This is a genomic window from Opacimonas viscosa, assembly GCF_024199005.1.
In the GTDB taxonomy this organism is placed as follows: Bacteria; Pseudomonadota; Gammaproteobacteria; order Enterobacterales; family Alteromonadaceae; genus Opacimonas; species Opacimonas viscosa.
In genome coordinates this window covers 1-45612 of the sequence record NZ_JANATA010000023.1, presented here as the reverse complement: position 1 = coordinate 45612, position 45612 = coordinate 1, and the positions used below count along the sequence as shown (strand labels likewise).

Sequence of the window (45612 nt, the reverse complement as noted above, 5' to 3'; positions counted from 1 at the left end):
AAATCAGGCCTTGAAAGCCGCTTAGTAAAGTGTCCAAGTTTTTGGGGTCACTTCAATATAAGGCTTTGCCAAGGATTTATTATGGATTCACAGTCTCCAGTGTCGCAATTATCAGCCTGCCCATTGGTATTTTGGTAGCATTTACTTCAATGCCCGAATCTTTTTTTCTTCCAGAGGTGGCAAAGCGTCAAACTAGGACAAAACATGTGTGTCCTGGATGCGACACAAAAATATACGGAAAGGCTTCACTTAACGTCATTTGTGGGGATTGTGAAAGACCGTTTGTCCGTGAAGAGTGAATACTGTTGATTAATTCACTTACCTTTAAGTGTCAGTAAAATCGGGCAAACATCATTATCACTGTTCCTACAATCTTGAATGAGCTCTTGTAAAAAATCCTTTGCTGAAAGTAGCTTATCTATTTTGTCGTTCAGTTCTTTAAGCTTTTTCTCGGAGAGTGCTCTTATTGTAATTTTGTCTTTCATGTCATTCAGTGATTGAAGTTGTTTGATATTTTCAAGTGTGAAGCCTGCTGACTTTGCTCGACTAATAAATGCTAACGTGTCTACATGTTGCTGAGAATAATATCGATATGCGCCTTTTATCTCAGGTATTGGTAGTAAGCCTTCTCGATGATAATACCTCACCGTCTCTACGTTAACGCCCGCTTTTTTAGCAAATTCTCCTACTTTCATGTTCACCTCGTTCGATTTGTTTTTTTGATAGCACTTGACAGCGTAGTAAGGTACGCAGTTTATCATTGTATTCTGATTTTGATAGTGAGGTGACTAACAATGAGTAAAACTGCAACGCTATACCGAATGGAAACTGACGAACACACTTGTCCATTCGGACTTAGAGCCAAGGACTTACTGCGTCGAAAGGGGTTTCAGGTTGACGATAAAATACTGACGTCACGAGATGAGGTACAACAAATCAAATCTAAACTGAATGTTAAAACTACGCCTCAAATCATCATCGGTGATGCGCGCGTCGGCGGGTTTGAAGATTTGCAGAGACACTTTGGAAAAGCGCCAAAAGACAAATCCAAAACGACCTACTTTCCCGTGCTAGCCGTCTTTGGCGTCGCAGCGCTATTAGCTTTCTCTATAGCTTATCCGTTTGACGATGGATTGGAAATACATACTTTGATTATGCATTTCATTGGTCTCTCCATGGTTATACTGGGTCTACTTAAACTTCAAAATCTGGAAGGTTTTGTCAATGGTTTTCTGGGCTATGACTTACTCGCTCGTCGCTATTTGCCGTATGCTTTTATTTATCCCTATGCAGAAATTCTGGGCGGGTTGTTAATGGTGGCTGGAACGCTTTCTTTGATATCAGTTCCAATCATGTTGTTTATTGGCGGTATTGGCGGTGTATCGGTCATAAAAGCGGTGTATATCGATAAACGCGAGCTCAAGTGCGCTTGTGTAGGTGGCGACTCTAACGTGCCGTTAGGTTTTGTCTCATTTTCTGAAAATGCAGTCATGTTTGGCGCAGGAACCTGGATGTTGGTTTAGCAACTATTTATTTAGTTGCTTTAACTATGTATACTTACAACATGAAAATGCCAAAGCAGTTTGTGAAATTCTTTATGATTTTAATGCTACTTATCACTCAGATAAGTGGAGCATTCGCGTCTGCACAGGTATTTTCTGCGATGTCTGACACGTCTTGTTCAATGAGTAACCTATCGCATCATGCTTTGCAATCTGCTTCTGAGACAGAGTCGATGTCCGAACACATGATGTTAGAACAGAGCAAGAGAGCGACAATGGATTGTTGTGATAGTGTTGATATGAATATTTGTTGCGACGGGCAATGCGCTTGTGTTGCCGTTGCCGCAACGGCTGTGTTTATTTTTGGATCTCTATCTGAAGACCATCTACCCAATATAAATGAAACGTTTATCGAGTCATCACCACCGCCTCACTCGGCCTTTTCCGCACTGCTTATGCGGCCTCCAATTCAATCTTTAGCTTAATCAACTCTTTTACGTAGCGAATAGCTGACCAGTCATGGTCGGTTCATGTCTGTTTTCCTATCTGTTTGCATATGCATTGCGCTATGTAGGCAGGTCATAAAATAAGACACTCGCTGATTACGAACTTTTATCAGTTAAGGATCCGACATGGGCCTATTACATATTTTTAGAACACGGGTGTCTTCATTTAATATGTCAAGATACTCGACAAAACCTGCCGGTCGTGGCGAGCTTGTAACTCGTTCCATAATGGTTGTACTGGCATCGCTCTTCTTTAATTTCACTAGCGCAATGAGCCATGCAAACGAACGAACTGTTTTAAATTTGGACACCGCCATCAATATGGCGCTGACACAAGACGATTGGTTAGTAAAAAGTCAATTTGAGCAGCAACGCCTGTTAGCTTTAAGTGAAGGGGCAAGTGCCTTGCCAGATCCTACATTGAGCATCGGCATTCTCAATCTGCCAACAGATGGGTTTGCATTTGATCAAGAGCCGATGACACAGTTGAAAGTAGGTGCCTCGCAAATGTTTCCACGTGGCGATACCTTGGCATTACAAGAGGCGCAACTTCAGCAAGCGGCGAACATTCAACCATTCAAGCGTGCCGACAGGCGGCAGAAAGTCGCTTTACAGACAACATTACTTTGGCTAGATGCTTATCAAAATCAAGCAAGCTATGCCTTGGTAAAAGAAGCTGAGCCTCTCTTTGACAAATTGGGCGATATTGTCAGTGCAGGTTACGCGTCATCCGTTGGAAAGGCTAATCAACAAGATATCATCAGAGCCGAATTAGAATTGGTTCGCTTGCAAGACCGCCTTATATCACTCTCAACACAGCAGCACTCTGCGCTCTCAAAACTGATGCAATTTTTACGTAGCCCAGACCAAGGCGCCACTTATTCAGGCTTAGCTTCTGACTTTGAGGCAGTTGGCGAATTACCGAGCGAACAACAACTGTTCCCCAAACAAAAGAGAGCTTTGCTTACGCGAGAGGAGGATAATGATCACCATTTATATTCCACCTTGGCTAATCATCCTTTAATTGTTGCCATTGACCAGCAAATCTCAGCTGAGCGCATCGGTATTGATATCGCTGAGCAGAACTTCAAACCGCAATTTGGTGTTAATGCCAGTTATGCACTTCGCGATGATACGCCTGCTGGCAATAGCCGTGCGGATTTCTTCTCTGTGGGCATGAGCGTATCGCTCCCTTTGTTTTCTTCCGCTCGACAAGATGCGCAAGTCAGCAGCAGTATTCAGTTAGTTGAAGCCACAAAAACTGAAAAGCGCTTGGTATTAAGAGAGCTCATGGCTGGCTTAAAAAGCAGCATCGACCAGTATCAAGGCGCATCAAAACGCCTATCCATTTATCAATCACAAATTTTACCGCAAATGTCGCAACAGTCCGACGCTGCCTTAAAAGCTTACACCAATGATTTGGGCGATTTCGCAGAAGTGGTAAGAGCCAAGATTGCCGAGCTAGACACGCAAATAACTGTGCTCAACATAGAAATAGCAAAATGCAAAGCGCTCGCTTCTATTCACTACTATTTATCTGACTATCACTTGGATGCTGAGCGCCAAAGTCAGTCAAACCAAGGCAATGGGAGAATCAACAATGACTAACAACATCAACACTAAAGCAACACTTGGTATTGGGGTAGGGCTTGGTATAGCAATGAGTATGCTTGCCTTCTTGGTTTTTTCCCCCTCTCATGACATGGTAGCGACATCGGGAAACGATACAAAAGGCGCTAATGAGCCTTTGTATTGGGTTGCTCCGATGGATCCAAACTTTAAGCGAGACAAACCCGGTAAATCCCCGATGGGCATGGATTTGGTGCCCGTATATGAAGAAAGCAGTGCCAGCGATTCACCTGGCACGGTTTCGATTGATCCTGTGACCATCCAAAACTTGGGGGTAAAAACCAGTGCTGTTAATCGTATAAAGCCTGAAGGCAGGATACAAGCAGTGGGGCAGGTGCAATATGCACAAAATGCCATTGAGCACGTGCATCCTCGTATCGAAGGGTGGGTCGAGACGCTAAATGTACGCACGCAAGGTGATTTCATTGAAAAAGGTGAAGCCTTGTATTCGATTTATTCCCCCGAACTGGTTAACGCGCAGGAAGAGTTTGTGATTGCCCTGAATCAACAAAACGCTGCGTTAATCAATGCGGCAAAGGCAAGGCTGCGCGCATTAGCGGTGCCTCAATCACACGTTGAAAGTATTGAAAAATCGCGCAAGATTTCTCAAACCGTTACTGTGCTAGCCCCTGCAACGGGTTTTATTGATGCGCTTAATGTGCAACAAGGCATGTATGTCAAACCAGGGATGACGATGCTGTCGATTGCCGCTTTGGATAGAGTATGGGTGATTGCGGATGTATTTCCGAATGACGCTAGCCTATTAAGCATTGGACAACGCGCAAGTATTAGCAGTACCGACTTACCCGGTCAGGTATTTGAGGCCACTTTGGATTACATCTATCCGATGTTAAATAGCGCGACGCGCACGGTGCAAGCACGTTTTGTAGTCGACAACCGAACCAACGACCTGAGCGGGAGACTCTCATATTCACTCAAGCCGGACATGTTCACAAAGGTAGCGCTTTTCTACGGAGATAGTGAAAGCGACGACGTGTTAACCGTGCCAAAGCAAGCGGTGATCCGAACGGGCAAAAGCGATCGCGTTGTCTTGGCGATGGAAGAGGGTAAATACAAATCTGTCAATGTGCAGTTGGGTAGAGACTTTGGTGATGTGTTTGAAATATTGGATGGCGTTGTAGAAGGTGATGCCATTGTGACCTCAGCGCAGTTTCTGATTGATTCAGAAAGCAGTATTACGTCTGATTTTATGCGCATGACGCCGGTTGAAAATACCATAGACGCTGACGCCAGTGCGTGGACACAAGCGACGGTCAATGAAGTGATAGCAGACCGAAATATGATCAACATTACCCATGGCCCCCTTGATACCTTCGATATGATGGGCATGACCATGAATTTTACCTTGGCTGATGACATTGCAATAGCCGATTTTGAAGTCGGCATGGATATCCATATCGAAGTCATTCGTGAACCAACCGGCATGTTTCAAATTAAAACCGTGCATTTTGTCGACGGTTCATCATCTAATAAAGACGATGAACATCAACATATGACAGATGAGCCAATCTCGCGTGATGATGACAACGATCACGCTAAACATATGCACATGGAAATGCAACCAAAGGATATGCAATCGGACGGCCAAAATGAGGACTTAAGTGCGTGGACAGAAGCGACGGTTGTAGAGCTTGAGCTCGATAGACGCCGAGTCACCTTAACACATGGTTATCTTGATGCCTTTGACATGATGGGTATGACTATGGGTTTTACAGTTGACAGTGATATCAATATTGATGATTTTGTTGTTGGCGACTCAGTGCATGTTGAAATCATTCGCGAAGACAATGGTATGTTTCAAGTCAAAACTTTGCATATCATGGGATCTAGTATGGAACATCATGAAGCGAAAAGAGAAAGTAAGGAGGGTCACGAATGATAAATTCAATCATTCATTGGTCTATTCATAACCGATTCTTTGTTTTATTGGCAACCTTCATGCTGATTGGAGGCGGTCTGTATTCGTTGAAAAATACCCCCGTTGATGCCATCCCTGATTTGAGTGAGGTGCAAGTTATTGTCAAAACCTCGTATCCGGGGCAGGCGCCACAAGTCGTTGAGGATCAAGTGACTTATCCGTTAACAACAGCGCTGTTATCCGTACCCAACGCTAAAACAGTCAGAGGCTTCTCCTTTTTCGGTGATTCGTACATTTATATTATTTTTGATGACGATACCGACCTCTATTGGGCGCGCAGTCGCGTGCTGGAATATCTGTCTCAAGTGGCGCCGTCTCTGCCCGAAACAGCAAAACCCCAGCTTGGTCCAGACGCTACCGGAGTAGGTTGGGTGTTTATGTATGCGCTGACCGATATCAGTGGCCAACATGACTTAAGTGAACTTAGAAGTCTACAAGATTGGTTTTTAAAATACGAACTACAAACAGTGCCCGGTGTATCAGAAGTCGCAACCGTAGGGGGCATGGTTAAGCAATACCAAATCATGGTCGATCCGCTTAAACTTCAAGCACTGAATATTCCTTTATCTCACGTGCAAATGGCTGTGCAGCGCGGTAATCAGGAGACGGGGGCGTCTGTTATTGATATGGCAGAAGCCGAATACATGATCCGTTCGACAGGCTATATCGAGACTAAGGAAGATATCGAAAATATTCCTGTTGGCGTGCGTTCTAGTGCCAATATGGCACAAAGCTCAGCGCCACAAAATAGCAGTGTGCCTATTCTCATCAAAGACATCGCGATAGTTGAAATAGGTCCTCAAATGCGCCGAGGCGTCACGGATCTAAACGGCGAGGGCGAAAGTGTTGGCGGCATCGTTGTCATGCGCTTTGGTGAGAATGCACAAGCGACGATTGATGGCGTCAAGGCAAAACTAGATTCGCTTAAAAGTAGTCTGCCAGACGGCGTGGACATCATACCGGTGTACGACCGTTCGGCTTTAATTGAGCGTTCAGTCGACAACCTCACTAAAAAACTGGTAGTGGAGTTTGCGGTTGTCGCACTGATTTGCGTAGTGTTTCTGTTTCATTTGCGCTCATCGTTGGTGGCTATCATCAGTCTACCCATCGGCATTTTAGGTGCGTTTATAGTCATGCACCTGCAAGGGATAAATGCCAATATCATGTCCTTAGGCGGTATTGCCATTGCCATCGGCGCAATGATTGATGGTGCGATTGTGCTGGTTGAAAACATGCACAAGCATATGGAAAAGACCGAAATCACAAAGGAAAACCGTTGGGAAGTAGTTTCGAAATCAGCAACAGAGGTCGGGCCAGCGCTCTTTTTTAGCCTGCTCATCATTACGGTGAGTTTTTTACCTGTATTCACACTTGAGGCGCAAGAGGGACGCATGTTCAGTCCTTTGGCATACACGAAAACCTATGCCATGGCAGCCGCCGCGTTTTTAGCCATTACCTTAGTGCCCGTGCTGATGGGCTATTTTGTCAGAGGGAAAATTGTGCCTGAGCACAAAAACCCGATTAACCGGTCGCTTATCGTTGTGTATCGACCCATATTAAAAGCGGTGTTGCGCTTCCCAAAAATTACCATATTTCTCTCTGTTTTAGTGCTGATCATCGGGTTTTGGCCAGTGAGCAAAATTGGTAGTGAATTTATACCGCAACTAGACGAAGGCGATTTGATGTATATGCCGACTACATATGCCGCGGTGTCTATTGGGGAAGCTCGAGATATTTTGCAGCAAACTAATAAACTGATTAAAACCGTGCCTGAAGTCGAGACGGTATTTGGCAAAGTTGGGCGTGCAGATACCGCGACCGATCCTGCCCCGCTAACCATGATTGAAACCTTTATTCAGTTAAAGCCAAAAGACCAATGGCGAGTGGGCGTCACAACCCAAGACTTAATCAATGAGTTTGATAATTTGGTTAATTTTCCAGGGCTAACCAATGCTTGGGTGATGCCGATTAAAACCCGCATTGATATGCTGGCAACAGGGATAAAAACGCCTGTGGGCATTAAAATAGGCGGGCCAGATTTATCGGTCATTCAAACCATTGGACAGCAACTTGAACAGGTACTCGGAAAGGTTGACGGCACTGCATCAGTTTATGCAGAGAGAGTTGCTGGCGGTCGTTATATCACCATCGATATTGACCGTGTCAATGCTGCGCGTTACGGCTTAAATATCGCCGATGTGCAGTTATTTATCGCCAGCAGTGTAGGGGGCATGAACCTCACGACGAGCGTTGAGGGACGTGAGCGTTATCCTGTTCAAGTGCGTTTTCCACAAGACTATCGCGATTCACCTGAGGCGCTGCGGCGCTTGCCCTTTGTCACGCCAAGTGGTGCGCATATTCAGCTTGGGGACATCACTACCATCACCATTGAAGACAGCCCGCCGGGGATCAAAAGTGAAAATGCGCGGCCCAATGGTTGGGTTTACGTTGATATTGAAAATATCGATGTTGGACAGTATGTCACCAATGCAAGGCAAATAGTGACTGAACAAGTCGATTTGCCGCCCGGCTATTCATTGAATTGGAGTGGGCAGTTTGAATACATGGAGCGTGCAAAGACAAAGCTAACCTATGTCATTCCGCTTACCTTGGGCATCATCATAATCTTGCTGTACGCCAGCTTTAGAAGTTTTGTGCAGGTTGCCATGATTATTGGTACCTTACCCTTCGCATTAATCGGTGGCGTGTGGCTGATGTATCTAGAGAATTTTAATTTTTCAGTCGCCGTTGGCGTGGGCTTTATTGCCCTGGCTGGTGTGGCCGTAGAAATAGGGATTATTATGTTGGCTTATCTTGATAACCGTTTTAAAGAATTAGGCAATGATTTTAGTATTGACGCGTTGAAACAGGCTGTCATGCAGGGCTGCGAAATGCGTATACGCCCGGTCATGATGACTTCAACGTCCATCATTTTCGGCTTGCTACCTGTGATGTATGGCACTGGAACCGGCTCTGAAGTGATGAGTCGCATCGCCGCCCCGATGGTGGGCGGTATGGTTAGCGCGCTTATATTGACACTTATCGTGCTACCCGCTGTGTATTTTTTGTGGCGAAAACGTCAACGTAATTAATGACTGAGTTCATTCAAAATGCCGCATTCTTTAATAGTTTTGTTGGCATCGCAGGATTGAGCCATTTGCTCAAGTGTTAATTTAAGGGAGGATAACTCCTTTATTTTTTTGTTCACTTGGCAAATGTGCTCGTCTATGAGTTTGTTCACACTTGAACAGCTCTGCTCTGGATTGTTCTTATTATGGATCAGGGTTTCAATTTCCTTCATTGAAATGTCTAGCGAGCGACACTGCTTGATGAAAATCAATTCATCTAACAAGGTTTTATCATAGCTTCTGTAATTCGCTTGTGTGCGCTTGGGCTTGGATAATAGACCTTTACGCTCATAAAACCTGATTGTTTGAATACTGCAACCTGAGCGTTTCGACAACTCACCAATTTTCATAACACATCCACTCTTGACTCTATTCTAAGTATAGACTTTATACTTTGCTTTACTGCTTGTAAAGCAAGCGCATTTTTTCATTAACAAGTTATGTCATTAACAAGAGGACTCATTATGAAAGTATTTTTTGTGTTACTAGGATTGGGAATTACAATTGTGTCACTCACGCACGGTTTCTTCTCTGATATCAATATGCTTCATAGCTTGCTAGTGCATCCAATCACCGTGTTATTCGGGCTGTTGTTTGTTGCGCTCGGCTTGAAAGGTGCTAAAAAACCAAATTACAAAGAAATGATTAAGAAGGCTTGACCCTATACCATGTATAGACTTTACACTGTGTCTAAATAATAGCGCTGGGGGCAATATGAGTGGATGTGGATGCGAAGTCACGATTAATGATAAATCACAAAAACGTGTACTTTATTGGCTATTAGCTATCAATGCTGCCATGTTCATCATTGAGCTAGCCGTAGGGCTGTTGGCTGATTCCACGGCATTAATCGCTGACTCAATGGATATGCTTGCAGATGCTGTTGTATATGCAATTGGGATTTATGCCGTGGGTAAATCCATTATTCACAAAACCAACGCAGCCAAAGTCAGTGGGTATTTTCAATTAATGCTTGGCGGGATTATTCTCATCGACATTATTCGTCGCTCGATTATGGGAAGCGAGCCTGTGTCCTATCTTATGATGGGGATGGGAGCAGTAGCCTTAGTGGCAAACGTGATTTGTTTATTGATCATTCGTAAGCACAAAGACGGTGATGTAAACATGCGCGCCAGTTGGATATTTTCTGCCAATGACGTGATTGCCAATATGGGCGTGATTGCAGCAGGTGTATTAGTGCTATGGCTTGATAGTCGCCTGCCAGATCTAATCATTGGTATGGTTGTTTCAATCGTTGTGCTGCGCGGTGCTTGGATGATACTCAAAGACGCCACAAAAGAATTAAATGAGAATCAAAATGCGAAAACACTATCAGGAGGCCAGTCGTGACTTTTTATCAAGCAGCTAAACCATTTGTACAAAAAAAGCTTAACGCATATTCGAACGCACTTTCCGAAGGTAGAGCTAAGGACGCATTTCGACATTTAGAAGATGCACATGTGATTGGACAACATTCGACAAAGCTTCATTGCGTGGCGCATTTTTACATGCTCAAACACGGACTCAAACATGGCGACGTAAAAGAATGCTTAGGTCAAATCTTAAGGTTTATCGGCGCATTTACAAAAACTGCTTTTGGCCTTATTCCAAATGGCAATACAGGCGGTGCTAACATTAGCCCATTCAAACCGCTACCTATCAGCCAAAGTAACCAAATAATATTAGATAAGATCAAGCATGCACAGTCACAATCATAGTTATCACCACAGTCACTTACACGGGGGTGAAGCATCCAAACGCATCGGTTGGGCGTTTTTTCTTAATGTGGTCTTTACCATTATCGAGTTTATTGGTGGTTGGCTCACCAATAGCACGGCCATTATGGCCGATGCGGTGCATGACTTAGGCGATAGCTTGTCAATCGGCACGGCATGGGGCTTAAACAAACTGAGTGATAAAGAGGCTAACAAGACTTTTTCATACGGTTATAAGCGCTTTTCCTTGTTAGGTGCATTAATCAATGGTTTGGTATTAATTACCGGCTCGGTATGGATTTTGTTTGAAGCCATTCCGCGTTTATCTAACCCTGAAATGCCACAAGCTGAAGGTATGTTGCTGCTCTCTATTTTTGGTATTGCCGTCAACGGTTTCGCGGCGTACAAACTAAGCGGTGGCAACACGCTTAACGAAAAAGTGCTCAACTGGCATTTGTTAGAAGATGTACTGGGTTGGGTAGCCGTACTCATCGTCTCTATTGTGTTGATGTTTAAACCTTGGGCGATACTCGATCCGATATTATCGATTGGTTTTACACTCTTTATCTTATTTAATGTAGGCCGTAATCTAAAAGAGACCGTACTATTGTTTTTGCAAGCCATACCCGATAAGAAGCAATTGGAAGAGGTGCGCAATATTTTATTAGAAAGTGATAACGTGGACAGTGTGCATCATTTCCACATTTGGTCCCTCGACGGTGAGCACAATGTGATGACTGCACATATAAAGTTAGCGCAGAATATTTCATTGCAAACTATGAGCGAGTTAAAAGAGACGCTTAGGGCGTCTCTTTTAACTATGATTTTGTGCATACAACCATCGAATTTGAATTTGCTGATGAGGCGTGCAGAGATGAGGCTGATGCGCTTTAGCGATTTTCGTAACAAGATAAATCCGGTGCATTATGTTACGCTTTACACGTCAAACTATGGAAGAACATAAATAGATGTTTAAAACAAAAGCGACGACTTATTTAGTGATCATGCTGATTTTATGTCAGTCGTTCACGGCTGTCGCCAGTCTGTTGGACTTTCATACGCTTGATGTTACGCATTTGTCTGAAGTACATAACCATGATGAGCACAACGGCCATCATCCTCATACACTTATTGCGCCTGACACTGCTCAGCCGTCGCAGAATGCTTCTGCTTTAGACGATAATTTCCACAATCCAGCAGATTGCCATCACTGCGGTCATTGCCATGGCTCTCATACCCAATGGGTGGGGGATTCATCAAGTCTCAAACCATTTTTAGTCAACGAAGGTCACGCCTTTTTCTATCTGTCAAAAGTCATTGACGCCCCAATCTCGCGCTTACTTAGGCCGCCCAAATACACCTCCTAGTTATATCAAATCTTGGTTCGCTATCTCGGTAGCGGGAAATATTTTTTGAAATAGTAGGATGTAAACAATGACATTTTTATCATTGAAACGCTCGGTGCGCACCTGTGCCTTGAGCGTGTATAGCATAGCTGTTTTTGCCTATTTGCCTGCCCATGCGCAGCTGCAAAGTAACAGCGAAACAAAGTCAATAACCTTAGAAAGTGCCATCAAGCGCACCTTGGCAAATGCACCTTATTTGCATGAATTTGCCTTTAAGCAGCAAGCGCTCGAAGGCGAGTTAAAAACAGCAGCACTCAAACCTGAATTAAACGCTGGCATTGAGCTTGAAAACTTTTTGGGTACTGGTGAGGTCTCTGGCATAAAAGATACCGAGCTTACCTTAAGCTTATCATCGGTGATTGAGTTTGGAGATAAACTACAAGCGCGAAGTGACTTTACTAGCGCCAAGTCACAAGTGATTGAGGCACAAAAGCAAATCCGAACCTTGGATATTCTCGCTGAGGTCACCCGCCGCTATGTGGATGTATTGGCGCAGCAAGCCTTAATTGAAGCGTATGAAGAAGCACAAGCATTAGCGATATACACTTATCAATCGGTTGCAAAACGTGTTGAAGCAGGCGCATCTCCCGCATTTGAACAACAACGCGCCGATGCAGCACTGGCGCGTGCAAGGCTTGAAGTACTCACGGCTAAACAAACCCATGCGGCGATGATGAAAAGCCTTGCTATTATGTGGGGCGAGCAAGCACCGCGCGTTACTAAAGTGGAAGGCAATTTGTTTGCATTGTCAACATCGCCCTCTCTTTCGGTTTTATTTGAGCAAGTCGCCAATAGTCCAAACATTGATGTGTTTGCACAGGAATATCGACTCCAAGAGGCGCAAGTCAGGCTAGCTCAATCAGCTAATCAAGCTGATTTGAGTTGGACAGCGGGCATTCGGCGTATGAACGGTATTGATGAAACTGCCTTTGTGGCAGGGGTCAGCATGCCCTTGTTCGCTAGCGAGCGAAACTTGGGTGAGTACGAGCAACAAAAAGCCGTGCTTGATCAAATAGAGCAACAACGACAAGGCGCTGCCTTAGCGCTTTTTCACCAACTCAATACGGCACTCTTGGCAAGGAATAATGCATTGCTTAATGTACAAACATTGCAAGGTGCAATTATTCCTCCACTTGAGCAAGCCTTGACATTGGTGGAGCAGGCTTACCTTGATGGTCGCTTTAGCTACCTTGAGTGGGTGAGTACGCGTCAAGAACTGCTTAATGCAAAACAAGCCCTTATCCACTCAGCAAGACAAGCCCATCAGCGAGCCGCTGATATTGAATCGTTAACGGCAACGCCGCTATCTATTGCTTCGGTAACATCGGCGCAGTCTGCTTTACCCACATCATCAGCCCCTAATTTTCAGCGAGTGTCAAAATGAAACGTTCAACACTAACCATCACTATTTTATCCTCATGCAGAGTTGCCTTATTGGCCAGCGCATTACTCATTTCTTTTTCTGTAATCAGTGGCGAGGGCGATCATGACGATGAGAAAAAAGATGAGCATCGCAATGAGTTTGTAACCATGACCCAAGAAATGGCAGCACAAGTGGGTGTAACGACGCAAGCGGTAAGTGCAGGCACCCTTAACATTACCAAGACAGTGTATGGTAATGTTGTGACCGATCCTGCCTCGCTCAGTCATATTCGCGCCAGATTTGATGGCGTGGTCACACGCGTTAATGCCAATTTAGGCGATAAAGTCAAAAAAGGCGCTGCACTGGCAGTCGTTGAATCTAACGAAAGCCTGAAAAGCTATTCGCTTACCGCCCCCTTTGCGGGGACCGTCATTGCCAGACATGCAAACGAAGGTGAATTGTCTAATGGACAAGTGCTCTTCTCATTAGCGAATTACGACAGCGTGTGGGCGCAGCTTAAAGTGTTTCCTAATCAACTGCGTGCAGTCGCAGAGCAACAGGCTGTGCAACTCACACTGGCCGATTCAACGTTTGATACCGTTATCAGTCATATTTTGCCCTCACCTGATGAGCAACCTTATGTGCTTGCTTACGCCAACATTGACAATACCTCCGGACATTGGCCGGTTGGTGCTGCTGTGTTAGGTAATATCACGATTGATACGCTTGATGTCGCTATGATGTTGCCAAAGGCAGCGATACAAGAATACGAGGGTAACAATGTGGTCTTTGTTAAAAAGGGGGATGAATACCACCCTGAGCCTGTCAGTCTAGGGAAACAAGACGCTGATAACATTGAAGTGCTAAGCGGTATTGCAGTATCGGATGTAGTGGTTGTGAACAACAGTTTTCTGTTTAAAGCCGACTTGGAAAAATCGGAGGCCGGACATGATCATTAATCACCTGAACTTTCCAATCCAACGCATAAATGCTTACCTTGCTGATAGTGATGGCAATTGCGATAGAGGAGTACTTGTATGATTGAATCCATATTAAGGACCTCCATAGAGCGCAAGGGTTTGGTGCTGATGCTGACCTTTTTGGTGATGGGGTTGGGCTTTTTCAGTTATAACAAACTGCCCATTGACGCAGTACCTGATATCACCAATGTACAAGTGCAAATCAATACTCAAGCAACAGGCTACTCACCGCTTGAGACCGAGCAGCGCATTACCTTTGTGGTGGAAACTGCGCTAGCAGGCTTACCTAATCTATCTTACACCCGTTCGTTGTCGCGCTATGGTTTATCGCAAGTCACGGTGGTGTTTGATGAAGGCACCGACCTTTACTTTGCGCGTAATCTTATCAATACCAAATTAGGTGCGATAAAAAGCCAACTGCCGCAAGGTTTAGAGCCAGAAATGGGACCGATTGCCACTGGCCTCGGTGAGATATTCATGTATACGCTTCGCGCCGACCAAAACGCCCGGCAAGAAAATGGCGAGGCCTATGATGCTATGGCTCTGCGAGAAATCCATGACTGGATTGTAAAACCGCAGCTCTCATTAGTAAAAGGCGTTACTGAGGTCAATGCTATCGGGGGCTATGTAAAACAATATCACGTCAATCCTGAGCCACTCAAAATGCTCAACTTTGGGGTAAGTCTTGCTGATGTTCATGAAGCCTTAGCGCGCAATAATGCCAATCAAGGGGCAGGCTTTATCGAGCGTAATGGGCAGCAAATACTGATTCGTTCGCAAGGGCAGTTACAGACCATTAGCGATATTGAAAACGTGGTGGTCAAGCGCGTTAATTCTATTCCTGTCATGGTGAAAGACATTGGCAGCGTGGCAATTGGCAAAGAGCTTAGAACCGGCGCAGCTACGCAAGAAGGGGTAGAAACCGTACTTGGCACAGCGATGATGATTGTGGGCGGTAATTCCCGCGCTGTCGCACAAGCAGTCGCTGACAAGGTAGGTGACATACAAGCAAGTTTGCCCAGTGGGATCGTGATTGACCCAGTCTATGACCGAACAAAGCTTGTTGATAAAGCGATTGATACAGTGCAAAAAAACCTCGTAGAAGGTGCATTGCTAGTCATTGTGGTACTCTTTGTATTGCTAGGTAACATTCGTGCGGCGCTTATTACTGCCGCTGTAATTCCGCTTGCGATGCTTGCCACCATCACGGGCATGGTCAATTATGGTGTATCGGCTAACTTGATGAGCCTAGGTGCACTGGATTTTGGCCTGATTGTCGATGGCGCTGTGATTATTGTGGAAAACTGTATCAGGCGATTATCCGAAGCCCAAAAGCGCACAGGTGGCGTGTTGCCATTAAAAGAGCGCCTGGAGTTGGTCTTTCAAGCCACGAGTGAGGTGATACGGCCTAGTTTGTTTGGTGTGCTCATCATCACGGTTGTGTACATTCCGCTGTTTTCATTAACGGGCGTAGAAGGCAAAATGTTCCATCCCATGGCCGCGACTGTCATTATGGCGCTGCTAGCAGCGATGGTGTTCTCAATCACTATTGTGCCTGCGGCGGTTGCAATGTTTATGACAGGCAAAGTCAGTGAAAAAGAAAGCCCCATCATTATGGCGGGCAAGTCGGTATATCGACCAATTTTGCGCGGCGCACTTAAATTCAGATGGTTTGTCTTGGTAGGCGCGGCATCACTTGTGGTGGTCAGCATTGTAATGGCAACTCGACTGGGCACGGAGTTTATTCCGCAGCTTGATGAAGGCGATATTGCGCTTCATGCCATGCGCATCCCCGGTACGGGGATTGAACAAGCCGTGTCGATGCAAAAAACACTTGAAGATAAAATCATGAGCTATCCGCAAGTGAAAACGGTGTTTGCCAAAACCGGCACAGCGGAGGTGGCGACCGATGCTATGCCGCCTAATGTGACCGACACCTTTATGATGTTACATCCACGTGATGAATGGCCTAACCCCAATCTCTCTAAAGCTGAGTTTGTTGAAATGTTAGAGCAAGACTTACAGAGGGTGGCAGGTAATAACTATGAGTTCACACAACCCATTCAGATGCGTTTTAACGAATTGATAAGCGGTGTTCGCTCAGATTTAGGTATTAAAGTATTTGGTGACGATTTAGATACCTTAGTCGCCTCGGCTAACGACATTCTTCGTGTATTGCAATCCATTGATGGCGCAGCAGATGTCCGACTTGAACAAGTCGACGATATCCCTTTATTTACTATTAATCCCAAGTCCATTGCACTGGCGCGATATGGCTTAGATGTGACGGACTTGCAGACGTGGTTAGCATCGGCAGTAGGGGGCAATAGTGCAGGGCTGATATTTGAGGGAGACCGTCGTTTTGAATTACTGGTGCGCTTTGATGAACAAACGCGAAGTAATTTAGAGGCAATTGGGAATATTCCTATTACGATACCCGATGGCGGTTTTGTGCCTTTGTCGGAGGTAGCTGAATTGGCTTATTCGACCGTCCCGAATCAAATTAGTCGAGAAAATGGTAAGCGACGAGTGGTTGTCACCGCCAATGTGCGTGACCGCGATTTGGGCAGTTTTGTTGATGAAGCTAAAACCCAAATAGCTGATCAAGTGGATTTGCCAGCAGGCTACTGGCTCGACTATGGCGGCACCTTTGAACAGTTGGAAAGCGCAAGTCAGCGATTATCGCTTGTGGTACCTGCCACCTTGTTCGTCATCTTGGTGTTGTTGGTCGTGGTGTTTGGCTCGCTGCGAGATGCGTTTATTATATTCACCGGAGTCCCACTTGCATTGACGGGCGGCGTGTTCTCACTGTGGCTCAGAGACATGCCATTGTCGATATCCGCAGGCGTGGGGTTTATTGCGCTTTCTGGTATTGCGGTACTAAATGGTCTTGTCATGTTGTCGTTTATAAAGCAACAGTTTAAAGAGACAGGGGACCTCATCACATCTATTGTGGAAGGGGCCATTACGCGATTGCGACCCGTATTGATGACCGCACTTGTCGCTAGTCTCGGTTTTATTCCAATGGCGTTGAATGTGGGTACTGGCGCAGAGGTACAACGGCCTTTGGCCACAGTGGTCATCGGTGGGATCATTTCCTCTACGATACTAACACTGATGGTGTTACCGGTGTTGTATCGTATTGTTCATGGGCGATCGACTGCTTAAGTGAAATATTGGCGCCACTTGTCGCGTGGCGCCTCTTTTTTATACATAAGATGTGTAGATGTCATTGATTTTAAGAAAGATGTCCCTAAATACATTGTATATATAGCCAGTACTTGTGAAAAGGATGAAAGAAGAGGCACATGGATGCATTAAACGTTGAAAATGAATTACGTGACGTAGTGTCTCGATTAATCAGCTAAGTAGCGCTAGCCAGTAAACAAGGGAGGCTTGATATAAATCTGGCGATGGAAGATGCATTCATTCCCATCTTAAAAGAATTGTTTCATCTACCTCGATTGTATAACTTGAATGCTAAACAGAAAAATTTCCCTGGTATCGACTTAGGTGATGAGTTCGACCGGGTAGCATTTCAAGTTACGGCAACAACCGATTTGGAAAAGGTTAGAAAGACACTATCCATTTTTATAGATAAAAATTACCAGTCTAATTTTGATGAACTCTTTATATTCATGCTTGTTAATAAACAGAAAAGCTATTCACAACAAGCGGTTGATAAAATAACCAACGGGCAATTTTCATTTGATACCAAAACGCACATTATCGATTGTGCGGATATTCTCTCAAAAGTCACTGGGCTTAGAGTGACTGCGCAAAAACGCATATTACATGAATTTAAACTTATTCTTGGTGATATTGATGGATACTTGGCACTGCGCGAACCGAAAGAAAGTAACAATGGAGTGTTTACCACTAATCTCGCGCCAATAACGTTTCCAAAATCCGTTTTTGTTGCACAAGCTTCCATTGTAAAAAAAGACATTCTAGCTCGTGCTAGAAGTGAGCTCGATTACAAAGGTAAAAAGTCAGATATGCAGTTGTATATTGGACTAGCCTTAGCGTTAGAGGGGTCTAAGTTTGCCGGGTGGGCATTTCATGATGGAAAGATATTTTCCTTTACTGATTTCAACCAACACATACCGTTAAAATCAATTATCGATGTTGGTGTTATCTTTAGTCGTATTACCCAGTATCTATTATTTATGGCGTAAGTCGGAATTTTAGTTTCATGCGTCTCATATTTAGCGCATTTAAAAATCGATTAGAATTTTGGTGCGTTTGTTAAAGTATTAATGTTATACTATAACACTTAATTATTGAGGCGCGACTTTTGAAACCATCCCAGTACGAACAATCAGACAGTTTTTTTGACAAAGCAGGAGTTTGGATCTCCAGTTTATGCGCTCTGCATTGCTTGTTACTCCCTATCTTGATACCTCTTATCCCATTGGTAGCGAGCTCTTTTGTTGCGGAAGTTTGGTTTGAAAGAACAATTTTAAGTATTTCCATACTGATTGGTTTCTGGGCTTTGTTTATCGGTTTTTACAAATATCATCGACAAATTTATCCTGTCTATAGCTTGGTCTTAGGTGGTCTTATTTATTGGCATAAAGATATATTTGGTCATGAGTACGAACCTTTTACCATTGCGATTGGTGCATTTTTGATAATTGGCGCACATTTATTGAATATGAAATTATGCAAGGCATGCGGGGATTGTGCGGAAGATGCTTGCAAGGCTTAAGGCCTGTCTAGTCTCGCTGACTGAGCGGACTAGCTAACAACTCAAGTTTTTAAATATTCAGCTAATACTCTTCGGGTAGCACTTGGCGTGTTGGTAAATATGCCGTCCACTTGCATCTCATAGAGTGCACATACTCGACTAGCTTCATCCACCGTATAGACCCAGCACAGCATACCTCTGGCATGAATATCTCTGACAAATTGCACATCACACATGCTGTCTTCGATAGCACAAATCTGTACATCTAAATCAGCAGCATAGCGTCCATAATCGATGGGTTTATGGGCAGATAAAGCTCCAAAACGACAGTTAAAATGCGCTTGGCACGCTTGTATTATATGGTGGTCAAACGAAGAAAGTACTGAGTTGTGATTGAGTAGGCCTGCATGAAATAACGACGCCAAATACTCAATGGCAGTATTCTGGTCAACCCAACTTTTGATTTCTACATTCACCGGAATGGTAGTGTTGATGAGTGCTAATACCTCATGTAGTGAGGGTATGCCTAAGTGCTCTATTTCTTGCGCTGATAGCTCGGCTAATGATTGGTCTAGTTGATGGGTTCTTGAGAGCGCTAAATCGTGGATGACCCATGCGCCAGATCGAAGAAAATGTACGTCAAACTCAATCCCATCTGCGCGCTGTTGTAGTGCTAAACGAAATGCGCTTAAGGTATTTTCTTTGGCTTCAGCACAGGCACCACGATGCGCGATGATTTGCATAGATTACCTCGTTATTCGGGAGTAGTTGTCGCTTGTTTTTGAGTATGAATCGTTTCATAAATAGCTGCAGAAATTACTAAAATACCCCCAATTAACGTCTGCCAACGCGGGGTCTCATTCAGTACAATTATCGCGAGTACAACACCATAGAACGGTTGCATACAAGCTACCAATGAGAAGGTTTTCGCACGTAAGTGCCGTAGGCAGGCCGCAACCATAGCATGAGGTACAGCGGTAAATAGTGTGCCAAGAAGCACTAATAGCCCCAAAGTATGTGTATCCATGCTCCAAAATGCATCTGAAGCAAACCAAATAGAGCACAGACTGATAATTAAGGTTTGGAAGTACATGCCTTTGATACCGCTATATTGCGAAAAATATTGACGATGAGCAATGTTTCGCAAAGCATATAAAAAAGCAGAAAGAACCCCAACTAAGACACCTAGAGTAATATCATTTTCCAATGAGACTTCAGGCACAATGAGAATTATTCCCATAAATACCACAATCACACTAATGACATCTTGCCAAGCGAGCTTTACTTTATCGATGAGGGGCTCTAAAAATACGGTAATAACAGGAAAGGTGAATAATGCGATGATCCCTACAGAAACCCCCGCATATTGCATCGCAGCAAAATACGTGACCCAATGCAGGGTCATGATCACTCCCAAAACAGTACCAATAAAATAGTCTTTAGTAGAGTTTAATGACCATGTTTCCCCAGTCAATTTGACCAGACAGAAAAGAAAAATACAGCCAAAAATAGCACGTCCTACAGTAATATCGTAAGCCGATAGAGGAATGACTTGGGAGAACAGTGCCGTCCCACCAAGTAGCATCACTGTAAAGTGTAGTGAATAAAGACTGCGTTTAACTGGATCCATCAAAGTATTAATCAGCCGTTTTAAGAGTGGCGAACGTTTCACCTAAACGCGTGACATCACCAGCTTTAAGTGCACCAAAATCTACTTTGTTTGGCTCAAAACAAGCCACAATAGTAGAGCCTAATTTAAACAAGCCCATTTCAGCCCCTTTTTCAAGAGTGATGCTATCTCCTGCTGAGTCGGTGTACTGCCAATGAGTGACATTTTTACCTGCCGGTGGTGTCACTGTTCCTGCCCAGATAGTCTCGATACTCGCTACGATAGTTGCGCCTACCAAGACAATCGCTACCTTACCAATGTCAGTATCAAAAATAGCGACCACACGCTCATTGCGAGCGAACAATCCAGGCACGTTTTGGGCAGTGAGTGGATTCACAGAAAATAACTCACCTGGGACATATACCATGTCAGTTAGTTTGCCTGTTAATGGCATATGGATCCGATGATAATCACGAGGTGATAAGTAGATAGTAGCAAAGTCACCACCTTTGAACGGTGCAGCTAGTTGTGCATCTCCACCCAAAAGTGCGGTTAAGCTGTAATGATGACCTTTGGCTTGGAATATGGTGTCTCCCTCGATGGGTCCTAGTTGACTAACCGTACCATCAACTGCGTGGCCTAGTTCAGTCTCATCCGCAGAAAACTCACGTAATCCAGGTTTTAATTCACGAGTAAAAAAAGCATTAAATGAAGGATAAGCAGCAGGATCTGATTCTTTTGCTTCTGACATATCCACATTGAATTGTTTGATAAATTGTTTGATGATGAAGGTGGTTGTCGCACCATATTCCCCAGCGGCAAACTTACCTACTAATCGAGATAAGGCATGCTTTGGTAGCACGTATTGTAATTTTATTTTCAACCAATCTATCACTGCATGTTTCTCCACTGTGTATGCATATATTCAAATATATCGAGATGTTTAGGACGCACCTTGAAATAACTGCGAAATTATAGCAAATTCACACTAGAAGTAGATCACTTAATTTAGACTAGGTCATAGCCCTTTAGCATAAGATGGCCGTTTGTCATCCATAGTGGTGAGGATTTTGTGGTAGCTATTAAACCGTTCTTCATCAATGCGCCCATCATCAACCGCGGCTTGCAGTAAACAACCAGGGTCATTGAGATGTTTGCAATCTCTAAATTTACAGCCCCCTAAGTATTCACGAAACTCAACAAATCCCCATGTTATTTTTTCAACAGGGAGGTGCCACAATGAAAACTCGCGTACTCCAGGAGAATCTATGAGGTCTCCACCAGCAGTGAAGTGGATGAGTTTTGCGGTAGTCGTCGTGTGTTGACCTAGTCCTGAGTTATCGGATATGTCACCGACGATTTCTTCTGAGTCGGGTAGTAGAGCATTGACTAGAGAGCTTTTGCCAACCCCAGATTGACCAACAAAAACACTGGTTTTATCTTTTAATAAATCCGTCAGTTCGTCTATGCCTTCCATACTTTTACAACTGGTAAATAAAATGGTGTAACCTATTTCAGCATAAATTTCGACGGCTTCTATGACCCATTCACGTTCTTCAGCGTTGAGTAACTCAGCTTTGTTGATCACGATGATAGGCTTTATTTGAACATCTTCACAAGCGACCAAATAACGATCAATAATATGTGTTGAGAGGGTTGGGACGATAGAACTAACAATAATGATTTGATCAATGTTCGCGGCAATAGGTTTTACGCCATCGTAAAAATCAGGTCGAGTCAGCACCGAGTGACGGTCTTCGACTAACTCAATGATACCTCTGTCTTTTGGGTTGTCAGGTTGGGGTGGGGCAAAGCGTACATTATCACCACATACAACAGAGTCAATCGTGCGACGAATATGACATTTAACACATTCACCCTCTGATGTTTCGACAATCGCATGTTTACCAAATCGACTAATCACTTTACCTAAGATCGTATTTTCTGTTGCAGTATCGCCGAGCTTGGCAATCCGATCAGCTCTATTTTTGGATACTTGGCGTTTTTGTCTGTGCGTGAGTTTTGGTTTTTTTGCCACGATAAAGTACATTGTTATAAAATCAGAATACATGTTACCGTTATCATATAACGAATACCAATATTTTAACTTGCAAGGAAGTCTAATGTCAGCACCTGTAGTTCATGAACAAAACCTAATCTGGATAGATATGGAAATGACGGGTTTGGACCCTGATGATTGTGTTGTCTTGGAAATTGCGACTATTATTACTGACGCTCAACTGAATATTTTAGCTGAAGGTCCAGTGCTTGCGATCCATCAGTCGGATGACGTTTTGGCAAATATGAATGCTTGGTGTATCGAAACACACGGTAAAACAGGTCTAACACAGCGCTGCAAAGACAGTACCCACTCGGTGCGTGATGCTGAAATAGCGACATTAGATTTTATTAAGCAGTGGGTGCCGCCGGGCAAGTCTCCTTTATGCGGAAACTCTATCGGTCAAGACCGCCGCTTTATGGTTGCTTACATGCCTGAACTGGAAGCTTATTGTCATTATCGCAATATCGACGTCAGTACCATCAAAGAACTAGCTAGTCGCTGGGCCCCAGAGGCGCTAAAAGGTTTTAAGAAAAAAGGTATTCATCTTGCGCTGGATGACATTCAAGAATCTATCGCTGAGTTGACCTATTACCGCGAGCATCTATTCAAAATATAATATTGTTGCTTATCGGAGCACATTCCCCAAATATTATTTGTCCTTGTACTTATCCTAACAAGGGCATAAAATCGCACGCGTGAACAACAGCTTAGTGTTAATAATAAAAGCTGAATAAAAAGCACCTTCATTAGCGTGTTACTACATACTTACTACTCGGGAAATAATGAATGAAATCACACATACAACCTTACTTTAAAGCGTCATTGATTGCTGCTGCTGTAGCAAGTTCAATGGTGCCTGCAACACAAGTATTCGCGCAAGAAAAACAAGCACAACTAGAAACTATTGAAGTGACGGGCACACGTCGAACTGGTACCGTCCAAGAAGCTCCACTTAACATCACCGCATTGACGGCTGATACTTTAGGTGAACAAAATATTGGTCAACTAGAAGATGTTGCCCGTTGGGTCCCAGGCTTAACTGTCGTGGATCAAGGCGGTCGTTCTGCTTCGCCAATTATCGTGCGCGGCTTAAACACTAACTCGTCTGGTCCAGGCTCGAATGGCGGAACTGTTGCTACGTATTTTGGTGAATTACCTTTATTTTTGAATATGCGTTTGACCGATGTTGAACGAGTAGAAGTGCTAATTGGTCCACAAGGTACGCTATATGGTGCCGGCACACTAGGTGGCGCTATTCGTTATATTCCTAAGCAAGTTGAGCTAGATATCACGGAAGGCGAAGTCTCTGGTGATATTTTCAGTGTACATCGCTCGGATAGTTATGGTGGCGAATACGGTTTTGTATTTAATACTCCCCTGATTAATGATGAGCTAGGGGTTCGTGCCTCATTAAATTACTACAATGACCCTGGTTTTATCGATTATAACTATGTCGTGCGTCAACCAGGTGTGTCTCAGCCAGATAGCTTAGATGATAATAATTTACGCAGTGTTAGAGATGCCAATGGTGAGAAAACGTTAACCGGTCGTATCGCTTTGCGTTGGTTACCTACCGATAATATTGACGCCACTTTATCGTATTTTTACCAAAAACAAGATGTCGAAGGTCGCTCGATTGATCACTTTAACGCTTTGCCTGCAAGTAATGCCGTTAGTGGTGATTTAACACGTAAATATACTTCAGCATATCGTTACGAAGAACCGCGTGTCAAAACAGATGAACTATTAAGTCTGGAAGTGACCGCTGACCTTGGTTTTGCTGAACTTGTTTCAGCTACTGGTATCTCTAGTTTTGCCGCAGATGGTCAGCGTGACCAGACCGACCTACTGATTCGTTTGAATTATAGCTACGAAGATTTCCCTGCGTTTTCAGCATTTACTCGTGAGTTAGACAACCAAGATACGTTCACTCAAGAGTTGCGCTTAGTTTCGCAAAGTGATTCTGATTTTAGCTGGATTGCTGGTGTCTTTTACAACAAGACTGAAGCAGATGGTTCTAGCTCGGAATTTACACCAGGGTATGACGCATTTTTAGGGGGTTCTCGTCCAGATGCACTAGAATATTTATCGGTGTCTGATTCAACTGTTACAGAGTCTGCATTCTTTGGTGAATTGTCTTACCAGATTTCTGATGCTTGGGACGTTACCGTAGGTCTACGACAGTATAAATATGATATTGAGACGCGTTCAGCGATCGATTTACCGTTATATTACACTGTGTTTGAAGACCGTGCACCAGACTCTATTGTATTAGATTATGGCACGGAGACTGCCGATGATTCAGGCTCTTTATTTAAATTTAATACGTCCTACGATATTTCTGATGATGCGATGGTGTACTTCACTGTATCCGAAGGCTTCCGTATCGGTGGTGCAAATGGCGTGGCAGCATGTCCTGACAATGTCAACGAACTGACTCAACAGATCGTTTGTGCATTACCCAATGAACAAGTATATGTTGCTGATACCACTACTAACTATGAGTTAGGGGTTAAATCGACTTACTTTAACAATCGTTTGTACTTGAATGTGTCTGCATTTGATATCACATGGGATGATGCACAAGTTGCTGGTGCGACCGTGAACGGTGCACAACCGATTACAGCGAACGCTGCGGGTGCAGGTTCATCAGGTATTGAAATTTCATCTCGGGCCATTTTGACCGACGATTTAACGGCCTATATGTCATATTCAAACGTAGATGCACAGTTAACTGATGATGCTCCATTCTTATTCGGTGTGTTAGATGAACAAGGTACTGCATTACAAAACTATTATGATGGTAAAAAAGGCGACCGTTTATCAGGAGCGCCTGAAACACAAGCCTCATTTGGTTTAAAATACACCACAGATTTGTCCAACGGTAGTGTCTTAGATTTAGTATATGGTCTAACGTACCAAAGTGATGTTTACTCAAAAGTAGGATTACGTGCGGATGGTGAAGTGATCCCTGGTTTTGCATTGAACAATGCCAGTGCTTCTATTTCTAAAGACAATTGGACCATTACGGCTTATTTAGACAACATGTTTGACAAGTATGCTTACACAGCAGTTCGCCGTGATGCTGGTGATCTGGGTACAGCGACATTTGCAGATCAAAATCAAAACCGTGTGGACCTATTGCGTAATTACGGACGCTTTGTTGTGCAACCGCGCAAATTTGGTGTACGCTTTACTTACGCATTTGATCTGTAATAAGCATTGAGTGGAACGTCTTTCTTTCCACTCTTTTGTGTATGCATCCGGGGTATAATAAAACCGGCGAAAAATATATTTAAGACCAGCTTTTGCTGGTCTTTTTTTTGCCAGTTCTGCTACTATTCAGATAAATTCTCAACCGATGTATGCGATGTCTTCATTAGCCTCATTACACCAGAAAATACTGCAGCACTTATCGTCTCAGTCTTTTGTAGCAGCGCATCCGATGGTGGTGTCTTTAATTCAAACCAGCGAGCACGATACATTTTATCTGGCTGAAGGCTATTTTTTCTTGGGAATTATCAACAGTGAGTTAGGACAGTTTAACAAGGCGGTACAATGTTTAGAAAAAGCGGTGAGTGTGCAACCATCGTCTGAATATTTTGCCTACATTGCTAAGTGTTATGCGTTATTAGGTGATACTAATCGCGCTATGGCGGCTGTGGACAGTGTTCGTCTTGAGCAACTCAATGAGCCAAATGCCCTTGATACAATTGGGGTTGCATTGAGTCGTATTGGTTTTCATGACCAAGCGCTAACCTTCTTCACAAAAGCAATATCACTCAACAAAACACGCCCCTTATATTATTATAATTATGGTATGTCACTGAAGTTTGCAGGGCAATTTGAGGCAGCATCAGTGGCGTATAAAAATGTGTTGAAGCTAGCACCTAATCATGCGCCAACCCATTTTGCACTGGCGGATTTGGGCGGCGCAACTGTGGACGAAAATAACATTTCGACATTGCAAGCGATGCTGGATAAACCCGATTTGCCGGTTGATGATCGTATGCATCTTGCGCATGCTCTGGCGTTAGAGCTACAACAAATCGGTCAACACGAATCTGCGTTTGCCGCGTTGATCAGCGCTAAGGCTGAAAAAGCAAATACATTAAATTACACTATTGACGATGACATTGCTCTTTTTTCTGCCTTGCAAAACGGGGCATTAGTTAATAGCAATACGCCATCAGGTTGTCCGAGTGAGCGCCCTATTTTTATTGTCGGGATGCCTCGTTCTGGAACGACCTTGGTAGAACGTATTTTATCGCATCATTCACAAGTTGGTAGTGGTGGCGAATTACAAGATTTTGGTGTTGCAGTGAAAGAGTTGACTCAAACGCCTGGATTAAAAGTACTCGACATCCCGACTATCGAAGCCGCACACACACTCGATATGACTGAACTAGGTGAGCATTATATTACAAAAACACAACGCATTGCACCGAGTGATGCACGGTTCATTGACAAGCTGCCATTTAACTTCTTTTATATTCAATTAATCAAAGCTGCGTTGCCTAATGCCAAGGTTATTGTGATGCTCCGAGATCCTATGGACACCTGTGTGGGTAACTTTAGGCAGTTATTTTCTCTAAATAGTCCCTATTATAATTATGCTTTTCATCTAGAAACTGTCGGCGAGTTTTATTGTCAATTTCGCCAGCACATTGATTTTGTCAAAAGAGTATATGGTGATGGTATATACATACAAGATTACCAAACACTCGTAAAGGAACCCGAAAAACAAGTGCGCGAACTCCTTGCGTATTGTAATTTGCCCTACGAAGCACAGTGTTTATCTGTCGAAACAAACACTCTCCCAGTATCTACAGCTTCCAAAGTTCAGGTTAGACAACCAATTAATACTTCCAGCATTGGTCGTTGGAAAAAATTTGGTAAGGCCACGCAGCCTTTGTACGATATTTTGCATGCTCAAGGAATTGTATAGTGAAATAGGTATAGTTTTGGTATGGTGTCGCTTTGCACCATACTATGGTCTAAAGGCAGTCATGTGAGACTGCGATAAAATGACAATCAAGAGTAAGAGCATAATTCTTGAAATCAGCTTGTTATGAAAATGTAAAAAATCCTAAATCACCCGTCCTATTAATACTAAATTAGAATATTTGTCCTAATTTTTATGTATATATGGATAAGTTTTTCACCATTTGGTTTTTTTCTGTTTATTCTTCCTAATTCGTGAAGTACACTTTTATTATTAGTTAAATTTTTTAATGGAGAGAGATCGTGAAGATGATGTCTGGCGCTGCAATGGTAGTGCAAACCCTTAATGACCTTGGGGTAAAACATGTGTTTGGTTATCCTGGTGGTGCCGTCTTAGATATTTATGACGCATTATTTGCTCAGGATGAGGTCGAGCATGTTTTGGTACGTCATGAGCAAGCTGCTGCTCACATGGCAGATGGTTATGCACGATCAACTGGTATTACTGGTACGGTACTGGTCACTTCTGGTCCTGGAGCAACGAACACTATTACGGGTATTGCAACAGCTTACATGGACTCTATCCCAATGGTAGTTTTATCAGGGCAGGTTCCTTCTCAGCATATCGGTGAAGATGCTTTCCAAGAAACAGATATGGTGGGTTGCTCCCGTCCTATCGTCAAACACAGCTTTCTAGTGAAGCGCGCTGTTGATATTCCTAAAGCGATTGCACAAGCTTATTATATTGCAAATACTGGTCGTCCAGGCCCGGTAGTTGTTGATTTACCTAAAGACATAGTTAATGTAGCTGAGGAACACCCATATGAGTTCCCTACTGATGTGACTTTACGTTCTTACAATCCTGTTTTAAAAGGTCATAATAAGCAGATTGGTAAGGCGGTAAAATCCATCCAAGCGGCTAAACGCCCAGTGTTATATGTAGGTGGTGGAGCGATTACCGCAGAGGCCCAAGGTAAAGTCACGGAGCTTGCTGAACTGCTTCATTGTCCAGTGACATGTACGCTAATGGGGTTAGGTGCCTTCTCTGGGGTACATCCACAATTTGTTGGGATGCTGGGCATGCATGGTACCGTTGAAGCTAACAAAACCATGCACAATGCAGATTGCATCGTTGCTTTGGGTGCTCGTTTTGATGATCGAGTGACTAATAATGTTGAAAAATTCTGTCCTTATGCAGATATTATTCACGTCGATATTGACCCTGCGTCTATTTCTAAAACTGTGAAGGCACATATTCCGGTTGTAGGATCGGTAGATACTGTCGTACAACAAATTTTGGAAGCGTTAGCTGGAAGTGATTTTTCAGAACAAAAAGCAAAACTAGCTGATTGGTGGAAGCAAATTGAAGGTTGGAGAAGTCAGCAGTGTTTGAGCTTTGAGCAACCAAGCGAGGTTATCAAACCACAAAAAGTTATCGAAGCTTTATATAAGCATACTAATGGTGAAGCTTTTGTTAGCTCTGATGTTGGCCAACATCAAATGTTTGCTGCTTTATATTATCCATTTGCTAAACCGCGTCAGTGGATTAACTCAGGTGGCTTAGGCACCATGGGCTTTGGTTTACCGGCTGCTATGGGGGTACAGTTTGCACACCCTGAAGCCACTTCGGTAGTGGTGACTGGCGATGGAAGTATTCAAATGAATATTCAAGAATTATCGACGTGCTTACAATATAACTTACCGATTAAAATCATTACTTTAAATAACCGTGCCTTGGGTATGGTGCGCCAATGGCAAGATATGATTTATCAAGGTCGTCACTCTAGTTCTTACATGGACTCAATGCCTGATTTTATAAAATTAGTGGAAGCATATGGCCATATTGGCATCAAAGTAGATAAGTTAGAAGAATTAGACGATGCTATGGAGCGCTGTTTTGCGGAGAAAAACCGGTTAGTCTTTATGGACATTGCCGTAGATCAAAATGAACACGTTTATCCAATGCAAATCAAATATGGGGCGATGGATGAAATGCGCCTAAGTAAGACGGAGCGTACTTAATATGAAACGTATTATCTCAGTATTAATGGAAAATGCCCCAGGTGCTTTGTCACGAATTGTTGGTGTGTTTTCACAACGTGGTTATAACGTTGACTCTCTTTGTGTATCGACCACCGATGACGATAGCTTATCGCGTTTGACAATAGCTACACAGGGCGATGATAAAGTGATTGAACAAATCATCAAACAGATGAATAAGTTGATTGATGTTCTGAAAGTAACTGAATTAACAGACTCTCCACATGTTGAAAGAGAGTTGATGTTAGTGAAGGTGGTGGCTAACAACGAAGCATCACGCAACGATGTTATGCGTACTGTTGACATATTCAGAGCAAAAATATTGGATGTAAGCGCAGTTAATTATACGATTGAATTAACGGGGAATGTCGATAAGTTAGATGCATTCTTGGTAACGTTAAAACATAGCGCCACTATTTTAGAGTCAGCTAGAACCGGGGCTTGCGGTCTTGCTAGAGGTGAAAAAGCCTTAACGCCTTAGTCCATATGTCCGTATAGGCATGTGTACATATAGCCACTAGGAAGTTCATATTTATCTTTATAAATATGAACTTTTTGCTTTGATAAATACTATATAGGTGCTATGCTGACCGGGTATTCAATTAGGCATGTATTATTTGTTATCAGCCTTATAAGTCTTTGTGGAATGAAAGTTTCACTATTTTTTAGTAAGACAAACGCCTATAAGCACCCTATTTGAAAACAAGATACGCAGTTAGGCGTTTAAATTTATTTACTATATTAAGGTGACATTATGTCTAAAGTAACAGGTTCTGTTAAGTGGTTCAATGCCGATAAAGGTTATGGTTTTATTACTCAAGATAACGGTGGCAAAGATGTATTCGTACATTTCCGTGCTATCCAGTCTGAAGGTTACAAAACGTTACCAGAAGGTCAAAAGGTTTCTTTTGAAATCGAAGACGGTCAAAAAGGCCTACAAGCTGCTAACGTAACAGCTATCTAAGAATCTTATTCTTACTAAAAAGCCGCTCAAATATGAGCGGCTTTTTTTTGTCTGTTTTTCTTAAAAAATGATTACTTACGTTTAGATAAAAGCGTAAGCATCACCAAATAATGCAGAATTTGGTAAACCGGCGTTGGTATAGTCTTCCCTAGCAACTTTGGCCATAGGGAAAGGACCAGCAATATACACTTGTAGATGACTTAAGTCAGTAAAATGGTTTAACACTGCTTGGTGAACTAAACCTGTAGCGCCAGACCAGTCCTCATCGGCACCCTCTACAACCGGATGAAAGAAGATATTATCGTGGTCGTGCGCTAGGTTTGTCAGCGCTTCTGCTTCGTACAATTGGCTAAACTCTTTTGCTCCCCAGAAAATATGAATGTCATTTTCAAGTTGTTGAGTCACTGCTTCATATGCAATAGATTTGACGTAAGAATATCCAGTACCACCTGCGACCAACACAATGGTTTTTTCATCAGGCTGTAGATAAGCTTTACCATTAGCCAGTGATACTTGAATATTCCCTTTAGTACGCAGTTGCTCAATAACATCCCAAGCATATGGGTTCTCTGGAGTCGCGCCAATGTGCAACTCAATAAAGCGATCTTTACTAGGACTGCTCGCAATAGAGAATGGTCTTTCATCATTTGCACCCATCTTAACTAATAGGTATTGTCCAGCCTCATAGGTAAGGACTTCGTCTGATGACAGAATGATACGATAAACGTCATGACCGACATTTTCTATGGTTTTTAAATTTAGTTGCATGAGCTCTCTTACTGTTTTTTAGTGTTTGGGATTAAGGCATCGATGCCTAAACTATCCCATAAAGTATCTATCTTGGCGGTGACTTCTGGATCCATAACAATCGGTTCGCCCCATTCCCGGTCTGTTTCACCAGGCATTTTATTAGTGGCGTCCATCCCCATCTTAGAGCCTAAGCCTGACACAGGTGAGGCAAAATCTAAATAGTCAATTGGTGTATTGTCAATTAAAGTTGTGTCCCTTGTAGGATCCATTCGAGTAGTAATAGCCCAGATCACGTCCTCCCAATTACGTGCATCGATATCGTCATCACAGACAATTACGAACTTGGTATACATGAACTGACGCAAGAATGACCAAACACCTAACATGACACGTTTGGCATGACCTGGGTACTGTTTCTTCATCGTGACGATTGCCATACGATAGGAACATCCCTCAGGCGGTAGATAAAAATCAGTGATTTCAGGAAACTGCTTTTGTAAAATTGGCACAAATACCTCGTTCAATGCAACGCCTAAAATCGCCGGTTCGTCAGGTGGCCTACCAGTATAAGTTGAATGATAAATGGGATCTTTGCGGTGCGTGATATGTGTCACAGTCAGTACTGGGAAGTCATCGACTTCATTGTAATAACCAGTATGGTCACCATATGGACCCTCAGGTGCCATCTCACCAGGCATTATGAAACCCTCAAGGACGATTTCAGCATTCGCAGGTACTTGTAGGTCATTGGATACAGACGCAGTAACTTCAGTTTTGCTACCACGTAACAACCCTGCAAAAGCGTACTCTGATAAAGTATCTGGAACGGGTGTTACAGCACCCAGAATGGTGGCCGGATCAGCGCCTAAAGCAACAGAGACTGGATAAGGTTTGTTTGGATTTTGCTGGCACCATTCTCTAAAATCTAAAGCACCGCCGCGATGCGAAAGCCAACGCATAATGATTTTGTTTTTCCCTATAACTTGCTGGCGATAAATTCCGAGGTTTTGGCGCTTTTTATGTGGGCCTCGCGTAACGGTAAGACCCCACGTAATAAGTGGTGCAGCGTCGCCAGGCCAACAACGTTGTACAGGAATTTTACTTAGATCGACATCATCACCACTGATAACAACTTCTTGGCAAGGTGCTTTTTTGATCACTTTTGCTGGCATATTCAACACTTGCTTAAAGACGGGAAGTTTACTCCAAAGGTCTTTTAAGCCTTTGGGTGGATCTGGTTCTTTAAGGTAAGCCAGTAATTTTCCTACATCGCGAAGTGCGTGCACAGAATCTTGACCCATACCCATGGCAACTCGCTCTGGTGTACCGAATAGATTAGCCAATACGGGCATATCATGACCGATTGGATTTTCAAAAAGCAGCGCTGGACCTCCCGCTCGTAAAGTACGGTCTGCAATTTCCGTCATTTCTAACTCAGTACTTATCGGCTGAGAAATCCTGAGGAGCTTGCCTTGGGCTTCGAGTTGTTGGATAAAATCTCGCAAATCTTTATATTGCATAGTTATCAGGGACCTAGCTAGGTAAAAACATGTCTAAGTATACCAAAACAACCCCTTATATGATCAGTTTCTCTGTGCAGAAGGAGAAAAATTCAATGAAAAATGTAAATTGCCGATAAAACATTGAGGTCTTGAGGAAAATATATTGTGAACTATGTGTACCGATTAGATAAACATTTATACCCGCTCTTAGCAGTGTTAATACTCTCATGTTGCTTTATGCCTTTAAGTAGCGAAGCCCAAGAATTTGATGGGCAATTACCGCCCACAGATCCCAATGAGATAAAGGCTATTCAACTGTATTCACAAAGTGAGCTCATTCGTTTAATTAACGAAAATACACATCTGCAAAGAGTGAAGTTAGATCGCTGCCAACTGGTGGAAGATATTGAAGCTAGAGCGACAGTGTTAGAAATTCCTGCTTACCAATTTTTATGGGGGGATATGCTTGCCTGGGGCGTGTGTGTAGAAAGAGATCCCAAATCAGGTATTTTGTATATGCAAGAATCTGCTAACCAAGGTTTCCCGGCGGGATTAGAGCACTTAGGACGTTACGCCAGAACAGGTACACTGATAAATCAAGACTATAACAAAGCCATTTTGTATCTTCGAGAGGCTTCTGCACTGGGCTCTGAAAAGGCATTAGTACAGTTAGTCGATTTATTCTTACAAGGTTATGGCAGTCCATATGATTATCAAGATGCCTATATTTGGTTGTCGCAAGTTATTACAGCAGATAAAGCATATCAGGCGTCTATAGTTGCTAAGCGTCAACGCCTGGCCCAACGTATGAGTGGACAAAGTATCCGCATTGCTGATGAATACCTAAAAACCCAATAAAATTGCCAAACACCTGAGTAATTGATGTGAAAAGGGGAATATGTCGATTAGATTACCCCTTTTCGTATATCCTTGTTATACTTTATAAAATTAAGTAAAACATAGATATTAAATGTCACAAGACCCGCATTTTGCCCGCGAAAAAGCCAAATATGAAAATCCTGTCGCTAGCCGCGAACACCTTCTGGAAGTTTTAGTCGCCGCTAAACAAGCCTTATCTTTTATGGAGATTTGCGTTTTAGTTGATGCTCGAGAAGATTTGCAACAAGTAGGTATCCAACGGCGTCTAAGAGCGATGGAGCGTGAAGGGCAAATTCGATTCACTGCGAAGAAAAAATACGAACCTCAGGCCCAGGACGAAATACTGACAGGAAGAGTTATTGGTCATCGTGATGGTTTTGGTTTCTTGCACATTAGCAGGGAAGAAAAAGACTGGTATTTATCGGCAGGACAAATGAAAAATGTCGTACATGGTGATATTGTCCAAGCTGTCAGTAAGGGGGTTGATCGCAAAGGTCGCAATGAAGCACGCATTACCAAAGTTGTGACGCCTCGCCCTGAGCCCATAGTGGGGCGATTCTTTGTGGAGCATGGTGTGGCAGTCGTGATCCCAGATGACAGTAGAATTCAACACGAAATTTTTATTGGTCCACAAGACACCAAAGGTGCGCGCCAAGGCAATGTGGTAGTCGTCGAATTTGTCAAACGCCCAAGTAAAATATCAAGCCCCGCAGGTAAGGTGCTGGAAGTTCTCGGAGAACACTTGGCTCCTGGAATGGAAATCGAAATGGCTTTGCGGACCTTTGACATCCCTCATGTTTGGCCCAAAGCGGTTGAAAAGCAAGTCGCTCCACTAGGTGAACAAGTTCCTGAAGAGGCTAAACAAGGCCGCATCGATCTGCGAGATATCCCTTTAATTACGATTGATGGCGAAGATGCGCGTGATTTTGATGATGCTGTTTATTGTCAGACATTAACACAGGACGGTTTAGTCTCTGGCTATAAGTTATATGTCGCGATAGCTGATGTGAGTTATTATGTGCGTCCTGGTTCAGCGCTTGATCAGGAAGCTATCAATCGAGGTAATTCAGTTTATTTTCCGGCCCAAGTTATCCCGATGCTTCCCGAAGTACTATCTAATGGATTGTGTTCCTTGAATCCAGAAGTAGACCGTCTGTGCATGGTCTGTGAGATGCATATTGACTTAGACGGTCAGTGTAACAGTTATCAATTCTTTGAAGCGGTGATGCGCTCCCATGCACGTTTCACTTACACAAAGGTAGCAGCTATTTTAGATGGCGATACAGAGTTAAGAGAGCGTTACGCAGCTTTTGTTGATGATTTAGAGAATTTACAGGCATTGTACAAAGTCTTAAAAACGGCTAGAGATGCTCGCGGTGCAGTCGAATTTGAAACCAATGAAAGTAAGTTTGTGTTTAACGCTCAGCGTAAAATAGAAAATATTGTTGCCTTACATCGCAATGATGCACATAAACTTATCGAAGAATGCATGATCTTAGCCAATGTATGCACTGCTAAATTCTTGGCTAAGAATAAAGCGGAAGGGTTGTATAGGGTACATGATAAGCCCGATCCTGACCGACTGTTATCATTTACCTCGTATTTAGCAGAGGTTGGAGTTACGCATAAGTTAGCAAGTGATACATCAGCGTCAGCATTTACTCATGTTATGCAAAAGGTACGCAATCGCGCGGATAGTGAATTGATTCAAACAATGTTGCTACGTTCGATGAAACAAGCGGTGTACGATAACGAGAATATTGGTCATTTTGGTCTAGCACTAGAGGAATATGCACACTTCACCTCTCCTATCAGACGCTATCCTGATTTAGTCGTTCATCGTGCTATAAAAGGTGTGTTAGCTAAGCAAAAATCGTTGAAATCGACAACTGGCGGTAAACTCTATAGCAGCGAAGAAGTCGAATCGTTGGGGGAGCAATGCTCTATGACAGAGCGCCGTGCTGATGATGCGACACGTGATGTTGCTGATTGGCTGAAATGCGAATTCATGCAAGATCATGTTGGTGATGTCTTCCAAGCTGTCGTTGCTTCGGTGACTAATTTCGGTTTATTTGTACGTATCACGGATTTTGGTATTGATGGTTTGGTCCATGTCACCGCTTTGGGGAATGACTATTATCGTTTCGATGACGTAAAACAGATGTTGATAGGTGAGGCTTCTGGACGGGTATTCCGTTTAGGGGATAGCTTGGAAGTCAAAGTGGCAGGCGTGAATCTAGATGATCGCAAGATAGACCTCATCCTTGCGAATAGCGAACCTGATATGCCGAAGAGTAAACGTAAAAAAAGCACCAAGGCAAGAAAAGGACCGAGTAAGCCGGGTACCGACGCACCCAAAGTTCGTCCTCCAAAAGCTAAAAAAGGCAAATCTTCTTCTCGTGATAAGAAAAAGAAGAAACAATCAAAACATAGAAAATAGCATAGGTAAATGTTGCTTATAGCTTTACATACAGAGAAAAAAACATGGCACAACAATCAGAATGGCTTTATGGCATTCACGCTTTATCGGCAATCCTAGAACGTGATCCGAGCCGAATTTTAGAGCTATTTATCGCCAAGGGTCGAGATGATGAGCGTCTGCACAAAGTCGTAAACTTAGCTCGAAAAAATAAAATCAGTGTGCAGTTTGCGCAGCGTAAAGTGTTAGATGATAAAACCCAAGGTGAACAACACCAAGGCATAGTCGCAAGAGCTTTACCAGCAAAGCCATTGACTGAAACGGATTTGGATAATCTGTTAGGAAACACCAAACAACCTTTTTTACTGCTGCTCGATGGGGTCACTGATCCGCATAACTTAGGAGCAGTGTTACGTACAGCTGATGCTGCAGGGGTCGATGCGGTTATTGTACCAAAGGATAAATCAGCGACTCTCAATGGAACGGTACGTAAAGTTGCTTGTGGTGCGGCGGATGTCATTCCTTTAATTCAAGTGACTAACTTAGCGCGTACTATCACGGAGTTACAAGAACAAGGCGTTTGGGTTATCGGCACCGCTGGCGAGGCTGAACAAACCATATATGCAAGTGCTTTACCAAAATCTGTTGCGTTGGTGATGGGAGCCGAAGGAAAAGGCATGCGTCGGTTGACTCGTGAACGCTGTGATGAGCTGATAAAATTACCAATGCATGGTTCTGTATCAAGTCTTAATGTCTCTGTTGCAACTGGAATATGTTTGTACGAAATAGTTAGGCAACGCAGTATTTAAATACCGTAATAGACTAAACTTACCCCACTATATTTAGCAGGTATAAAAAATTATGCCTGCGTATATTCTTCTATCTCCAAATGTATAAATAAAAGTACATTAGGGGTATCACATTCTTTCATTTTTTGTTATCATTGCGCGCCCTTTTTGTGAGGGTAATAGGCTAATTCTTTAATTTTATTAAGGTTTTGGCAGTTTTATGGCTCATTTGAGTCTTAATTTAACAGCGGAGCACTAACATGATCCAAATGCAAACTAACCTGGATGTCGCAGATAATTCTGGCGCTCGCAGGGTTCAGTGTATTAAGGTTCTTGGTGGCTCGCATCGCCGTTATGCACATATCGGTGATATCATCAAAGTTACTGTGAAAGAAGCAATTCCTCGCGGTAAAGTAAAAAAAGGTGATGTCCTGAATGCAGTGGTGGTGCGTACTAGAAAAGGCGTACGTCGTGCAGATGGTTCAACCATTCGTTTCGATAACAACGCAGCTGTTTTGCTTAATGCAAACAAGCAACCAATTGGTACGCGTATCTTTGGCCCGGTCACTCGTGAACTTCGTGGAGATTCCTTCATGAAGATTATTTCACTGGCCCCCGAGGTACTATAAGGAGTCACGATAATGGCTAGAAAAATTCGTCGTGATGATGAAGTAGTCGTATTAGCGGGTAAAGACAAAGGAAAGCAAGGCAAAGTCCTTAGCGTTCTGGTAGCTGAAAACCGTTTAGTTGTAGAAGGCGTGAACATGATCAAGAAGCACACCAAGCCTAACCCACAATTGGGTGAGCCAGGTGGCATTATTGAGAAAGAAGCGACTATACATGTGTCAAATGTAGCGATTGTTAACCCAGCAACGGGTAAAGCAGATCGCGTTGGTTTCCGTTTCGAAGATGAGAAGAAAGTTCGTTTCTTCAAATCTAACGGCGAACTAGTTTAATTAATTGGAGAGTACGATGGCGAAACTGCATGATTTCTATAAAGAAACAGTAGTAGCTGAACTTGCAAAGCAGTTCGGGTACAAAAGCGTCATGCAAGTCCCTCGGATTGAAAAAATCACTCTAAACATGGGTTTAGGTGAGGCAATTGCTGACAAGAAAGTTCTTGAAGCTGCGCAGGCCGATATGGCTGCAATCGCAGGTCAAAAACCGATTGTTACAGTTGCGAGAAAATCAGTAGCGGGTTTTAAAATCCGTGAAGGTTATCCGATTGGCTGTAAAGTAACCCTACGTGGTGAACGTATGTGGGAATTCTTAGAGCGTTTAATCTCTATTACGATTCCTCGTATCCGTGACTTCCGTGGTTTGAATCCTAAGTCTTTTGATGGACGTGGAAACTATAGCATGGGTGTTAAAGAACAGATTATCTTCCCTGAAATCGATTTCGATAAAGTAGATAAGGTTCGTGGTATGGATATTACTATCACTACTAGCGCAAACTCTAATGATGAAGCAAAAGCGTTGTTAACAGCGTTTAACTTCCCATTTAAAAAGTAAGGTGTAGGGTTATGGCAAAAGAATCAATGAAGGCGCGTGAAGCAAAACGCGCTAAATTAGTAAGCAAGTATGCTGAAAAGCGTAATGCGCTTAAAGCGATCATCAACGATGTTAATTCTTCGGAAGAAGATCGTTGGAATGCTGTACTTAAGCTACAACAACTGCCGCGTGATTCATCACGTTCACGTCAACAAAATCGTTGCCGTGTAACGGGTCGTCCACATGGTTTCCTACGCAAATTTGGTCTTTCTCGTATTAAGCTTCGCGAAGCTGCAATGCGTGGTGAAGTCCCTGGCCTTAAAAAAGCCAGCTGGTAAGGAGTAGCAAATATGAGCATGCAAGATCCTATAGCGGATATGTTTACCCGCATTCGTAACGGCCAACTGGCTGCTAAAGTAGCTGTAGCTATGCCATCTTCTAAGCAACGCGTTGCGATTGCTGAAGTATTAAAGGCAGAAGGTTACATTACTGACTATGCAGTTTCTGGTGACGTTAAGCCTACTCTTGAAGTAACGTTAAAGTACTTTGAAGGTAAGCGTGTAATCGATACTATTGAGCGAGTCAGCCGTCCTGGTTTACGCATCTATAAGAAAAAAGATGAGTTACCAAAAGTAATGGGTGGTTTAGGTGTCGCAATTGTTTCTACATCAAAAGGTGTGATGACTGACCGTGCAGCGCGTAAAGCGGGTATGGGCGGTGAGATCATCGGCTATGTAGCGTAACGGGGAGAAATCAATGTCACGAGTAGCAAAAGCACCTGTCGACTTGGTCTCTGGCGTAGAAGTATCTATCGCTGGTCAAGCCGTTACAGTTAAAGGTAAAAATGGCACATTAACTCGTACGTTTAATGACGCTGTTGAAATCAAGCAAGAAGAAAACCAGTTAGTAACTGCACCTCGTGCAAATGCGGCTAACGGTTGGGCTCAAGCTGGTACAGCACGTTCTTTATTAAGCGCTATGGTTATTGGTGTATCACAAGGTTTTGAAAAGAAACTTGAGTTAAATGGTGTTGGTTACCGTGCGCAAGCGCAAGGTGCTAAATTAAACCTAACTCTTGGTTTTTCTCACCCTGTAGTCTATGAAATGCCTGCTGGCATTACCGTAGAAACTCCTAGCCAAACTGAAATCCTCGTCAAAGGCGCGGATAAGCAGGTGGTTGGTCAGGTTGCAGCTAACATTCGCGCTTATCGTCCGCCAGAGCCTTATAAAGGTAAAGGTGTTCGTTATGCTGATGAAGCTGTACGTCGTAAAGAAGCTAAGAAAAAGTAGGTGGGTGATACGATGGATAAAAAAACAGCTCGCTTGCGTCGCGCAACTCGCGCCCGCAAAAAAATCAGTGAACTGGCCGTACATCGCTTGGTTGTTAACCGCACACCACGCCACATTTACGCTCAGTTAATCGCACCAAGTGGTTCTGAAGTACTTGCTGCTGCATCTACAGTTGAAGCTGCGTTAAAAAGTTCTCTTAAAGGAACTGGTAACGCTGAAGCAGCTGCTGCAGTTGGTAAAGCTATCGCAGAGCGCGCTATTGAAAAAGGCATCAAATCTGTTGCTTTTGACCGTAGTGGCTTTAAATACCACGGCCGTGTGAAAGCCTTAGCAGACGCAGCTCGCGAAGCTGGTCTACAGTTCTAGGAGTAGAAAATGGCTAAAGTAGAAAATCAACAACAGGGTGATTTGAATGAAAAGCTCGTTGCTGTTAACCGTGTATCAAAAGTAGTTAAAGGTGGTCGTATCTTTAGTTTTACTGCTTTAACGGTTGTCGGTGATGGCAATGGTCGCGTTGGTTTTGGTTACGGTAAGGCACGTGAAGTTCCTGCTGCAATCCAGAAAGCAATGGAAAAAGCTCGCCGTAACTTAGTTACTGTCGATCTTAACGGCAATACATTACAACACCCTATCAAAGGTCGTCATTCTGGCTCTAAAGTTTACATGCAGCCTGCATCTGAAGGTACTGGTATTATCGCCGGTGGTGCGATGCGTGCAGTACTTGAAGTAGCTGGTGTACAAAACGTACTGTCAAAATGTTACGGATCTACGAACCCAATGAACGTCATACGTGCAACAATCAATGCATTAGTGGATATGAACTCTCCAGAGTCTGTAGCTGCTAAACGTGGTTTACGTGTTGACGAAATTCTGAGGTAATTGAACATGGCTAAAACACTAAAAGTTAAACAAACAAAAAGTGCAATCGGTCGTTTACCTAAGCATAAAGCAACCTTAACGGGTCTTGGCTTACGTAAGATTGGACATGTTCGTGAATTAGAAGATACCCCTGCCGTTCGCGGCATGATCAACCGTGTATTTTACATGGTTGAGATAGTGGAGGAGTAAAAGATGCGTTTAAATACTCTTGCTCCTGCACCAGGAGCTAAAAATTCTGGTAAGCGCGTTGGTCGCGGTATCGGATCTGGTTTAGGTAAGACTGGTGGCCGTGGTCACAAAGGTCAAAAGTCTCGTTCAGGCGGGTCTGTTAAGCCAGGTTTTGAAGGCGGTCAAATGCCAATTCAGCGTCGTCTACCTAAATTTGGTTTCACATCTCGTAAATCGTTCGTTTCGGACCAAGTTACGTTAAGTGAAATTGCAAAGGTAGCAGGTGAAGTCGTTACTCTAGAAGCTTTAAAAGAAGCAGGTCTTGTGAAAAAAGAGATCTTATTCGTTAAAGTTATGAAGAGTGGTGAAATCAACCGCGCTGTAACAGTAAATGGTTTGAAGGTAACTAAAGGCGCTCGTGAAGCAATCGAAGCCGCCGGCGGTAAAATAGAGGAATAAACCATGGCTAAACCGGGTATAGATTCAGGCGCGAAAAACGGCTTAAGTGAACTACGAAGCAGATTGTTCTTTGTATTAGGTGCGATCATTGTTTTTCGTTTAGGTTCTTATGTGCCGATCCCTGGTATTGATGCCGCTGTGTTGTCTCAATTATTTGAACAACAAAAAGGTACCATCGTAGAAATGTTTAACATGTTCTCAGGTGGTGCTTTAGAGCGTGCTTCTGTATTAGCGCTTGGGATTATGCCTTATATCACTGCATCTATCATAACTCAGCTATTATCATCTGTGCATCCACCGATGATGGAGTTAAAGAAAGAAGGTGAAGCAGGTCGTCGTAAGATTAGTAAGTACACGCGTTACTTAACACTGGTACTTGCTACTTTCCAATCAATTGGAGTCGCGACTGGTCTGCCTAACTTGGTTAGTGGTTTGGTGATCAATCCTGGGTTTGGATTCTATTTTACAGCAGTTGTCAGCTTAGTAACTGGAACAATGTTCCTTATGTGGCTAGGTGAGCAAATTACTGAAAGAGGTATTGGTAACGGTATCTCCATACTGATTTTTGCAGGTATTGTGGCTGGTCTGCCAACAGCGATAGGTCAGACAGCAGAGCAAGCTAGACAAGGTGAATTAAACATTTTGTTCTTATTGCTTATAGCAGTGATTATTCTTGGCTTAACTTTCTTAGTTGTCTTTGTTGAACGTGCACAGCGCCGCATTGTGGTGAATTATGCAAAACGTCAACAAGGTAACAAGATGTACCAAGCGCAATCATCTCACTTACCTTTAAAAGTGAATATGGCGGGTGTTATCCCACCAATCTTTGCTTCTTCAATCATTCTTTTCCCGAGCACTATTGCAGGGTGGTTTGGTCAAAATGAAGCAACGTCTTGGTTGCAAGATGTGGCGTTATTATTATCGCCAGGTCAACCGTTATATGTTGGTTTGTACGCTGCGGCGATTATCTTCTTCTGTTTCTTCTACACGGCATTGACTTTCAATCCTCGTGAGACGGCGGACAACTTGAAGAAGTCTGGTGCTTTTGTACCTGGTATTCGCCCTGGTGAACAAACTTCACGTTATCTTGACAAAGTAATGACTCGCCTAACATTAGCTGGCGCAATGTATATTACCTTTGTTTGTTTGGTGCCTGAATTCATGTTGTTAACGTGGAATGTTCCATTCTACTTTGGCGGCACATCATTACTTATCATTGTGGTAGTAATTATGGATTTCATGGCGCAAGTACAAACTCATTTGATGTCTAGTCAATATGAGAGTGTATTGAAAAAAGCGAACCTTAAAGGCTATGGCCGATAAGTTCGTACCTTCGGAGTGATGAAATGAAAGTTCGTGCATCCGTTAAAAAGATTTGCCGTAACTGCAAAATCATTAAACGCAACGGCGTTGTTAGAGTGATTTGTGTAGAGCCTAAGCATAAGCAAAGGCAGGGTTAATCCAACGAAGTTAAATTTACCTAGTTATCAGTAGTTTACTACTTGTTAGCTAGGTGGTTTATCTTTTAATTTGCAATTTAGTTGACAGGTAAGTATCCTATCGGGCTTTTTAGGCTGTCAACCATAACTATGAGGAGTGCTGTTAATGGCCCGTATCGCTGGCATTAACATTCCTGAACACAAGCATGCTGTAATTGCGTTACAAGCAATTTTCGGTATCGGTGCTACACGTGCGAAAAGCATTTGTGCATCTGCAGGTGTTGCAGAAGACACCAAGATCAAAGATCTTGATGAAACAACTATTGATAAACTTCGTGATGAAGTGGGTAAATTTACTGTTGAGGGTGACCTCCGCCGTGAAGTATCAATGAGTATTAAACGTTTAATGGACCTAGGTTGCTTCCGTGGTATTCGCCACCGTCGTAGTCTACCTCTACGTGGTCAGCGCACTAAAACTAATGCGCGTACCCGTAAAGGTCCTCGTAAACCTATTAAAAAGTAAGCGGGGGACATAATGGCTAAAGCACCTACTCGCGCACGTAAGCGCGCAAAACGTCAAGTTGCTGATGGTATGGCTCATATCCATGCTTCTTTCAACAACACAATTGTGACTATAACAGACCGCCAAGGTAATGCATTATCTTGGGCCACTTCTGGTGGTTCTGGTTTCCGTGGTTCGCGTAAATCTACACCTTTTGCTGCTCAGGTAGCTGCAGAACGTGCTGGTGAAGCAGCTCAGGAATACGGTCTTAAGAATCTTGAAGTATTTGTTAAGGGTCCGGGTCCAGGTCGTGAATCTGCAATCCGTGCTTTAAATGCTACAGGTTACAAGATCACAAACATTACCGATGTGACGCCTATTCCTCACAACGGTTGCCGTCCACCGAAAAAACGTCGCGTTTAATCGACGGACAGTTGGAGAAAGAACATGGCTAGATATTTGGGTCCAAAACTCAAACTAAGTCGTCGCGAAGGAACAGATTTATTCCTTAAAAGTGGCGTTCGTGCAATTGATACAAAATGTAAGTTAGATAACGCTCCGGGCCAACATGGTGCTCGTCGTGGTCGTTTATCTGATTATGGTTTGCAGTTGCGTGAGAAGCAAAAAGTTCGTCGTATGTACGGCGTATTAGAAAAACAATTCCGTAACTACTACAAAGAAGCAGCGCGTCTTAAAGGCAATACAGGTGAAAACTTGTTACAGCTTTTAGAGCAACGTTTAGATAACGTAGTTTATCGTATGGGTTTTGCTAGCACACGTGCTGAAGCACGTCAGTTAGTAAGCCACAAAGCGATTTGTGTAAACGGAAAGGTAGTTAATATTCCTTCATTCAAGGTTTCTGCAGAGACAACTGTTTCTGTTCGTGAAAAAGCTAAAAAACAAGCACGTATTGGTGCTGCTGTTGAACTAGCAGAACAACGCGAGAAGCCAACCTGGATTGAAGTAGATGGCTCTAAACTTGAAGGTACGTTCAAACGTTTACCAGAAAGAACAGATTTATCTGCAGAAATTAACGAACAGTTGATCGTCGAACTTTACTCTAAGTAAAGTTAACTAAAAGAGGATGCTATGGGATCTGTAACTGAATTCCTTAAACCAAGATTGGTGGAAATCGAAAACCTTTCATCAACGCGCGCAAAGGTTGTATTAGAGCCGTTAGAGCGTGGCTTCGGTCACACTTTAGGTAACGCACTACGTCGTATTTTATTATCGTCTATGCCTGGCGTAGCGGTAACGGAAGTTGAAATCGATGGTGTTCAGCACGAATACAGCACCAAAGAAGGCGTGCAAGAAGATGTGATTGAAATCTTACTTAATCTGAAAGATTTAGCAGTTCGTCTAGAAGGCAAAACTGAAGCAACTCTAACTTTGGTCAAATCTGGAGCGGGTGCCGTTTTAGCTGGTGATATCCAGCACGATGGTGACGTTGAGATTATCAACCCTGAACATGTTATTTGTACGCTAACTGGCGCTGCAGAAATTAGCATGCGTATTAAGGTTGAGACTGGCCGTGGTTATGTACCTGCATCAGTGCGTCGCACCTCTGAAGAAGATGATCGTCCAATTGGTCGTTTACTTGTTGACGCTTCATATAGTCCAGTTGAGCGTATTGCATACTCAGTTGAAGCTGCACGTGTTGAACAACGTACAGATTTAGATAAGCTGATTATCGATATGGAAACAAACGGTTCATTAGATCCAGAAGAAGCGATTCGTCGCTCTGCTACTATCTTAGCTGAACAGCTTGATGCATTCGTAGATTTACGAGATGTTTCTGAGCCAGAAGCCAAAGAAGAGAAGCCTGAATTTGATCCAATTCTACTTCGTCCAGTCGACGATTTAGAGTTAACTGTTCGTTCAGCTAACTGCTTGAAAGCAGAAGCGGTACAGTATATTGGTGACCTTGTACAGCGTACTGAGGTTGAGTTGTTAAAAACTCCTAACCTTGGTAAGAAGTCATTAACAGAAATTAAAGATGTGCTTGCATCTCGTGGTTTATCTTTAGGCATGCGTCTAGAGAATTGGCCACCAGAATCAATCGCAGATTAAGAGAAGGATAGAGCTATGCGCCATCGTAAGAGTGGTCGTAAGTTAAATCGCAACAGCAGCCACAGAAAAGCAATGTTTAAAAACATGGCAAGTTCTTTGGTTAAGCACGAAGTGATTAAAACTACTTTACCAAAAGCAAAAGAACTACGTCGCGTAATTGAGCCATTAATTACATTGTCTAAAGTTGACAGCGTTGCTAACCGTCGTTTAGCAATGACTCGTACTGGTGATAAAGAAGTAGTGGGTAAATTATTCAATGAATTAGGGCCTCGTTATGAAGCTCGCCCAGGTGGTTACATTCGCATTTTAAAATGCGGTTTCCGTACTGGTGACAAAGCGCCTATGGCGTATGTTGAATTTGTTGACCGTCCAGTTGTTGAAGCTACTGAAGAAGTAGTTGAAGTAGCTGAAGACTAAATCGACACCCCAATAAAAAAGCCGTTCTGAAGTGACCCCAAAAACTTGGACACTTTACTAAGCGGCTTTCAAGGCCTGATTT

47 protein-coding genes and 2 pseudogenes are annotated in these 45612 nt (G+C 43.2%); 41 read left to right on the top strand and 8 right to left on the bottom strand.

The window, feature by feature from the left end; translation table 11 throughout:
* Positions 1-314: 314 nt before the first annotated feature.
* Positions 315-695 carry a MerR family transcriptional regulator gene (locus tag NLF92_RS11380; RefSeq protein ID WP_254102033.1) on the bottom strand — a complete coding sequence of 127 codons (381 nt, stop codon included), beginning with the start codon at positions 693-695 and terminating at the stop codon, positions 315-317.
* A 99-nt stretch (positions 696-794) separates the two neighbouring features.
* Between NLF92_RS11380 and NLF92_RS11375 the strand changes: the two genes are divergently transcribed.
* The 5 genes from NLF92_RS11375 to NLF92_RS11355 all read left to right on the top strand — a co-directional run bounded on the left by NLF92_RS11375 (position 795) and on the right by NLF92_RS11355 (position 8668).
* The gene (locus NLF92_RS11375; RefSeq protein WP_254102031.1) at positions 795-1523 is read left to right on the top strand and encodes a glutaredoxin; all 729 of its coding nucleotides are present in this window, start codon (positions 795-797) and stop codon (positions 1521-1523) included.
* Positions 1524-1564: 41 nt separating this feature from the next.
* Positions 1565-1987 carry a hypothetical protein gene (locus tag NLF92_RS11370; RefSeq protein WP_254102029.1) on the top strand — a complete coding sequence of 141 codons (423 nt, stop codon included), beginning with the start codon at positions 1565-1567 and terminating at the stop codon, positions 1985-1987.
* A 147-nt stretch (positions 1988-2134) separates the two neighbouring features.
* The gene (locus NLF92_RS11365) at positions 2135-3616 is read left to right on the top strand and encodes a TolC family protein (protein ID WP_254102028.1); all 1482 of its coding nucleotides are present in this window, start codon (positions 2135-2137) and stop codon (positions 3614-3616) included.
* Positions 3609-5537: an efflux RND transporter periplasmic adaptor subunit gene (locus tag NLF92_RS11360; RefSeq protein WP_254102026.1), complete on the top strand. Its 1929-nt coding sequence runs from the start codon at positions 3609-3611 to the stop codon at positions 5535-5537. Before NLF92_RS11365 ends, NLF92_RS11360 begins: the two co-directional genes overlap by 8 nt.
* The gene (locus NLF92_RS11355; protein WP_254102024.1) at positions 5534-8668 is read left to right on the top strand and encodes an efflux RND transporter permease subunit; all 3135 of its coding nucleotides are present in this window, start codon (positions 5534-5536) and stop codon (positions 8666-8668) included. The genes NLF92_RS11360 and NLF92_RS11355 overlap by 4 nt, the downstream gene beginning before the upstream one ends.
* Here NLF92_RS11355 and cadR read toward each other — a convergent pair.
* Complete coding sequence (cadR, locus tag NLF92_RS11350) at positions 8665-9054, bottom strand: Cd(II)/Pb(II)-responsive transcriptional regulator (RefSeq protein WP_254102017.1); 390 nt, start codon at positions 9052-9054, stop codon at positions 8665-8667. The genes NLF92_RS11355 and cadR overlap by 4 nt on opposite strands.
* Before the next feature lie 114 nt (positions 9055-9168).
* Here cadR and NLF92_RS11345 point away from each other — a divergent pair, with 114 nt between their 5' ends.
* The 10 genes and pseudogenes from NLF92_RS11345 to NLF92_RS11300 all read left to right on the top strand — a co-directional run bounded on the left by NLF92_RS11345 (position 9169) and on the right by NLF92_RS11300 (position 18879).
* Entirely contained in the window at positions 9169-9363 is a 195-nt protein-coding gene (locus tag NLF92_RS11345; protein ID WP_254102015.1) for a hypothetical protein, read from the top strand.
* Positions 9364-9418: 55 nt separating this feature from the next.
* Positions 9419-10054, top strand: a complete 636-nt coding sequence (locus NLF92_RS11340; protein WP_254102013.1) for a cation efflux transmembrane domain-containing protein — start codon at positions 9419-9421, stop codon at positions 10052-10054.
* Positions 10051-10422, top strand: coding sequence for a DUF3703 domain-containing protein (locus tag NLF92_RS11335; protein ID WP_254102004.1), 372 nt, complete (start codon positions 10051-10053; stop codon positions 10420-10422). The genes NLF92_RS11340 and NLF92_RS11335 overlap by 4 nt, the downstream gene beginning before the upstream one ends.
* A pseudogene (locus NLF92_RS11330) lies at positions 10403-11313 on the top strand (cation diffusion facilitator family transporter). The gene NLF92_RS11335 and the pseudogene NLF92_RS11330 overlap by 20 nt, the downstream one beginning before the upstream one ends.
* A 74-nt stretch (positions 11314-11387) precedes the next feature.
* Positions 11388-11786: a hypothetical protein gene (locus NLF92_RS11325; protein ID WP_254102002.1), complete on the top strand. Its 399-nt coding sequence runs from the start codon at positions 11388-11390 to the stop codon at positions 11784-11786.
* Between the two features lie 67 nt (positions 11787-11853).
* Positions 11854-13209 (top strand): TolC family protein, encoded by a 1356-nt coding sequence (locus tag NLF92_RS11320; protein ID WP_254102000.1) that lies wholly within the window; start codon positions 11854-11856, stop codon positions 13207-13209.
* Complete coding sequence (locus NLF92_RS11315; protein WP_254101998.1) at positions 13206-14147, top strand: efflux RND transporter periplasmic adaptor subunit; 942 nt, start codon at positions 13206-13208, stop codon at positions 14145-14147. Before NLF92_RS11320 ends, NLF92_RS11315 begins: the two co-directional genes overlap by 4 nt.
* A 78-nt stretch (positions 14148-14225) precedes the next feature.
* Positions 14226-17336 carry an efflux RND transporter permease subunit gene (locus NLF92_RS11310; RefSeq protein WP_254101996.1) on the top strand — a complete coding sequence of 1037 codons (3111 nt, stop codon included), beginning with the start codon at positions 14226-14228 and terminating at the stop codon, positions 17334-17336.
* 212 nt (positions 17337-17548) lie between these two features.
* A pseudogene (locus NLF92_RS11305) lies at positions 17549-18346 on the top strand (SMEK domain-containing protein); the annotation flags it as partial.
* A 119-nt stretch (positions 18347-18465) separates the two neighbouring features.
* On the top strand, positions 18466-18879 hold the full coding sequence (locus NLF92_RS11300) for a MerC domain-containing protein (RefSeq protein WP_254101992.1): 414 nt from the start codon (positions 18466-18468) through the stop codon (positions 18877-18879).
* A gap of 41 nt (positions 18880-18920) precedes the next feature.
* On the opposite strand, the gene NLF92_RS11295 is transcribed toward NLF92_RS11300, so the two are convergent.
* From NLF92_RS11295 to rsgA, 4 genes are all read right to left on the bottom strand, one after another.
* Positions 18921-19601 (bottom strand): glycerophosphodiester phosphodiesterase, encoded by a 681-nt coding sequence (locus NLF92_RS11295; protein ID WP_254101990.1) that lies wholly within the window; start codon positions 19599-19601, stop codon positions 18921-18923.
* Positions 19602-19612: 11 nt separating this feature from the next.
* On the bottom strand, positions 19613-20488 hold the full coding sequence (locus NLF92_RS11290) for a DMT family transporter (protein WP_254102037.1): 876 nt from the start codon (positions 20486-20488) through the stop codon (positions 19613-19615).
* A gap of 7 nt (positions 20489-20495) precedes the next feature.
* On the bottom strand, positions 20496-21362 hold the full coding sequence (gene asd / locus NLF92_RS11285; protein ID WP_254101988.1) for an archaetidylserine decarboxylase: 867 nt from the start codon (positions 21360-21362) through the stop codon (positions 20496-20498).
* 123 nt (positions 21363-21485) lie between these two features.
* The gene (gene rsgA / locus NLF92_RS11280) at positions 21486-22505 is read right to left on the bottom strand and encodes a small ribosomal subunit biogenesis GTPase RsgA (protein WP_254101986.1); all 1020 of its coding nucleotides are present in this window, start codon (positions 22503-22505) and stop codon (positions 21486-21488) included.
* 85 nt (positions 22506-22590) lie between these two features.
* On the opposite strand from rsgA, the gene orn reads away from it, so the two are divergent.
* From orn to cspE, 6 genes are all read left to right on the top strand, one after another.
* The gene (orn, locus tag NLF92_RS11275; protein WP_254101984.1) at positions 22591-23145 is read left to right on the top strand and encodes an oligoribonuclease; all 555 of its coding nucleotides are present in this window, start codon (positions 22591-22593) and stop codon (positions 23143-23145) included.
* A 170-nt stretch (positions 23146-23315) separates the two neighbouring features.
* The gene (locus tag NLF92_RS11270; protein WP_432420225.1) at positions 23316-25745 is read left to right on the top strand and encodes a TonB-dependent receptor; all 2430 of its coding nucleotides are present in this window, start codon (positions 23316-23318) and stop codon (positions 25743-25745) included.
* 154 nt (positions 25746-25899) lie between these two features.
* Positions 25900-27477, top strand: a complete 1578-nt coding sequence (locus tag NLF92_RS11265) for a tetratricopeptide repeat-containing sulfotransferase family protein (protein WP_254101982.1) — start codon at positions 25900-25902, stop codon at positions 27475-27477.
* Positions 27478-27776: 299 nt separating this feature from the next.
* Positions 27777-29495, top strand: a complete 1719-nt coding sequence (locus NLF92_RS11260; RefSeq protein ID WP_254101980.1) for an acetolactate synthase 3 large subunit — start codon at positions 27777-27779, stop codon at positions 29493-29495.
* Position 29496: 1 nt separating this feature from the next.
* Complete coding sequence (gene ilvN, locus NLF92_RS11255) at positions 29497-29994, top strand: acetolactate synthase small subunit (protein ID WP_254101978.1); 498 nt, start codon at positions 29497-29499, stop codon at positions 29992-29994.
* Positions 29995-30267: 273 nt separating this feature from the next.
* Positions 30268-30477 (top strand): transcription antiterminator/RNA stability regulator CspE, encoded by a 210-nt coding sequence (gene cspE / locus NLF92_RS11250; RefSeq protein WP_254101971.1) that lies wholly within the window; start codon positions 30268-30270, stop codon positions 30475-30477.
* 81 nt (positions 30478-30558) lie between these two features.
* On the opposite strand, the gene fre is transcribed toward cspE, so the two are convergent.
* Positions 30559-31245 (bottom strand): NAD(P)H-flavin reductase, encoded by a 687-nt coding sequence (fre, locus tag NLF92_RS11245; protein ID WP_254101969.1) that lies wholly within the window; start codon positions 31243-31245, stop codon positions 30559-30561.
* Between the two features lie 8 nt (positions 31246-31253).
* Positions 31254-32747: a 4-hydroxy-3-polyprenylbenzoate decarboxylase gene (gene ubiD, locus NLF92_RS11240; RefSeq protein WP_254101968.1), complete on the bottom strand. Its 1494-nt coding sequence runs from the start codon at positions 32745-32747 to the stop codon at positions 31254-31256.
* A gap of 219 nt (positions 32748-32966) precedes the next feature.
* Here ubiD and NLF92_RS11235 point away from each other — a divergent pair, with 219 nt between their 5' ends.
* The 20 genes from NLF92_RS11235 (at position 32967) to rplQ (ending at position 45530) form a co-directional block, all read left to right on the top strand.
* Entirely contained in the window at positions 32967-33587 is a 621-nt protein-coding gene (locus NLF92_RS11235) for a tetratricopeptide repeat protein (RefSeq protein ID WP_254101966.1), read from the top strand.
* Between the two features lie 112 nt (positions 33588-33699).
* Positions 33700-36048 (top strand): ribonuclease R, encoded by a 2349-nt coding sequence (rnr, locus tag NLF92_RS11230; protein ID WP_254101964.1) that lies wholly within the window; start codon positions 33700-33702, stop codon positions 36046-36048.
* A 44-nt stretch (positions 36049-36092) separates the two neighbouring features.
* On the top strand, positions 36093-36836 hold the full coding sequence (gene rlmB, locus NLF92_RS11225; RefSeq protein ID WP_254101962.1) for a 23S rRNA (guanosine(2251)-2'-O)-methyltransferase RlmB: 744 nt from the start codon (positions 36093-36095) through the stop codon (positions 36834-36836).
* A 239-nt stretch (positions 36837-37075) separates the two neighbouring features.
* Positions 37076-37444, top strand: a complete 369-nt coding sequence (gene rplN, locus NLF92_RS11220; protein WP_008846203.1) for a 50S ribosomal protein L14 — start codon at positions 37076-37078, stop codon at positions 37442-37444.
* Positions 37445-37456: 12 nt separating this feature from the next.
* Positions 37457-37771: a 50S ribosomal protein L24 gene (gene rplX, locus NLF92_RS11215; protein ID WP_254101960.1), complete on the top strand. Its 315-nt coding sequence runs from the start codon at positions 37457-37459 to the stop codon at positions 37769-37771.
* Between the two features lie 16 nt (positions 37772-37787).
* The gene (gene rplE / locus NLF92_RS11210; RefSeq protein WP_254101958.1) at positions 37788-38327 is read left to right on the top strand and encodes a 50S ribosomal protein L5; all 540 of its coding nucleotides are present in this window, start codon (positions 37788-37790) and stop codon (positions 38325-38327) included.
* 11 nt (positions 38328-38338) lie between these two features.
* Complete coding sequence (gene rpsN / locus NLF92_RS11205; RefSeq protein ID WP_254101956.1) at positions 38339-38644, top strand: 30S ribosomal protein S14; 306 nt, start codon at positions 38339-38341, stop codon at positions 38642-38644.
* A 12-nt stretch (positions 38645-38656) separates the two neighbouring features.
* Entirely contained in the window at positions 38657-39049 is a 393-nt protein-coding gene (gene rpsH, locus NLF92_RS11200; protein WP_254101949.1) for a 30S ribosomal protein S8, read from the top strand.
* Between the two features lie 13 nt (positions 39050-39062).
* The gene (gene rplF, locus NLF92_RS11195; RefSeq protein ID WP_254101947.1) at positions 39063-39596 is read left to right on the top strand and encodes a 50S ribosomal protein L6; all 534 of its coding nucleotides are present in this window, start codon (positions 39063-39065) and stop codon (positions 39594-39596) included.
* Between the two features lie 12 nt (positions 39597-39608).
* Complete coding sequence (rplR, locus tag NLF92_RS11190; protein ID WP_254101945.1) at positions 39609-39962, top strand: 50S ribosomal protein L18; 354 nt, start codon at positions 39609-39611, stop codon at positions 39960-39962.
* Positions 39963-39971: 9 nt separating this feature from the next.
* A complete protein-coding gene (rpsE, locus tag NLF92_RS11185) occupies positions 39972-40475 on the top strand; it encodes a 30S ribosomal protein S5 (protein WP_254101943.1) in 504 nt (167 codons plus the stop codon).
* A gap of 6 nt (positions 40476-40481) precedes the next feature.
* A complete protein-coding gene (gene rpmD, locus NLF92_RS11180; RefSeq protein WP_254101941.1) occupies positions 40482-40664 on the top strand; it encodes a 50S ribosomal protein L30 in 183 nt (60 codons plus the stop codon).
* Between the two features lie 3 nt (positions 40665-40667).
* Positions 40668-41102 carry a 50S ribosomal protein L15 gene (gene rplO, locus NLF92_RS11175; RefSeq protein ID WP_254101939.1) on the top strand — a complete coding sequence of 145 codons (435 nt, stop codon included), beginning with the start codon at positions 40668-40670 and terminating at the stop codon, positions 41100-41102.
* A 3-nt stretch (positions 41103-41105) separates the two neighbouring features.
* The gene (secY, locus tag NLF92_RS11170) at positions 41106-42425 is read left to right on the top strand and encodes a preprotein translocase subunit SecY (RefSeq protein WP_254101937.1); all 1320 of its coding nucleotides are present in this window, start codon (positions 41106-41108) and stop codon (positions 42423-42425) included.
* A gap of 23 nt (positions 42426-42448) precedes the next feature.
* Entirely contained in the window at positions 42449-42562 is a 114-nt protein-coding gene (rpmJ, locus tag NLF92_RS11165; protein ID WP_075607266.1) for a 50S ribosomal protein L36, read from the top strand.
* A 145-nt stretch (positions 42563-42707) separates the two neighbouring features.
* Entirely contained in the window at positions 42708-43064 is a 357-nt protein-coding gene (gene rpsM, locus NLF92_RS11160; protein WP_254101930.1) for a 30S ribosomal protein S13, read from the top strand.
* A 12-nt stretch (positions 43065-43076) separates the two neighbouring features.
* A complete protein-coding gene (rpsK, locus tag NLF92_RS11155) occupies positions 43077-43466 on the top strand; it encodes a 30S ribosomal protein S11 (protein ID WP_254101928.1) in 390 nt (129 codons plus the stop codon).
* A 24-nt stretch (positions 43467-43490) separates the two neighbouring features.
* Entirely contained in the window at positions 43491-44111 is a 621-nt protein-coding gene (rpsD, locus tag NLF92_RS11150; RefSeq protein ID WP_254101926.1) for a 30S ribosomal protein S4, read from the top strand.
* Positions 44112-44132: 21 nt separating this feature from the next.
* Positions 44133-45113 (top strand): DNA-directed RNA polymerase subunit alpha, encoded by a 981-nt coding sequence (locus NLF92_RS11145; protein ID WP_254101919.1) that lies wholly within the window; start codon positions 44133-44135, stop codon positions 45111-45113.
* A 15-nt stretch (positions 45114-45128) separates the two neighbouring features.
* Entirely contained in the window at positions 45129-45530 is a 402-nt protein-coding gene (gene rplQ / locus NLF92_RS11140; RefSeq protein WP_254101917.1) for a 50S ribosomal protein L17, read from the top strand.
* Positions 45531-45612: the final 82 nt, after the last annotated feature.

Bases quoted from the DNA above. Each gene is read 5' to 3' on its own strand.
- NLF92_RS11380 (WP_254102033.1), bottom strand. From the start codon at position 695: ATGAAAGTAGGAGAATTTGCTAAAAAAGCGGGCGTTAACGTAGAGACG.
- NLF92_RS11375 (WP_254102031.1), top strand. From the start codon at position 795: ATGAGTAAAACTGCAACGCTATACCGAATGGAAACTGACGAACACACT.
- NLF92_RS11370 (WP_254102029.1), top strand. From the start codon at position 1,565: ATGAAAATGCCAAAGCAGTTTGTGAAATTCTTTATGATTTTAATGCTA.
- NLF92_RS11365 (WP_254102028.1), top strand. From the start codon at position 2,135: ATGGGCCTATTACATATTTTTAGAACACGGGTGTCTTCATTTAATATG.
- NLF92_RS11360 (WP_254102026.1), top strand. From the start codon at position 3,609: ATGACTAACAACATCAACACTAAAGCAACACTTGGTATTGGGGTAGGG.
- NLF92_RS11355 (WP_254102024.1), top strand. From the start codon at position 5,534: ATGATAAATTCAATCATTCATTGGTCTATTCATAACCGATTCTTTGTT.
- cadR (WP_254102017.1), bottom strand. From the start codon at position 9,054: ATGAAAATTGGTGAGTTGTCGAAACGCTCAGGTTGCAGTATTCAAACA.
- NLF92_RS11345 (WP_254102015.1), top strand. From the start codon at position 9,169: ATGAAAGTATTTTTTGTGTTACTAGGATTGGGAATTACAATTGTGTCA.
- NLF92_RS11340 (WP_254102013.1), top strand. From the start codon at position 9,419: ATGAGTGGATGTGGATGCGAAGTCACGATTAATGATAAATCACAAAAA.
- NLF92_RS11325 (WP_254102002.1), top strand. From the start codon at position 11,388: ATGTTTAAAACAAAAGCGACGACTTATTTAGTGATCATGCTGATTTTA.
- NLF92_RS11320 (WP_254102000.1), top strand. From the start codon at position 11,854: ATGACATTTTTATCATTGAAACGCTCGGTGCGCACCTGTGCCTTGAGC.
- NLF92_RS11315 (WP_254101998.1), top strand. From the start codon at position 13,206: ATGAAACGTTCAACACTAACCATCACTATTTTATCCTCATGCAGAGTT.
- NLF92_RS11310 (WP_254101996.1), top strand. From the start codon at position 14,226: ATGATTGAATCCATATTAAGGACCTCCATAGAGCGCAAGGGTTTGGTG.
- NLF92_RS11295 (WP_254101990.1), bottom strand. From the start codon at position 19,601: ATGCAAATCATCGCGCATCGTGGTGCCTGTGCTGAAGCCAAAGAAAAT.
- NLF92_RS11290 (WP_254102037.1), bottom strand. From the start codon at position 20,488: ATGGATCCAGTTAAACGCAGTCTTTATTCACTACACTTTACAGTGATG.
- orn (WP_254101984.1), top strand. From the start codon at position 22,591: ATGTCAGCACCTGTAGTTCATGAACAAAACCTAATCTGGATAGATATG.
- NLF92_RS11270 (WP_432420225.1), top strand. From the start codon at position 23,316: ATGAAATCACACATACAACCTTACTTTAAAGCGTCATTGATTGCTGCT.
- NLF92_RS11265 (WP_254101982.1), top strand. From the start codon at position 25,900: ATGTCTTCATTAGCCTCATTACACCAGAAAATACTGCAGCACTTATCG.
- ilvN (WP_254101978.1), top strand. From the start codon at position 29,497: ATGAAACGTATTATCTCAGTATTAATGGAAAATGCCCCAGGTGCTTTG.
- cspE (WP_254101971.1), top strand. From the start codon at position 30,268: ATGTCTAAAGTAACAGGTTCTGTTAAGTGGTTCAATGCCGATAAAGGT.
- fre (WP_254101969.1), bottom strand. From the start codon at position 31,245: ATGCAACTAAATTTAAAAACCATAGAAAATGTCGGTCATGACGTTTAT.
- ubiD (WP_254101968.1), bottom strand. From the start codon at position 32,747: ATGCAATATAAAGATTTGCGAGATTTTATCCAACAACTCGAAGCCCAA.
- NLF92_RS11235 (WP_254101966.1), top strand. From the start codon at position 32,967: ATGCCTTTAAGTAGCGAAGCCCAAGAATTTGATGGGCAATTACCGCCC.
- rnr (WP_254101964.1), top strand. From the start codon at position 33,700: ATGTCACAAGACCCGCATTTTGCCCGCGAAAAAGCCAAATATGAAAAT.
- rlmB (WP_254101962.1), top strand. From the start codon at position 36,093: ATGGCACAACAATCAGAATGGCTTTATGGCATTCACGCTTTATCGGCA.
- rplN (WP_008846203.1), top strand. From the start codon at position 37,076: ATGATCCAAATGCAAACTAACCTGGATGTCGCAGATAATTCTGGCGCT.
- rplX (WP_254101960.1), top strand. From the start codon at position 37,457: ATGGCTAGAAAAATTCGTCGTGATGATGAAGTAGTCGTATTAGCGGGT.
- rplE (WP_254101958.1), top strand. From the start codon at position 37,788: ATGGCGAAACTGCATGATTTCTATAAAGAAACAGTAGTAGCTGAACTT.
- rpsN (WP_254101956.1), top strand. From the start codon at position 38,339: ATGGCAAAAGAATCAATGAAGGCGCGTGAAGCAAAACGCGCTAAATTA.
- rpsH (WP_254101949.1), top strand. From the start codon at position 38,657: ATGAGCATGCAAGATCCTATAGCGGATATGTTTACCCGCATTCGTAAC.
- rplF (WP_254101947.1), top strand. From the start codon at position 39,063: ATGTCACGAGTAGCAAAAGCACCTGTCGACTTGGTCTCTGGCGTAGAA.
- rplR (WP_254101945.1), top strand. From the start codon at position 39,609: ATGGATAAAAAAACAGCTCGCTTGCGTCGCGCAACTCGCGCCCGCAAA.
- rpsE (WP_254101943.1), top strand. From the start codon at position 39,972: ATGGCTAAAGTAGAAAATCAACAACAGGGTGATTTGAATGAAAAGCTC.
- rpmD (WP_254101941.1), top strand. From the start codon at position 40,482: ATGGCTAAAACACTAAAAGTTAAACAAACAAAAAGTGCAATCGGTCGT.
- rplO (WP_254101939.1), top strand. From the start codon at position 40,668: ATGCGTTTAAATACTCTTGCTCCTGCACCAGGAGCTAAAAATTCTGGT.
- secY (WP_254101937.1), top strand. From the start codon at position 41,106: ATGGCTAAACCGGGTATAGATTCAGGCGCGAAAAACGGCTTAAGTGAA.
- rpmJ (WP_075607266.1), top strand. From the start codon at position 42,449: ATGAAAGTTCGTGCATCCGTTAAAAAGATTTGCCGTAACTGCAAAATC.
- rpsM (WP_254101930.1), top strand. From the start codon at position 42,708: ATGGCCCGTATCGCTGGCATTAACATTCCTGAACACAAGCATGCTGTA.
- rpsK (WP_254101928.1), top strand. From the start codon at position 43,077: ATGGCTAAAGCACCTACTCGCGCACGTAAGCGCGCAAAACGTCAAGTT.
- rpsD (WP_254101926.1), top strand. From the start codon at position 43,491: ATGGCTAGATATTTGGGTCCAAAACTCAAACTAAGTCGTCGCGAAGGA.
- NLF92_RS11145 (WP_254101919.1), top strand. From the start codon at position 44,133: ATGGGATCTGTAACTGAATTCCTTAAACCAAGATTGGTGGAAATCGAA.
- rplQ (WP_254101917.1), top strand. From the start codon at position 45,129: ATGCGCCATCGTAAGAGTGGTCGTAAGTTAAATCGCAACAGCAGCCAC.